The sequence below is a fragment of the Mycobacterium sp. E1214 genome, from assembly GCF_001666755.1.
Lineage (GTDB): Bacteria > Actinomycetota > Actinomycetes > Mycobacteriales > Mycobacteriaceae > Mycobacterium.
This window is the reverse complement of sequence record NZ_LZJC01000127.1, coordinates 1-54,764: the sequence shown is the minus strand read 5'-3', so window position 1 is coordinate 54,764 and position 54,764 is coordinate 1. Positions and strand designations below refer to the sequence as shown.

Here is a 54,764-nt window from a genome sequence, read left to right as displayed (position 1 = left end):
GCGGCTCGGGGTGCGGCTGCCGCCGCGGCGATCGTTCGGCCGCCGGGCCGGGTAGGCGGCAGCGGCCGGCGCGCGCTCAGACCTTCTCGACCTTGACGGCGTGGGCCATCTCGTGCGGCAGGGTGACGTTTTCGTGGCCCGGGATCAAGATGGTGACGCCGGCGGGCCCGGTCTCGACCGTCACCCGGGCGTTGGGCACCACGCCGGCGTCCTTCAGTCGGCTGATCAGGTCGATGTCGCCCTGCACGTGCTCGGTCAACTGCCGGACCACCACGGCGACCGGCGCGCCCGCGGGCAGCTCGGTCAGCCGGACCAGGGGTGCCTCTTCGGCGCCCGAGTCGGGCCCGACGCCCAGGTCCAGCAGGCCGGGGATGGGGTTTCCGAAGGGGGAGGTGGTCGGGTGGTTGAGCACCTTGACCAGCCTGCGCTCGACGTCCTCGCTCATCACGTGCTCCCACCGGCATGCCTCGGCGTGCACTTCCTCCCAGGGCAGCCCGATGACGTCGACCAGCAGCCGCTCGGCGAGGCGGTGCTTGCGCATGACGGCCACCGCCAAGGCGCGGCCCTTGTCGGTGAGCTCGAGGTGCCGGTCGCCGGCCACGTGCAGCAGCCCGTCACGCTCCATCCGGGACACGGTTTGGCTGACGGTTGGCCCGCTCTGATCGAGGCGTTCGGCGATGCGGGCACGCAGCGGTGTCACGCCCTCTTCCTCGAGGTCGTAGATGGTCCGCAGGTACATCTCGGTGGTGTCAACCAGGTCGTTCATTCAGCACCTTCCATCGACGCTGAGTCTACTTGGCCAGCTGCACGAATGGTTGTAACGGCTCCCAGGCAAGCAATATGCCCGCCGCGATGCGGCGGGCATACTGTCTCGTGGCCGTGCTGGGGCGTCAGCTTGCGTAGGACCGCAGCCGGTCCGCGCGCTCGCCGTGACGCAGCTTGCTCATCACGTCGCGCTCTATCTGCCGGACCCGCTCGCGGGACAGGCCGAACAGCTTGCCGATCTGGTCCAGCGTGCGCGGCTGACCGTCGTCCAGGCCGAAGCGCAACCGGATCACCTGATGCTCGCGCTCGTCGAGAGTGGCCAGCACGCTGCGGATGTCGGTGTGCAGCAGCTCGGCGATCACCGCGTTCTCCGCGGACATCGCCTCGGCGTCCTCGATGAAGTCCCCCAGCGGGGCTTCCTCTTCCGAGCCGACCGGCATGTCCAGGCTCACCGGGTCGCGGCTGTGCTCGAGCAGGTCGTTGATCTTCTCGACCGGGATGCCGGATTCGGCGGCCAGTTCCTCGTCGGTGGCCTCGCGCCCCAGGTTCTGGTGCATCTCCCGCTTGATCCGCGCCAGCTTGTTGACCTGCTCCACCAGGTGCACGGGCAACCGGATGGTGCGGCTCTGGTCGGCCATGCCGCGGGTGATCGCCTGACGAATCCACCAGGTGGCGTACGTCGAGAACTTGAATCCCTTTGTGTAATCGAACTTCTCCATCGCGCGGATCAGTCCGAGGTTGCCCTCCTGGATGAGGTCCAGCAACGGCATCCCGCGACCCGTGTAACGCTTGGCCAGCGACACCACCAGGCGCAGGTTGGCCTCCAGCAGGTGGCGGCGGGCCGCCTCACCGTCCCGGACGACGGCCTCCAGGTCGCGCCGGCGGTTGTCCCCGAGGCGCTTGCGGGTCTCCAGCAGATGCTCCGCGTAGAGGCCGGCCTCGATGCGCTTGGCTAGTTCGACTTCACCCGCCGCGTTGAGCAAGGCCGTCTTACCGATTCCGTTGAGATACACGCGCACCAGGTCCGCTGCCGGGCTTTGGGCATCCAGATCGCCGTCAAATCTGCTCGTGCTGGCGTTCGCCATAGCGACCTCCCGTTCGGCTTGTTCTGTCATTGAGTTAACGACAGATCAGCCCTGTGAGTTCCCAGCGCCTTCTCACTTCACACGTCGTGACGTGCAGAAATGTGCCCGCGACCTGAGAATGTCCTGAGAAGTGCGAAAGATCTGCGCCGGCGCCGGAACCGGCCGGGCCCTAGCGCGGCCCGTAGCCGCCGGGCGGACTTGTCGGCCAACCCGCCTGCGGGGGGCGCGGCGGCTCGATCGCCGCGCGCTCGGCGCGGGGGAATAGCGGGGTGCGCCGGTGCGCGTCGTCGAAGCGGCGCGGCTCGTCGGCGCTGCGTGGGGGTCGGTCGTTGGCGATCAGCACCGCCATCCAGGGCAGCGGGATCGACAACGCCACGATGGCCAGCGAGATCAGCCCGTTGTGCCAGGCGCCGTACGCCAGCGCCGCCAGGACCAGCGCGGGAATCCGGAACGCCATCAACGTCATGTACTTGCGCACCCGGGCGCGGTGCTGCTCCTCGTAGGAGACGGCGGCACCGGTGATCAGCACCGGCCTGCCGTCGTCGTCGAACCCCAAGTCGGAGCCGTGCTTCATTTCTCCACTGTCCCACAAGATCAGGTTTCCGGCTTGAGCGATTTTGCCGAGCCACGGCGCGCTGCCGGCGACGCGCCGGCCAGGGCAGAATGTGAGGCATGCAGACCCAGACGATCGAACGCACCGAGACCGACGAACGCGTCGACGACGGGACCGACGGCGACACCCCGAAGTTCTTCCACTACGTCAAGAAGGACAAGATCGCCGAGAGCGCGGTGATGGGCAACCACGTCGTGGCGTTGTGCGGCGAGGTCTTCCCCGTCACCCGGGCGGCGAAGCCGGGGTCGCCGGTGTGCCCGGAATGCAAGGAGATCTACGAGCGGCTCAAGCGCGACTGATCTACACCGGCGGCTCGGCCGCCACCGCGTCGCGGGGCCGGGCGGCGGGTGGGGCCGCCGCCTCGGGGCGGTGCCGCAGCCCGCGCACCCGCTGCACCAACCAGTTGCGGACCCGGTGCGCGTGGGTGGTCGGCGCCGGGAATTCCTCCTGCACCGCCGCGTTGAGTTCGGCGCCGATCATGATGGCGAACCCGCCGAAGAACGCGAACAGCAGGAACGCGATCGGCGTCGACAGCGCCCCGTAGGTGTAGCCGGTGCTGGTGATCCACCTCAGGTAGAACCGCAGGCCGAGCGTGGCGACCACAAACACCGTCGTCGCCAGCATCGCGCCCAGGATGAGCCGGTGCGAGGGCAGCGGCTCGGGCAGCGCCACCCGGTAGAGAATCATGACGCCCAGCATCAGGCCCAGCAGCAGCGCCGGGTAATACCCGTAGCGCAGCACGTTTTCCAGGCCGACGGGGATGTGTTCGGCGACCTTGCGAGGGCCGACGACCACGAGGGGCGCCGTCAGGACCACCACCGTCAGCATGACCACATAGAGGAACAACGCGAACAGCCGCTGCCGCACCGGGTGGCGCAACGGGGTCTGGTCGTGCGCCTCCACGACGGAGTCGACGAACGCCGAAATCGCGGACGATCCCGCCCACAGCGAGATCAAGAACCCCAGCGACACCACCTCGCCGCGGGCGTTGTGGCCAATGTCCCGGACGGTCGGCTCGATGATCTCGTTGACGACGCTGGGGGAGAACACGTTGTGCGCCGTGGAGATCAGCTGGCGTTGGATGCTGGGCAGCATGTCCGCGCCGAACAACGGCGCAACGTAGGACAGGGTGCCCAGCATCCCGAGCAGCAGAGGCGGCAGGGACAGCGCCGACCAGAAGCCCGCCTGCGCGGACTCGGAAAAGATCGAGTCGTCCCAGCTTTTCGATAGGGTCCTCAGACTGATTCGCCAGATGTGGTGGCGCGATGGTTTTGCGACCTGATCGCTCATTCAGTCCAGCATTACCGATAAACACTCGCCCGCTCCACATTGGCGGCGGGCGAGTTCGGCGGATTAGCTTTCGCTGACCTCCAGCACGGCGGCCAACTCGATCAGCTTCGCCTCGTGCTCGTTGGCGTGGTGCTGGCAGAAGAGAAGCTCATGGCCCGAGGGGAGCTTGGCCCGGACGCGGGCTGCGGCACCGCAGCGGTCGCACCGGTCGGCTCTGGTCAGTTCTCGACTTGTCGTCAGAGTTGCATTCATGGCTTCTCCGTTCTCGTACTTTCACTTTCTCAGACGTATCGCGTTTTCGCCTTGTTCCCCGATCGTTATCGGGTGTGTCGTTTCTCACGGGTTGTAAAGGTTTGGTTTCGGCGAACTTTCCTAGAGTTGACGACCGTGACGTCCCCCTTAAACGCGCTGGTCCACCTATGCGGAACCGCCGACTGGAGCGCGGCGCGTGAACGCGGTGAAATCCGGCCGCAGGCCCCCGCCGAGTTCCTCCACCTGTCGACGCCCGAGCAGGTGCACCTGCCCGCCAACCGCCTATTCCGCGGCCGAGATGACCTGGTGCTGTTGCACATCGACCCGGCGCTGCTCGACTCACCCGTGCGGTGGGAGCCAGGTGTTCCAACGGACCCGCAGGCCATGTTGTTCCCGCACTTGTACGGCCCGCTGCCGGTGCGGGCCGTGGTCCGCGTCGCCCCCTACCGGCCGTCGCCCGACGGCACCTTCCCGCCCGTGGGGGAGTCGACGTAGGCGTCGACCTCGATCTCTACAAGCAGCTCCGGCGAGATGAGGGCGGCGACCTGCACCATGGTGGAGGCCGGCCGGACCGCGCCGAACACTTGCGCGTGCACCGCCCCGACTTGGTGCCAGCGTGAGATGTCGGTGACGTAGATCCGGGTGCGGATCACGTCGGCCAGCGCGGCACCCGCCTCGTGCAACGCAATCTCGATGCGGCGCAAGGCGTCTCGCGTCTGAGCTGCGATGTCGTTCGCCGGCCCGGCCCCGGTGGTGCCGGCGACCGCGACGTGTGGGCCCACGCGCACGGCGCGCGAATACCCCACGGCGTCCTCGAAACCGGATCCTGACGAGACGAGCGTGCGGCCTACCGACATGACCTCACGGTACGACCGACGTCCGCCGAGCGCAGCCGAATGTGCCGGATTTCCAGCAAGATTCAAGCGCACGTCGGAAGATGCTGCGCGCGAATAGCTTTTCGCGACGCAATTAGCCCAGGACTAGTCCAGGTAGTCGCGCAACACCTGAGAACGGCTGGGGTGGCGCAACTTCGACATCGTCTTCGACTCGATCTGACGGATGCGCTCGCGCGTCACGCCGTAGACCTGCCCGATCTCGTCGAGGGTACGGGGCTGGCCGTCGGTGAGACCGAAGCGCAGCCGTACTACGCCGGCTTCGCGCTCGGACAGCGTCTCCAGCACCGACTGCAACTGGTCTTGCAGCAGCGTGAAGGACACCGCGTCGACCGCGACCACGGCCTCGCTGTCCTCGATGAAGTCGCCGAGCTGGCTGTCGCCCTCGTCACCGATCGTCTGGTCCAGCGAGATCGGCTCACGCGCGTATTGCTGGATCTCCAGCACCTTTTCGGGCGTGATGTCCATTTCCTTGGCCAGCTCTTCGGGAGTGGGCTCGCGGCCCAGGTCCTGCAGCAGCTCGCGCTGGATGCGGCCCAGCTTGTTGATCACCTCGACCATGTGCACCGGGATGCGGATGGTGCGGGCCTGGTCGGCCATGGCGCGGGTGATCGCCTGCCGGATCCACCAGGTGGCGTAGGTGGAGAACTTGTATCCCTTGGTGTAGTCGAACTTCTCGACCGCGCGGATCAGGCCGAGGTTGCCCTCCTGGATCAGGTCCAGGAAGGCCATGCCGCGACCGGTGTAGCGCTTGGCCAACGACACCACCAGGCGAAGGTTGGCCTCCAGCAGGTGGTTCTTGGCGCGGTCACCGTCGCGGCAGATCCACATCATGTCGCGGCGCTGCGCGGCGGGCAGCTTGTCGCCCCGCTCGGACAGCTCGGCCATCAGCTGGGTGGCGTACAGGCCGGCCTCGATGCGCTTGGCGAGCTCGACCTCTTCCTCGGCGTTGAGCAGCGCCACCTTGCCGATCTGCTTGAGATAGGCGCGCACCGAGTCGGCCGAGGCGGTGAGCTCGGCGTCTTTGCGGGCCTGCCGCAGCGCCTCGGACTCGTCCTCGTCCCAAACGAAATCACCCGAAGCCTTGTCTTTTTCGGACGGTTCGGCGATCTCCTCGTCGTCCTCGGCGGCGGCCGGGGCCTTCGCCTTGGGCGCGGCTTCGCCGGGCTCTTCGGCTTCCTCGTCCTCGCCCTCGTCGGAGTCGCTCGCCTCGGCCTCGTCGCCGTCGGATGCGACCTCGTCCTCCAGGTCGTCGAGGGCCAGGTCCGTGTCGATGTCGAGGTCCTCGCCCTCGAGATCGGGCTCGCTCTCCAGCTCCTCCGAACCGTCGGACTCGGCGGCGTTCAGGTCGGCGTCGGGGTCCGACGGGCCGCCCTTGGCCGCCTTCGTCCCGCGACCCGCCGGCGCCTTCGCGGCGCCGCGGCCCTTCGCGGTCGCGTCGCCCCCGTCGGCCTTGGCGGCCCGCTTCGCGGGGGCCGAGCCGTTAGCGGCCTTGGCGGCCGGGCGCTTGGCGGGTGCCGCGGGCGCCTTCGTGGCGCTGCGTTTCACCGGCGCTTCGGTTGCCGGGCTTGCCTTGGTCGCTGCCACTTACACCCCTTCGTTTGGACTCACTTCCGGTGGGTAAGGGCATGGTTAACCGAAAGTGTCTGCTATGTCGATGTCGGCGTTGGTATCTGCGTGCGTGCCAGCACGCTCTCGTTCGGGCGGTCGCCGAACACCATTGTAACGACAGTGCGCCGTCAAACGGCTCTGCCGGGCAAAAATCAGTGCGTCACGTCCGAGGTAGCGGCCATCGCCGCGCCGACGATACCGGCGGTGTTGAGCAGGGCCGCGGCGACCACCGGGGTGCGATTTTCCAGCAGCGGCACCCACTTCTCGGCCTTGCGGCTGATGCCCCCACCGGCGATGAACAGGTCCGGCCACACCGCGTTCTCGATGGTCACCAGCACTTTGGTGACTTGTTTGGCCCACTTCTCGAACGACCAGTCGTTCTTCTCCTTGACCGAGGACGCCGCGCGCTTCTCGGCCTCCTTGCCGCCGACTTCGAGGTGGCCGAATTCGGTGTTGGGTATCAGGACGCCGTTGTGAATCACCGCGGAGCCGATGCCGGTGCCGAAGGTCAGCAACACCACCAGCCCCGACTGTCCCTTGCCCGCCCCGTAGTGCTCCTCGGCCAGGCCGGCCGCGTCGGCGTCGTTGAGAACCGTCACCTCCTGGCCGTTGAGTTCCGCGCTGATGATGTCGCGCGCGTTCGTGCCGATCCAGGACTTGTCGACGTTGGCGGCCGTCTGCACGACGCCGTGCGTGACGACGCCGGGGTAGGTCACGCCGAGCGGGCCGGTCCAGCCGAAGCCGTTGACGACTTGTGCGATGGTCTTGGCGACGGCCGTCGGTGTCGCGGGTTGCGGGGTGAGCAGTTTGATGCGGTCCCCGATGAGCTGGCCGGTGTCCATGTCGACGATGCCGCCCTTGATGCCGCTGCCGCCCACGTCGATGCCGAATCCGCGACGCGGGCCGGCGCCGTTGGACGCGTCGGTGCCGGGCGGATCCGTGGTCGAGTCGGTGCTGGTCATCGAGACTCCTGGTCGAGCGGGGCTGTGTCCGATCACCTTAGCCCGGTGACGACGCCGTCGGCGGCGTCTGCGCGGCGCCGGGCGCTGTGATGCGATGTACCCGTGACGCCACCCGATGAAGAGCTTTGGCGGCTGCGTTCCGTGGCCGAGGCCCTGGCCGGCGAGGCCGCCGAATTCGCGCGCCGCCGCCGCGCCGAGGTGTTCGGCGCGGACGCCCCGGGCGGCCCGAACGGGGCGGTGCGCTCGAAGAGCACGCCCACGGACCCGGTGACGGTGGTCGACACCGAGACCGAGCGGCTGCTGCGCGACCGGTTGGCCGAATTACGGCCTGGCGAACCCATTCTCGGCGAGGAGGGCGGCGGCCCGGCCGACGCCGCGGCCGACCACGAGGACGCGGTCACCTGGGTGCTCGACCCCATCGACGGCACGGTGAACTTCGTCTACGGCATTCCCGCCTACGCGGTGTCCGTGGGCGTGCAGATCGGTGGCGTGTCGGTGGCGGGGGCCGTCGCCGACGTCGTCGGCGCCCGGGTGTTCTCGGCCGCTGCCGGCCTCGGCGCCCACGTCGTCGACCAGCACGGCACCCGCCCGCTGCAGTGCGCGGCCGTCGACGATCTGTCGATGGCGTTGCTGGGGACCGGATTCGGCTACGCGCGCCAGCGCCGGGCGGCGCAGGCGGCGTTGTTGGCGCGCCTGCTGCCGGTGGTCCGCGACGTGCGGCGCATCGGCTCGGCGGCGCTGGATCTGTGCATGGTCGCCGAGGGTCGCCTGGACGCGTACTACGAGCACGGGCTGCAGGTGTGGGACCGCGCCGCCGGGGCGCTGATCGCGGCCGAAGCCGGCGCGCGGGTGTCCCTGCCCTCGCCGGACGTGCCCGGGGCCGGGCTGGTGCTGGCCGCCGCGCCCGGCATCGCCGACGAGCTGCTGGCCGTGCTGGGCCGCTTCAACGGCCTGGACCCGATCGCCGACTGACGCGCCTCAGCAGCTGCTGGCGTGGATCTTCGCGAGCAGGGCGGGGTCGGAGGGTTCCGTGGCGCCGGGGCGCAGGGTGGCAAGCACGGCGTCGATGTCGTCGTTGTGGGCCAGCGCGGAGAAGTCGGTCCCCAGGGCCAGGTCGACGGAGTCGTCGGCGCGGTTGTCGTTGAACAACTCGGTGCACGGCGCGACCAGCCACACCGCGGCGGCGGTGGCCTGCCCCGCGGTGCCGAAACGGATCTGGCCCTGGCAGGTCAGCCGGGTCCCGGCGTAGAGGGGGTCGTTGGCGGCGGTGGGCTGGGCGAAGCCGAGGTCCTTGAGCGCGCCCGCGACGTCACCGGCCTGGCCGCCCCGGCCGCTGGCGTTGAGGACGCGCACCTTGGTGTCGGCGAGCTTCGCGGGGGTGACGTCCATCATCGCGCTGCGCGATACCTCTTCACCGAGTTGGGCCGGCGCCGAGCCGGCGGGTTTGGGCGGAGGGTTGCACACGATCGCCTCGTGCACTTTCGCCGGCCGCGTCAGCGCGATGGTCCAGACCACGGCGGTGACGACCGAGAGCAGGACGACCACGATGATGGCGGGCCGGGGGTTGCGCCGCCGGAAGGGCCGGCCGTGCTTGTCGAAGGCGGTTCCCTCCGTGATTTGTGCGACCACAGCTGCACTCTAGCGGCACGCCAAACGCACTGTTCAGGGACGAACTCAAGGCCCAGAGCGGCAGTGTGACGTAAATCACACATTAGATGCCGGTCATCCGGGCACGAATCGTTTGGTGGATGCGTTCGACGCTGGTACAAAGCGATGCTTGGGTTACGAGGGCATGCGAAGGCAATAGGGGCAGGGGAACAGATATGCCTACCGATTATGACGCTCCACGGCGGACCGAAACCGATGATGTTTCGGAGGATTCGCTGGAGGAGCTCAAAGCGCGACGCAACGAGGCGGCCTCGGCCGTGGTCGACGTCGACGAGTCAGAAACCGCCGAATCTTTCGAGCTGCCGGGCGCCGACCTGTCCGGTGAGGAGCTGTCGGTCCGCGTCATTCCGAAGCAGGCGGACGAATTCACCTGCTCGAGTTGCTTCCTGGTGCAGCACCGCAGCCGGCTGGCCAGCGAGAAGAACGGCGTGATGATCTGTACCGACTGCGCGGCCTGACCGCCGTCCTCAGCTTCGCAGCGCCGACAGCACCCGGTCCGGGTGCCGGCAGCTCACCAGCCAGTAGGGGGTCGGGTCGTCCGGGTCGTCGAGCACCACGAGGATCATCGGCGCCACCCAGGCGCGGTGCACGACGAACGCCGCCGGATCGAGTTGGCGGCCCAACGCGGCCGACTTGGCCGACGGCGCTACCGCCGCCGACCGGGAGATCACGGTGACCGGCAGGTGCGCCTCGCCGGCCCACAACTCCACTCCACCGGTGGGGTCGGCGGTGACGCGGACCTCGATGCGGCCCAGCCACAACAGCGTCGCGGCGGCCACCACGAACAGCACCGCGTACGGCAACCATTGGGGCAGTGAACGGACGCCGAGGTTGACCTCGAAGGCGATCAGCCCGGCCAGCGCGAAGGCTGGCGGCCACCACCACCACGGGACCCATAATCGTTCGCGATATCGCACACTGTGCGGCGCGACGCGCGTAGCGGACACGCAGTCAAGGGTAATCTGTGGCCCCGTGTCGACCAGTTTGGCCGTTGTCCGCCTCGACCCCGAGTTGCCGTTGCCGAGTCGCGCCCACGCGGGTGACGCCGGCGTGGACCTCTACAGCGCGCAGGACGTCACCCTGGGGCCCGGCCGGCGCGCGCTGGTGGGCACCGGGGTCGCCGTCGCGATCCCGTTCGGGATGGTCGGCCTGGTCCACCCGCGTTCGGGATTGGCTGCGCGGGTGGGCCTTTCGATCGTCAACAGCCCCGGCACCATCGATGCGGGGTATCGCGGCGAGATCAAGGTCTCGCTGATCAACCTCGACCCCGACGAGCCCATCGAGGTGCACCGCGGGGATCGCATCGCGCAGCTGCTGGTGCAGCGAGTGGAGCTGGTCGAGCTGGTCGAGGTGTCGTCGTTCGACGAAGCGGGCCTGGCGGGGACCTCCCGCGGCGACGGCGGTCATGGTTCTTCCGGCGGGCATGCGAGCCTGTGACGGTGCAAAGCGAAGCGACGAGGGAAAGTGGGCGGCGCTGATGGTGGGATTTGGTAGGCGCTCGGGCGACGACGACGGCGGCGCCACGCCCGCCGGTGGGGACGACCGATCGGACGACGCCGCGGCGCAGGCCGCGGACGCGCCGGCGGCCGACGCCCTCGACGACCTCGAGGGCCCGTTCGACATCGACGACTTCGACGACCCCGCGGTCGCCGAGCTGGCCCGCCTCGATCTGGGGTCGGTGCTCATTCCGATGCCCGAGGCCGGGCAGCTGCAGGTGGAGCTGACCGAGACCGGGGTGCCCAGCGCCGTCTGGGTTGTCACGCCCAACGGCCGGTTCACCATCGCCGCCTACGCCGCGCCGAAGACGGGCGGCCTGTGGCGCGAGGTGGCCGCGGAACTCGCCGAGTCGCTGCGCAAGGACTCGGCTCAGGTCAGCATCAAGGACGGGCCGTGGGGCCGCGAGGTGGTCGGCACCGCGACCGGCGTGGTGCGTTTCATCGGCGTCGACGGCTACCGATGGATGATCCGCTGCGTCATCAACGGCACCCACGAGACGATGGAAGCGCTGGAGACCGAGGCGCGAGCGGCGTTGGCCGACACCGTGGTACGGCGCGGCGACACCCCGCTGCCGGTGCGCACGCCGCTGACCGTGCAGCTGCCCGAGCCGATGACGCAGCAACTGCGCGAGGCCGCCGCGGCGCAACAGGCCGCCGCCGCCGAGAGCCAGCAGGCCCCGCCGCCCGCCGAGCCGGCGGCCCGACGCAGCGCCGACGGGTCGGCCATGCAGCAACTGCGCACCACCACCGGGGGCTAACCCAGCTCGCCCAGCGCGGCCAGGCAGGCCGCGCCGAGCGCCGCGGGATCGGCGCCCAACTGATCGAGGGTGATCGTGCGCAGCGCCGCCCGCGGCGCCGCGCCCGCCCACGCGCGCGCGACCTGCAGCGGGTGAATCGCGTCGTCGACCGCGCCGACCACCCCCATCGGGGCCGACAGCCGGCCCAGCTCGGCAAGGCTCGGCGCCGCGTAACCGGCCGCGGCTTCCATGGCGTCGGGCAGACCGGGCCATTGCGCCCGCCACGACCGGGTTAGCTCGTCGGCCAGCCACGGCGGGCTGGACGCCCGCATCTGCTCCGTCGTCGCCGCCAGGCCGTCGTCGCGCAGCCGCGCCGCCGAATAGCGCGCGGCCAGCGCCGCGGGCGCTGCCCCGGGTTCACCGGCCCAGGCCGGCAGGGCGGCCAGCACGGCGGTCGTCCGGTCCGGGTGGGCCAGCGCCCACGCGGCCGCCACGGCGGCCCCGATGGACACGCCACCCACCGCGATCGGGCCCGTCTCGGCGGCGTCGTCCAACGCCGCCAGGTAGCCGTCGATCAGGCGATCCGGCCGCGGCGCCGGTGTCACCGGCACGGCGCCGACCTCGCGCAAGGGACCGGAAAACGCTCGGTCGACGTAGTCGTCGTCGGAACCGGTTCCGGGTAGCAGCACGGTCGTGACACCGCGCAGATGGGCAACCACTCCTCGATAGTGCCCCGGCGTTCACCCACGCTCCAACGTCAAGTTTGATTCGGTTGGCGCCGGGGAACCAAGAGGTCTACGGTGGCCGTTGATTTGTTGGAAGCGCCGATAGCTGTAGCAGCACTGTAGGAGTGGCCATGGGGGCCCAAGGGTATTTGCGCCGGCTCACCCGTCGGTTGACGGAAGATCCGGAGCTGCGCGACTCCGAGGAACTGTCCGACGAGGTCGCAAGTACCGGCGCGCAACGCGTAATCGATTGCCAGCGGGGCCAGGAGGTCACGATGGTCGGGACGCTGCGCAGCGTGGAATGTAACGGCAAGGCTTGCGCGGGCGGGGTCCGCGCCGAGCTGTTCGACGGCAGCGACACGGTCACCCTGGTGTGGCTGGGTCAGCGCCGCATCCCCGGCATCGACTCGGGGCGCACGCTGCGGGTCCGCGGCCGGCTGGGCAAGCTGGAGAACGGCACCAAGGCGATTTACAACCCCCACTACGAAATTCAGCGGTGACCACCCGCGGTGATGCGGGGGCACCTTCGTCGTCAGGAGAATCGGAGCCGCCCGAGGGGGTGAGCGCCGACCGGATGAATCCCGAACGCCTGCTGGCTCAGCTGGGCGGGCTGAGCGGCATCGTTTATTCGTCGCTGCCCGTGGTCGTCTTCGTCGGCGCGTCGAGTGTGTCGGGCCTATCGACCGCCGTCCTGTCCGCGCTGGGGGTGGCCGCGCTGGTCCTGCTGTGGCGGCTGCTGCGACGCGATTCCGTGCAGCCGGCCGTCTCCGGGTTCTTCGGCGTCGCGATCTGTGCGGCGATCGCCTACGTGGTGGGGCAGTCGAAGGGCTACTTCCTGCTGGGGATCTGGACGTCGCTGCTGTGGGCGGTGGTGTTCGCGGCGTCGGTGGCGATCCGGCGGCCGCTGGTGGGCTTCGGGTGGGCCTGGTCCACCGGTCGCGACGCCGCCTGGCGCGCCGTTCCGCGCGCCGTGCACGCCTTCGACATCGCCACGATCGGGTGGGTGCTGGTGTTCGCCGCCCGCTTCGTGGTCCAGCGGCTGCTCTACGACGCCGACAAGACCGGCTGGCTGGCGACGGCGCGGATCGGGATGGGCTGGCCGCTCACCGCGCTGGCGGCGCTGGTGACCTACGCGGCGATCAAGGCGGCGCAGCGCGCCCTCGCGGCGGCCGCCACCGACGACGCCGCGGCGCGGCCGGACGCCGTGCGCGATTAGCGATTAGTCCGGGGTTTGATCGCCCGGCAGCAGGAGCTTCTGCAGGGCCTCTTCCGCGTCGGCGACGGCGACGAACAGCAGCTCGTCGCCGCCTTCCAGCGGCTCGTCCCCCTCGGGGACGATCACCCGCGGGCCGCGCAGGATCGTCACCAGCGAGGTGTCGCGGGGCAGCTGCAGCTTGCGCACCGGCTTGCCGCCCCACGGGGTGTCGTCGGGCAGCGTGATCTCGACGAGGTTGGCCTGCCCCTTGCGAAACTCCATCAGGCGCACCAGATCCCCCACGGCCACCGCCTCCTCGATGAGCGAGGCCAGCATGCGCGGCGTCGACACGGCGACATCCACGCCCCAGGCGTCGGTGAACAGCCACTCGTTGCGCGGATCGTTGACCCGGGCCACCACCCGCGGCACCGCGAACTCGGTCTTGGCCAGCAGGCTCAGCACGACGTTGGCCTTGTCGTCGCCCGTCGCGGCGACCACCACGTCGAACTCGTGCAGGTGCACCGACTCCAGCAGGCTCAGCTCGCAGGCGTCGCCGAGGCGCCAGTGCGCCGCCGGGATGGCGTCGACGTCGACGTGGTCCGGGTTGCGCTCGATCAGGGTCACGTCGTGCCCGTTGCCGAGCAGTTCGCGGGTGACCGAGCGGCCGACCGCGCCGGCGCCGGCGACAGCTACTTTCATGTCCGCCACTTTCCCCCGCAAGCGGGTGGTCCCCCCAGGACCCCGGGGCTCGGTTTCACTGCGCGTCTTCGCTGGGCGGCAGCGCCGCGATGGCCACGGCCTCGGCGGCGCGCCCGGAGATGGCGGCGACGTACACCTGATCGCCGGCCTGGATGACCGTCTTCGGTTCCGGCAGCACGCCCGAACCGAACCGGACCAGGAACGCCACCCGGGCGCCGGTCGCCTGCTCGAGGTCGGTGACCCGCTGGCCGATCCAGTCCTCGTGCAACACCACCTCGGCGACGGCGACGGTCCCGGTCGGGTCGCGCCACTTGGCGGTCTCGCTCTCCCGCAGCAGGGCGTTGAGCAGCCGGTCGGTGGTCCACGGCACCGTCGCGATGGTCGGGATCCCCAGGCGTTCGTAGACCTCGGCGCGCTTGGCGTCGTAGATGCGGGCGACGACCCGTTTGACGCCGAACGTCTCTCGGGCCAGCCGCGCCGAGATGATGTTGGAGTTATCGCCGGATGACACCGCGGCGAACGCATCGGCCTCCTCGATGCCGGCCCGCAGCAAAACGTCGCGATCGAACCCCTGGCCCAGCACCCGCTCGCCGGCGAACTCCGGGCTGAGCCGGTTGAAGGCGGTGCTGTCGCGGTCGATCACCGCGACGTCGTGGCCGATTCGCGACAGCCCGTCGGCGACCGAGGAGCCCACGCGGCCACAGCCCATCACCACTACGCGCACTTGAGGTCCTCTCGGCTGCGTCGCGCGCCCCCACCGGCAAACCACGTCGGGCAACCGTTGCGGTCGGCGAACATTCTCCTATGAAACCTACCGCGATAGGCCGGTGGGCTTACTCTTGGCTCTCGTGTCCAAACTTTCAACCGCGGCTCGTCGGTTGCTCATCGGTCGGCCGTTTCGCAGCGACCGCCTGGCGCACACGCTGCTACCCAAGCGGATCGCCTTGCCGGTGTTCGCCTCCGACGCGCTGTCTTCGGTCGCCTACGCGCCCGAGGAGGTCTTCCTCATGCTCTCGGTCGCCGGGGTCACCGCTTATGCGCTGACGCCGTGGATCGGGCTGGCGGTGGCCGCGGTGATGATGGTCGTGGTGGCCAGCTACCGGCAGAACGTGCACGCCTACCCGTCCGGGGGTGGCGACTTCGAGGTGGTCACCACCAACCTCGGCGACACCGCCGGCCTCGTGGTGGCTAGCGCGTTGATGGTGGATTACGTTCTGACCGTGGCCGTTTCGACGGCCTCGGCGATGTCGAACATCGGCTCGGCGATCCCGCTGGTGGCCGAGCACAAGGTGGCCTTCTGCGTGGTCGCCATCTTGCTGGTGATGGGCTTGAACCTGCGCGGGATCCGGGAGTCCGGGGTCGCCTTCGCGGTGCCCACCTACGCCTTCATCGGTGGGGTGTTCATCATGATCGGCTGGGGGCTGATCCGGATCTTCGTGCTCAACAACCCGCTGCGCGCGGAGTCCGCCGGATTTCAGATGCACGCCGCGCACGGCCAGGTGGTCGGCCTGGCGCTGGCGTTCCTGGTGGCCCGGTCGTTCTCCTCGGGCTGCGCGGCGCTGACGGGTGTCGAGGCGATCAGCAACGGGGTCCCCGCGTTCGAAAAACCCAAGTCGCGCAACGCGGCTACCACGCTGCTGATGCTGGGCGGCATCGCGGTGGCCCTGCTGATGGGCATCATCGTGCTGGCTCAGCAGATCGGGGTGCAGCTGGTCGAGGACCCGGCCACGCAGCTGTCCGGCGCGCCGCCCGGGTACTACCAGAAGACCCTGGTGACGCAGCTGGCGCAGACGGTTTTCGGCAGCTTCCACCTCGGCTTCCTGCTGATCGCGACCGTGACCGCGCTCATCCTGGTGCTGGCGGCCAACACCGCGTTCAACGGCTTCCCGGTGCTGGGTTCGGTGCTGGCGCAGCACAGTTACCTGCCGCGCCAGCTGCACACCCGCGGCGACCGGCTGGCGTTCTCCAACGGGATCCTGTTCCTCTCGGCCGCCGCGCTGCTGGCGATCATCGCCTTCCGGGCCGAGGTCACCGCGTTGATCCAGCTCTACATCGTCGGGGTGTTCATTTCGTTCACGCTGAGCCAGATCGGGATGGTCCGGCACTGGACCCGCCTGTTGCGCAACGAGACCAACCCGCGGGCGCGTCGCAAGATGATGCGCTCCCGCGTGGTCAACACGGTCGGGTTGCTGTCGACCGGCGCCGTCCTGCTGGTCGTGCTGGTCACCAAGTTCCTCGCCGGTGCGTGGATCGCGCTGTTCGCGATGAGCCTGTTGTTCGTGATCATGAAAATGATTCACCGGCACTACAAGACGGTGAACCGGGAGCTTCAGGAGCAGGCCGCCGACCAGGACGACGTGGTGTTGCCCAGCCGCAACCACGCCGTGGTCCTGGTGTCGAAGCTGCACCTGCCGACGCTGCGCGCGCTGGCCTACGCCCGGGCCACCCGCCCCGACGTGCTGGAGGCCGTGACGGTGAGCGTCGACGACGCCGAGACCCGCGAGCTGGTGCATAAGTGGGAGGAGAGCGACATCAGCGTGCCGCTCAAGGTCATCGCCTCGCCGTATCGCGAAATCACCCGCCCCGTCCTCGATTACGTCAAGCGGGCGCGGGAGGAGTCACCGCGCACCGTGGTCACGGTGTTCATCCCGGAGTACGTGGTGGGCCACTGGTGGGAGCAGGTGCTGCACAATCAGAGCGCGCTGCGGCTCAAGGGGCGGCTGCTGTTCATGCCCGGCGTCATGGTGACTTCGGTTCCGTGGCAATTGAGTTCGTCGGAGCGGCGTAAGACGCTGCAACCGCACATGGCGCCCGGTGATGCCCGTCGGGGGATCTTCGATTGATCCGCGAATCGTCCGGCGCGCCGCCGCAGTCGCTGACCCTGGTCGCCGGCGCCCCGGCCAACGGTGGCAGCTGCGTGGCCCATCACGAGGGCCGGGTGGTCTTCGTCCGCTACGCGCTGCCGGGTGAGCGGGTCCGGGCCCGGGTCACCGCACAGCGCGGATCCTATTGGCACGCCGAGGCGATCGAGGTGCTCGAGCCGGCGGCCGGCCGCACCGCGTCGTTGTGCCCCATCGCGGGCGTGAGCGGCGCCGGGTGCTGTGACCTGGCGTTCGTGGCGCCCGAGGCGGCCCGCGCGCTGAAGGCCGAGGTGGTGGCCAATCAGCTGGAACACCTTGGCGGATACCGGTGGCGCGGCGAGGCCGAGCCGCTGGCGGACAGCGCGCCCTCCGGCTGGCGCACCCGGGTGCGGCTCGAGGTGGGCTCCGACGGGCGGCCGGGCTTCCACCGCTACCACAGCGACGAACTGGTGACCGACCTGCGCTGCGCGCAGGTGCCCGACGGCATGCTCGACGGGATCGCCGAGGCCGACTGGCCGCCGTCGGCGCAGCTGCACGTGGCGCTCGACGACGACGGCGCGCGGCACATCGTGCGCACGACGCGGCAGGGCAAGCGGACGTCCACCACGGTGGCCGAGGGCAGTTACGAGGCCGTGCAGCGGGTGGCCGGCCGCACCTGGCGGATCCCGGTGACGGCCTTCTGGCAGGCGCACCGCGACGCGGCGGCGGCCTACAGCGCCCTCGTCGCGGACTGGGCGCAGCCGAGCGCGGGCATGAGCGCCTGGGACTTGTACGGCGGCGCAGGCGTTTTCGCCGCGGCGCTCGGCGACGCGGTGGGGGAGTCGGGCCGGGTGCTCACCGTCGACACCTCGCGCGCGTCGACCCGGGCGGCGCGCGCCGCGCTGGCCGACCTGCCGCAGGTGCAGGTGGTCACCGATTCGGTGCGGCGCGCGCTCGCGGCGCAGCGCGCCGCCGCCGACGTCGCGGTGCTCGACCCGCCGCGCGCGGGCGCCAGGCGCGAGGTCATCGACGCGCTGGCCGCGGCGGGAGTCCGGAGGGTGGTGCACATCGGTTGCGAGGCAGCGTCTTTCGCGCGCGACATCGGGTGCTACCTGGGCCAGGGCTATGTCGTCGAGCGGATCAAGGTGTTCGACGCGTTCCCGCTGACCCACCACACCGAATGCGTCGCGCTGCTGAGCCGCTCCTAGCGGGCGTCTGGCGGCTAGACTCCATCGCGGTGTGCCGGGAAGTCTGGTCGGCGAAGTCGTTGTCGTGCCACGAGGAGGCCTGCGTGCTGACCACCCGCGTCGGATCGCCGCGACCATGAACGACGTCCCGCGCTACGCGCTCATCGTATTGTTCTGCAGCGCATTGGGTTTGGTGGCCGTCCTGGCGAACCGCCTGACCGAGCGGGTGAAGGTCCCGGTGCCGCTGCTGGTCCTGATCGGCGCCGCGGTGGCGGCGCACGTGGCACCGGCCGTGCAGCCGCCGTCGGAGCGGATCGTCGAACGGGTGATCACCATCGCGTTGGTGCTGGTGTTGTTCGACGGCGGTATGCACATCGGGCCCTCGAGGTTCCGCGCGGCGGCGGCCCCCATCCTGTCGGTGGGCGTCGCGGGTACCGCGCTGACCGCGGCCGGCGCGGCCCTGGTGCTGCACTACGCGTGCGGCATCGACTGGTTCCCCGCGGTCCTGGTCGCCACCGCGGTCGCTCCCACCGACCCGGCCGTCGTCTTCTCCGTGCTGGGCAAGCGCGAGATCCGGGGTCGCAGCGGCACCATTCTCGAGGGCGAGTCCGGCGCCAACGATCCGGTCGGCATCTCGCTGATGGCCGGCCTGCTCGCCGCCGGCCTCCTCGGCGCCGCCGGATTCGCGGATGTCGCAACGCAATTCGCACTGCAAATGGCGGTCGGCCTGGCCGTCGGGCTGCTCGGCGGCCGCGCCCTGCTCGTCTTCATGCGCCGCGTCGCGCTGCCAAGCGAGGCGCTCTACCCGCTGCGGACGCTGGCCTGCAGCCTGATGCTCTACGGCATCGCCACCCTGGCGCACGGCTCGGGATTCCTGGCGGTGTTCGTCGCCGGCATCGTGATCGGCGACGCCCACGCGCCCTACAAGCCGGACATCAAGCGGTTCCACGCCGCCCTGGCAGGCCTGGCCGAGATCGTCGCGTTCGCCATCCTGGGCCTGACCGTCGACCTCGCCGTGCTCGCCCACCCGGACGTCTGGCTCACCGGGCTGCTGCTCGGGGTGGCCCTGACGGCGCTGATTCGCCCGGTGGCGGTGGGCGCCTGTCTGCTGGGCGTGCGGCTCGAGCGCAACGAACGCGCCTTCATCCTGTTCGCCGGGCTGAAGGGCGCGGTGCCGATCCTGCTCGGCGAACTCGTGCGGGTCGCCCACGTCGGTGACGCCGAACGGCTCTACGGCGTGGTGGTGGTCGTCGTGGTGTTCTCGGTGCTGGTGCAGGGCGGCGCTGTCCCCGGCGTCGCGCGGCTGCTGCGGGTGCCCATGCGCACCGTGACGACCCGGCCCTGGGAGATCGGCGTGCGGCTCGCGGACGAGCCCGAGGGGGCTCATCGGCTCAGCGTGGCCGCCGGGTCCGCCGCCGAGGGCTGCACCGTCGAGCAGCTCGGCGACCGCGTCGGCGACATCTGGGTGAGCATCGTGGTGCGTGCCACCGGGCTGGTCCCGGTGCGCGGCGACACCGAACTGCGGGCCGGTGACGAGGTCGTCATCCTGGCCGATCCGGAACTTCATCACACGCTGACCGGGCTTTTCAGCGCCCCCTGAGCCGACCGGTGCCCGCCGCTACCCGGTGCCGGCCGCGCTGGCTGCGTAGACTGTCGGGATGCTGGAACAGATCCGCGGCCCCGCTGATCTGCAGCACCTGTCGGGTCAACAGCTGCGGGAACTGGCCGGCGAGATCCGCGAGTTCCTGATCCACAAAGTGGCTGCCACGGGGGGACACCTGGGGCCCAACCTCGGCGTTGTCGAGTTGACCTTGGCGCTGCACCGGGTGTTCGACTCGCCGCACGACCCGATCATCTTCGACACCGGGCACCAGGCCTACGTCCACAAGATGCTGACCGGGCGGGCGCAGGACTTCGAGGGCCTGCGGAAAAAGGGTGGCCTGTCGGGGTATCCGTCGCGCGCCGAGAGCGAACACGACTGGGTGGAGTCCAGCCACGCCAGCGCCGCCCTGTCCTATGCCGACGGGCTGGCCAAGGCGTTCGAGCTGAACGGGCACCGCAACCGGCACGTGGTCGCGGTGGTGGGCGACGGGGCGCTCACCGGCGGCATGTGCTGGGAGGCGCTCAACAACATCGCGGCGTCGCGCCGCCCGGTGATCATCGTGGTCAACGACAACGGCCGCAGCTACGCCCCGACCATCGGCGGCGTCGCCGACCACCTGGCGACGCTGCGCCTGCAGCCGGTCTACGAGCAGGCCCTGGAGAGGGGCCGCGACGCCATCCGGGCCATGCCGCTGTTCGGCAAGATCGCCTACCGCTTCATGCACAGCGTCAAGGCCGGCATCAAGGACTCGCTGTCCCCGCAGCTGCTGTTCACCGACCTCGGGCTCAAGTACGTCGGCCCGGTCGACGGCCACGACGAACGCGCGGTGGAGGCCGCGCTGCGGCACGCCCGCGGCTTCGGCCGCCCCGTGATCGTGCACGTGGTGACCCGCAAGGGAATGGGCTTCGGCCCCGCCGAGGACGACGAGGCCGAGCAGATGCACTCCTGCGGCGTCATCGACCCGGTCACCGGGCAGGCCACCGCCATCGCGGGCCCCGGCTGGACGGCCACGTTCTCCGAGTCGCTGATCGGTTACGCCCGCAAGCGTCGCGACGTCGTCGCGCTCACCGCGGCGATGCCGGGGCCCACCGGGCTGGCGCCGTTCGGGGAGCAGTTCCCCGACCGCCTGTTCGACGTCGGCATCGCCGAGCAGCACGCGATGACGTCCGCGGCCGGGTTGGCGATGGGCGGCATGCACCCCGTCGTGGCCATCTATTCGACGTTCCTCAACCGCGCCTTCGACCAGATCATGATGGACGTGGCGCTGCACAAGCTGCCCGTCACCATGGTGCTCGACCGGGCGGGCATCACCGGCTCCGACGGCGGCAGCCACAACGGCATGTGGGACCTGTCGATGCTGGGCATCGTGCCCGGCATCCGGGTGGCCGCGCCCCGCGACGCCACCCGGCTGCGCGAGGAACTCGGCGAGGCCCTGGACATCGACGACGGTCCCACCGCGCTGCGGTTCCCCAAGGGCGACGTCGGCGAGGACATCCCGGCCGTCGAACGGGTGGGAGGCGTCGACGTGCTCGCGGTGCCGGCGGGCGGGTCCAACCACGACGTCCTGCTGGTGGCCGTGGGCGCGTTCGCGTCGATGGCGCTGTCGGTGGCCAAGCGGCTGCACAACCAGGGCATCGGCGTGACGGTGATCGACCCGCGCTGGGTGCTACCGGTGTCGCCGGGCATCCTCGACCTGGCGACGCGGCACAAGCTGCTGGTGACGCTGGAGGACAACGGCGTCAACGGCGGCGTCGGGTCGGCGGTGTCGGCGGCGCTGCGGCGCGCCGAGATCGACGTGCCGTGCCGCGACGTCGGCCTGCCGCAGGAGTTCTTCGAGCACGCCTCGCGCGGCGAGTTGCTGGCCGAGCTGGGGCTGACCGATCAGGACGTGGCGCGCCGCATCACCGGGTGGGTCGCCGCGCTCGGCAGCTCCGAGGCGGAGCCCGAGATCCGCGAGCGCCTGGACTAGTCGGCGGGCGCCGCCTGCAGCGCCGCCGCGAGCACCGGGACCACCAGCTCCCGCTGCCAAGGTCGGGCCTCCCCGGCCCGGAGGAACTCGTCGACGGCAGCGGGGGCGTCGTCCGCGGCGGCCCAGTCCCAGCACAGGCGCCGCACCAGGTCCGGTGAGACCAGGTTCTCCGTCGGCACGTTGACCAGCTCCGACACCTGCGACAGCGCCGCCCGCGCGGCCTCCAGGCGCGCGGCAGCCTCGGGTTTGCGCCTGCTCCACCGCGCCGGCGGCGGCGGCCCGTTTGGGGGCTCCGCGTCCGGGGGCGGGTCGTCGTTGCGGCGGGCGGCCTCCAGCGCGCCCAGCCAGGTCGCGGCGCTGCGCCGCTGGTTGCGGCCGCCGAACACCGGCAAGGCGACCAGCTCGTCGATGGTCTTCGGGTCGGCGAGGGCGGCGTCGACGATCGCGGAGTCCGGCAGGATGCGCCGCGGCGCGATGTCGCGGCGCTGCGCGATGCGGTCGCGGGTGGTCCACAGCTCGCGGACCGCGGCCAACGCGCGCCGGTCGCGCACCCGGTGGATGCCCGACGTGCGGCGCCACCGATCCCGCCGCGGCGCGGCCTCCCGGGTGCCCGCATCCCGCAGGTACTCGAATTCCTGTGCGGCCCAATCGGTTTTGCCTTGGTCGGCCAGCACCTGCGCGATGGCCGCGCGCAGCTCGATCAGCAGTTCCACGTCCAGGGCCGCATAGTTGAGCCACTCGATCGGCAGGGGGCGCTTGGACCAGTCGGCGGCGCCGTGGCCCTTGGCCAGCCCGAAGCCCAGCAGCCGCTCGACCATGGTCGCCAGGTTGACCCGCTCGAACCCGGCCAGCCGCCCGGCGAGTTCGGTGTCGTACAGGGCCGGCGGGCGCAGGCCCACCTCCGCCAGGCACGGCAGGTCCTGGTCGGCGGAGTGCAGGATCCACTCGTCGGTCGCCAGCACCTCGGCGACCGGCCGCAGCGCGTCCAGCGGCGCCGAGCCGTGGCTGACCGGGTCGATCAGCACCGTGCCGGCTCCGGCGCGCCGGATCTGGATCAGGTACGCGCGGTTGGAGTAACGAAACCCCGACGCCCGCTCGGCGTCCACCGCGAACGGGCCCCGACCGCCGGCCAGGAACGCCGCCGCGGCCGCGATCTCGTCGACGGACACCGACAGGTCGGGGACGCCGTCGGACGGGTGCGGCAGCGGCGTGGGCTCTTCTTCGGTGCTGTCGGCCCCGTCGGCTGCCGAGTCGCACATGTCAGGCGCGTGACCGTGAGCTCAGGTCGGTGACGCCCGCCGGCGGCAGCCCGGCGGCGTGTTCGAGCACCTCGCAGAACGCCTCGACGTGCGGGCCGACGGCCGGGGTGAGCGCGGTCCACGACGCCCGCAGCTCCAGCTGGTGAGCACGCGGCGGGCCAGAGATGTCGCCGTAGCGCACCGACGTGGTGGCGGTGACGGTGCCGCCGAGGGCCGTGACGTGTTCCATGCGGGACTCGAGCGCTTCCACCAGCCAGCTCCACGCCACCTCCGGCAGCAGCGGGTCGACCGCCTCGCTGGAGTCCAGGTCGGCCTGAATGTAGGCGACCATGCGGATGGTGCCGTCCCAGGCGTCGGCGCCCTCGGGGTCGTAGAGCAGGATCAACCGCCCGAACGCGTCGCCGTCGGAACGTTCCGGGACGATCTCGCGGTCGGGGTGTTTCACCTCCGCGCCGAGGGCGTAGCTGTGCGGGGCGAGGCGTTGCGGCGGCCGGATGGGGCCAAGCTCGATCTCCGGCCGCACGGTGACGGCGTTCATCGCCGCTACCGCCTCGCGGAAGGGGGCCGGTTCTGTCGAGGTCACTTGGCGCCGCTCCTGTTCATCGCGGCCGCTCTGCTGGGACGCGGGGCGGGTCACAGCGTCCGACGCTAGACCCATCGGCCGACACGCGGTATCAGGCGCGCCGCGCCGCGCGCGCGTCGCGACCAACCCGTTACCAGGCCTCGCCCGGACCGTATCGAGCCTGCTCAGGTGGCCGATCCGCCCGTGAATCGGGCCGGGCGCTTCTCGCGGTGCGCCGCCAACCCCTCCTGCACGTCGGGTCCGCTGAAGCTAAGGAACTCCAGGCCCAGCGACGTCTCGAACGCGGGCGCGAATTGCCGATACCAGTGGTTGAGGCTGTGCTTGGTCCAGCGGATCGCGTTCTGCGCGCCCCGGGCCAGGTCCTCGGCGATGCGCGTCGCGGTCGCCAACACGTCGTCGTCGTCGACGCAGGTGGACACCAGGCCGATGCGCTCGGCCTCCTCGCCCAGCAGCGTGTCGCAGGTCAACAGGTAGTACTTGGCCTTGGCCATGCCGACCAGCAGCGGCCAGCAGATCGCGGCGTGGTCGCCGGCGGCCACCCCCAGCTTGGTGTGCCCGTCGATCAGCTTGGCGGTGCGCCCCGCCACCGAGATGTCCGCGAGCAGCGCCACCACCAGGCCGGCGCCGACGGCGGGGCCGCGGATCGCCGAGACGACGGGCTTGTCGAAGTTGACCATGTTGAGCACCAGGTCGCGGGCCTCCCGCATGATGCGCATCCGGCCCTCGAAGTCGCCGATGGTCTCGGCGATCAGATCGAAGCTGCCGCCGGACGAAAAGGCCTTGCCCTCGCCGCGCACCAGGACCACCCGCACCTCGGGGTCGCGCGCGATCGCCGGCCACACGTCGGCGAGGTCGCGGTGCAGCTGCGGGCCCACCGAGTTCAGGCCCGGGGCGTCCAACACCACCGTCAGCACCCCGTTGTCGCCGCGTTCGAAGCGCAGGCTGGGGAACTCGTCGTAGTTGACGGGGGGGTGAGTGACTGGCATCCCGGCTCCTGGGGTCGACGCTCGCTGCGGTCGTCGATACTACGCAGCCGGCCGTCATGGCAGCATTGAGGCCGATGGATAGTCCTTCGCGCACTCGGCGCGACCTCCCCGAGTCGCCCTATCTGGCCGCCGTCACCGGGCGTAAACCCAGCCGGGTCCCGGTGTGGTTCATGCGTCAGGCCGGCCGCTCGCTGCCCGAGTACCGGGCGCTGCGCGCCCAGACCGACATGCTGTCGGCCTGTTTCGACGCCGCGCTGGTCTGCGAGATCACCCTGCAGCCGGTGCGCCGGCACGGCGTCGACGCGGCGATCCTGTTCTCCGACATCGTGGTGCCGTTGTTGGGCGCCGGCGTCGACCTCGACATCGTCGCGGGCGTCGGGCCGGTCATCGCGTCCCCGGTGCGCACGGCCGCCGACGTCGACGGGCTCAAACCCCTTGACCGGCAGCGGGTTGCGCCGGTCGCCGACGCCGTCGCGCTGCTGGTGGCCGCGCTGGGTGACGTGCCGCTGATCGGGTTCGCGGGGGCGCCGTTCACCCTGGCGTCCTATCTGATCGAGGGCGGCCCCAGCCGCCACCACGCCCGCACCAAGGCGATGATGCTGGCCGACACCGACACCTGGCACGCGCTGCTGGACAAGCTGGCCGACATCACCATCGGCTTCCTGCGGGCGCAGCTCGACGCCGGGGTGGACGCGATTCAGGTCTTCGACTCGTGGGCCGGGACCCTGGCGCTGCCCGACTACCGCGCGTACGTGCAGCCGCACACCGCCCGGGTGTTCGCCGCGCTGGCCGACTACGGCGTGCCGATGACCCACTTCGGGGTCGGCACCGCCGAACTGCTGGGCGCCATGTCGACCGTCGGCGCGTCGGTGGTCGGCGTCGATTGGCGGACCTCGCTGGCGGACGCCGCGGCCCGCGTCGGCCCCGGAACCGCGTTGCAGGGCAACCTCGATCCGGTGGTCCTGCAGGCGGGTTGGCCGGCGGTGGAGCGCGCCGCGCGGGCCGTCGTGGACGACGGGCGCCGCGCGGTCGACGCCGGCGCGGCTGGGCACGTCTTCAACCTGGGCCACGGCGTGCTGCCCGAGACCGATCCCGGCGTGCTGACCGACCTGGTGTCGCTGGTCCACTCCGTATGACCGTCTATTGCGTTGTCGGCGGCGGAATTTCGGGGCTGACGGCGGCGTACCGGTTGCGGATGGCCGCCGGGGACGACGCGAGCGTGACGCTGTTCGACCCGGGCGCGACGCCGGGCGGGATCCTGCGCACCGCGTCGGTCGCCGGGGTGCCGATGGACCTCGGCGCCGAGGCCTTCGTGTTGCGCCGCCCCGAAATGCCGGCGCTGCTGGCCGAATTGGGCTTATCGGATCGGCGGTTGACCGCCACGGGGGTGCGCCCGCGGATCTACAGCCAGGGCGCGCTGCGCCCGTTGCCCGCGGGCACGTTGATGGGCATCCCGTCGACGCCGGAGTCGGTGGCCGGGCTGGTCGACGAGGCGACCGTCGCGCGGATGGCCGCCGAACCCGGCCGCGCGCTCCACTGGCGGCCTGGCAGCGACCCGACCGTCGCCGACCTGGTCGCCGACCGGTTCGGCGACCAGGTGGTCGCGCGCTCGGTCGACCCGCTGCTGAGCGGGGTGTACGCGGGGTCGTCGGCCACCATCGGGCTGCGCGCGGCCGTCCCGACCCTGGCGGCGGCCCTGGACGCCGGCGCTTCCAGCCTCACCGACGCCGTCGCGCGGGCGCTGCCGCCGGCCACCGGCGGCCCGGTGTTCGGCGCCCTCGACGGCGGTTACCGAGTGCTCATCGAGGCGCTCGTCGCGCGGGCGCGCCCGCGGCTGGTCCGTTCGGCGGTCACCGGCCTCGAACCCGCCGGGCAGGGGTGGGAGCTGGCCGACGACACCGGCGCGCGCTGGCCGGCCGACGCGGTGGTCCTGGCCGTGCCGGCCCCGCAGCTGGCGGGCCTGGCCGCCGGTGTCGCGCCGCGCGCCGCGAAGGCGGCGGGCCGCATCGCCAGCGCCTCGTCGGTGGTGATGGCCCTGGCCGTGCCCGCCGACACCCCGTTCCCGGAGTCGTCCGGCGTGCTGGTGGCCACGGGTGAAGCGTTGCGGGCCAAAGCCATCACGCTGTCGTCACGCAAGTGGGGGATGCGCGGCGACGCGCAGCTGCTGCGGCTGTCGTTCGGGCGGTTCGGCGAGCGGCTGGCCGTCACCGCCTCCGACGACGACCTGTTGGCGTGGGGGCGGGAGGACCTGCGCACGGTGTTCGGGTTGACCGTCGAGCCCGTCGACGTGCGCGTGCAGCGCTGGTTCGACGCCATGCCCCAGTACGGTCCGGGGCACGCGGAGCTGGTCGCCGAGCTGCGCGCCGGGCTGCCGCCGACGCTGGCCGTGGCCGGCAGTTACCTCGACGGGATCGGGGTGCCCGCGTGCGTGGGCGCGGCCGGGCGGGCCGCCGAGCGCGTGATCAGGGCGGTCGGGGACGTGGACGCGCAAGTGGCACGATAGGTTTCATGGCCAAACTCGACTACGAGACCCTGAACACGACGATCCGCTACCTGATGTTCTCGGTCTACTCGGTGGAGCCGGGTGAGCTCGGCGAGGACCGGGACGCCGTCATCGACGACGCCGCGACCTTCTTCAAGCAGCAGGAGGAGCGCGGCGTCGTGGTCCGCGGCCTCTACGACGTGGCGGGGCTGCGCGCCGACGCCGATTTCATGATCTGGACGCACGCCGAGCGCGTCGAGGCGCTGCAGGCGACGTACGCCGATTTCCGGCGCAGCACCGCGCTGGGCCGGGTGAGCGCGCCGGTATGGAGCAGCGTGGCGCTGCACCGGCCGGCCGAGTTCAACAAGAGCCACATCCCGGCGTTCCTGGCCGGTGAGGAGCCCGGCGCCTACATCTGCGTGTATCCGTTCGTGCGGTCCTACGAGTGGTACCTGCTGCCGGACGAGGAGCGCCGCCGCATGCTGGCCGAGCACGGCATGGCCGCCCGGGAGTACAAGGACGTCCGCGCCAACACGGTGCCGGCGTTCGCCCTCGGCGACTACGAGTGGATCCTGGCGTTCGAGGCACCCGAGCTGCACCGCATCGTCGACCTGATGCGCGAGTTGCGGGCCACCGACGCGCGTCGGCACACCCGCGAGGAGACACCGTTTTTCACCGGGCCGCGCGTGGCCGTCGAGCAGCTGATCAATTCGCTTCCGTGACCGCCTAGGAGAACCAGATGAGCCACCCCGACGTCACCGACCCCGCCCGTTTCGAGGAGATGTACCGCGACGACCGGACGTCGCACGGGCTGCCCGCCGCCACGCCGTGGGACATCGGCGGCCCGCAGCCGGTGGTGCAGCGACTCGTCGCTCTCGGCGCCGTCAAGGGCGACGTGCTGGACCCGGGCACCGGTCCGGGGCACCACGCGATCTACTACGCGGCCAACGGGTACGCGGCCACCGGCATCGACGGTTCGGCGACCGCCCTCGAGCGGGCCCGGGAGAACGCGCGCGCCGCCGGCGTCTCGGTCGACTTCCAGCTGGCCGACGCCACCAAGCTCGACGGGCTGGAGAACCGGTTCGACACCGTCGTGGACTGCGCCTTCTATCACACCTTCAACACCGACCCGGAGCTGCAGCGGTCCTACGCGCAGGCGCTGCACCGGGCCACCCGGCCCGGCGCGCGGCTGTACATGTTCGAATTCGGGCAGCACGACGTCAACGGCTTCACCATGATGCGGTCGCTGTCCGAGGACGACTTCCGGTCGGTGCTGCCGCCAGCCGGCTGGGAGATCACCTACCTCGGCCCCACCACCTATCTGGTCAACATGAGCGCCGAACAGATCGAGATGATGGCCGCCCGCAACCCCGACATGGCCGACCGCACCGAGGACATGCTCAAGCGGTTCCGCGCCATGGAACCGTGGCTGGTCAACGGCCGGGTGCACGCCCCGTTCTGGGAGGTCCACGCCACCCGGGTGGACTAGCGGCGTTGCCTAGCCGCCGCTCGGCACCAGGCGCAGGCACACGGAGTTGATGCAGTACCGCTGGTCGGTCGGCGTCGGGTAGCCCTCGCCCTCGAAGACGTGGCCCAGGTGGCTGTGGCAGTTCGCGCACAGCACCTCGGTGCGCGTGCGGCCCAGCGAGTGGTCGGGGCGCAGGATCACCGCGTCGGAGTTGGCCGGGTCGAAGAAGGACGGCCAGCCGCAGTGCGACTCGAATTTCTCGGTGCTGCGGAACAGTTCGGCGCCGCAGGCGCGGCACTCGTACACGCCCGCGGTCTTGGTGTCGGTGTACTCGCCGGTGAAGGGTCGCTCGGTGCCCGCTTGGCGCAGCACGTGGAATTCTTCCGGCGACAGCTTCTTGCGCCACTCGTCGTCAGTCAGCTGCACCTTGGGGCGCGACACATTGGAGGAGGTCATGCCTCCACGCTAACCCGATAGGCCCGCGGCCCGCTCCGCCGTCAGCCACGCCGGGTCGATGCCGTCGTCCAGCCGGCCCTCGGCCTTGGCGTCCAGGTAGCGGAAGTACAGCACGGTGAACGCCACGATCAGCAGCAACGACCAGCCGTAGGTGATCTTCAGGTAGTGCAGGGCGCGGCCGTAGCGCATGTACTTGTAGATCAGCCAGTCGTCGAGCGTCAGGAAACCGTAGATCCCCAGCCACGCCGGCCAATTCCGGATCAGCGAATTGCGCAGCACCACCGTCATCAGGAACGGGAACAGCATCATCGAGTAGTAGCCCTGCGCCAGCGACGACACCAGGAACGACCACAGCAGCAGCACCCCCGACGAGGTGGTGAACCAGAACAGCGGGTCGCGCGTGCGGTAGTAGCGGTACAGCAGCCACATCGCGCCGATCATCAGCACCGTGAACATGACCCGCAGGAACACGATCAGCGCCGTGGGCAGGCCGAAATACACGCCGTTGCCCTCGACGGAGCTGTTGAAGTAGTCGCGGGTGCCCAGGAAGTAGGGCACGGTCTTGGTGACGAAGTCCATCGGGTCGCTCACCAACGGCCACGCCACCACGTTGACCACGACGGGGACCGCGATGGCCGGCAGCAGCGCCCGCCATTGCCGGTTCAGCAGGGGTAGCAGCAGCAGCGGCCCGAGCACCGGCTTGAGGGTCAGGGTCAGCCCGATCGCCAGGCCGGCCCACCACTGGCGGCTGACCCGGCCGTCCAACAGCCAACGCAGGAACAGGATCTCGGCGAGCAGCACGCACCCGTTGATGTTGGTGAACACCAGCGTGCTGGTCACGCTTTCCGTGCAGAACATCGCCAGTAGCAGGGCCGGCGCGGCCACCGAGGACAGCGTGAACTTGAACATCCGCAGCAGCAGGTACCAGGCGATCAGGATGGCCACGGTGTTGATGAGGATGAACAGGTACCGCGACGGCGAGAACGGCAGGAAGCCGAACGGGGCCATCAGCAGCGTGCCACCGGGCGGATACAGGTAGTGCGGGTCGACGTAGTCGAAGTGCTCGTTGTAGATGTCCCAGCCGCGCCGGAAGTTGAGCACCGCGCGGTACACCGGCTTGAAGTCGTCGGTGATGTTGCCGTTGAGGGTGAGGATGATGCTGCGGTGCAGCACCGAGAGGATAGCCAGCGGCCACAGCGCGGAGCGCAGGATCGTCGCGGCGCTCGGGGCGCTGGTGCGCGGACCGAAGGCGGCCCCCAGCCGCTCACGCAGGGTCGGGTCAGCTGCGGTCACCAGCGCACCGTACACCGGCGCCGATCCTGCGCGGAAAGCAGTGTCAGGCCGGGCAGTACGTGTCGGTGCCGGGCAACTTACCGCTGCTGAGGTAGCCGGTCAGCGGCGGAACCGCGCAGTTCGAGTAGATGCTGGCGCCGTGGCCGATGCCCTGCCACATCACCCGCTTGCTGGCCGCGTTGGCGTTGATGACCGCCGCCGCGGTCGCCGCGACACCCTCGTTGCCCGCGATCGCGTCGTACTGCACGCCCATCAACAGGACGTCGACTTTCAGCGTCTTCGGCGCGGGCGGCGGCGACACCGTGGGCCAGTGCACGCACTTGACGAGATCGAGCGCGGCGACGGTGCCGAACTGCGGGTAGAGCTTGCCCCACGCCACCACGAGTTCCCGCACCCGGTCCGGAGTCGGCCGGTTGACCGCGTCGCTGCAGCCGTTGACGAACTGGCCGTCGGAGTCCCGCAGCGCGTCCGCACGGTTGATCAGGGCGGTCAGCGCGCCGCCGTCGCCGGACCGCGCGGCCGCCAGCGCGTTGGCCAGGTTGGTGGTGGCATCGACGCGGCCGCCGACGGGGAAGCCCAGCGCGACGGCGATGGCGTGGGCGAGCTGGGCGACGGACACGCCGCCGGGTGCGCGGCCGGCGCGGGCGTCGGCCAGCAACCCGGCGACGGCGCCCTTCGGGTCGGGGCCCAGCGCGCAGCTCACCGCCACGCATTGGCCGGCGAAGGCGTCCAGCGCGGCTTGTTGGCCCTTGACCTTCTGTTCGGCCGCGGCCTCGGCGTTGACGCCCAGCGCGATCGGGGAGTCCAGGATCAGCCGGGCGACCTTATCGGGTCGGGCGGCGGCGTAGGCCAGCGCCACCTGGGCGCCGTTGCCGACGCCGATCAGCGCGACGGCGGGCACGTCCCATAGATTGCGCAGCCGCTCGATGTCGGAGGCGGCGTGCGCGTCGTCGTAGGCGGTGGCGCCGGGCGCGATGGCGTCGGTGCAGTTCGTCGTGGCGTTGTTGGCGATGTCGGAGAGGTTGGCCACCGGGTCGTCACCGCTTTGGAACTGGGCCTGGTCGCGCATCTCCTGGCGGTCCAGCTTGTCGCGGCAGTCGATCGGGTTCGACATGCCGATGCCGCGCCGGTCGACGGCGACGATCGGATGCCCGGCCAGCACGTCGGCGCCGCCCCGGGCCAACCAGACGGGCAACTGCACCGACGACGCCAGGTCGGATCCGGTGGTGAAGACCAGGGGCCCGGCGTCGCGCGGGGTCTGGTTGGAGCGGGCCCGCACCACGCCGACGCTGACGGTGCCGGTCCCGCCGTTGACCGGGTCCAGGTCGGCGTCGTAGCTGGCGCAGTCCAGCTGGACGCCGCCGGGGGCGGGCACGGCCGCGTCGGCGAACACCTTGGAGGTGCAGTCGTGCCACGCCAGGTCGTTCTTGGGCGCGGCGATCGGCGGCGGCCCGCTGGGCGCAGGTTTCGGGGTGGCCGCGCCCTGCGGGCGGGCGCCGGAATTCGTGGCGAACCGCGGGTCGGCGGCCAGCCCGGGAACGCAGCCGGCCAGCAGCGCGGCCACGGCGACCAGGACCGCGACGCGCGCCGATTGCCGACTCATGCCGACCACAGTAGCTAGGCCCGCACGTAGCGGGTGTATAGGTAGCCGGCCTCGTCGGTCAGGACGTGGGCACGGCGCATCGCGGTGCGCAGCTGCCCGAGGCCCGCGGCGATGCGCGGCGCGGAGCCGCCCACCACGAACGGCGCGACCGTCAGGCACAGCTCGTCGAGCAGCTCGGCGTCGACGAACGCGCCCAGCAGCGTCGGGCCGCCCTCGGTGAGGACGCGGCGCAAGCCGCGGTCGCGCAGCGCGGCGAGCAGCGCGGCCGGGTCGACGGCGTGGGGGTCGGTCGCGGAACAGTCGACGACCTCACCGAGATCGGTGAGGTGGCGGCGGGCGGCGTCCACCGCCGCCCGGCTGGTCATTACCAGCGGGCGCACCTCGGTCTGGGTGAAGACGCCCAGGTCGCGGTCCAGCCGCCCCGACCCGGTGACAACGGCCAGCGGCGGTATCTCGGCCTGGCCGCGGGCCTGCCGCTGCTGGCGCGCGGCCACCCCGAGGTGGGCGCCCTTGTACCCCTCGGCGCGCACGGTGCCGGCGCCGACCACGATGACGTCGGCGAGCTCGCGCAGCAGGTGGAACAGGGACCGGTCGCCGGGACCGCCGAGCGCGCCGCTCTTGCCGTCGGCCGTGGCGCCGCCGTCCACGCTGGCGATGAAGTTGGCCCGCAGCCAGGTGTCGGCACCGTCGGGGTAGCCGTAGAGCCCGGCGAGGTCGCCGTTGGTCACCTCGCGCGCCGATTGCAGCACGGTCAGGGTCCCGGCGGCGTCGGACTCGGGCATGGGTTCGATTGCAGCACGCCGATACAGTTCTCGCATGCACGGGTCCACCGCGAAGGACGCTCGGGGCCGGGTGGCCCGCCTCGTGGACCGGCATCCCACCGTCTCCCCGGAGCGTCTCATCGCCCAGCTGCGCCCGCCACCCACCTTCGCCGACGTGAGCTTCGCGACCTATCACCCGGATCCGGCCGAGCCGACCCAGGCCGCCGCGGTGCTGGCCTGCCAGGACTTCTGCAGGCAAGCCGTCGAGCGCCGCGCCGGGCGCCGCAGACTGTTCGGCCGCCGCGAGGTCACGCCCGGCGTGGGGATCTACCTCGACGGCGGGTTCGGCGTCGGCAAGACGCACCTGCTGGCGTCGGCGTACTACGCGCTGCCCGGCGACGGGCCCGCGCCCCCGACCCCGAAGGCGTTCGCCACCTTCGGCGAGTTGACCCAACTGGCCGGCGTGTTCGGGTTCGTCGAGTGCATCGAGTTGCTCGCCGGCTACACCGCGGTGTGCATCGACGAATTCGAGCTCGACGACCCGGGCAACACCACGCTGATCGCCCGGCTGTTGTCGTCGTTGGTGCAGCGGGGCGTCTCGGTGGCCGCGACGTCCAACACCCTGCCCGAGCAGCTGGGCGAGGGCCGCTTCGCGGCTCAGGATTTTCTTCGTGAAATCAACACGCTGGCAAGCATTTTCACCACCGTGCGGATCGAGGGGCCGGACTATCGGCACCGCGATCTGCCGCCGGCGCCGCAGCCGCCGTCGGATGATGAGGTGGCCGAGCGCGCCGCGCGGGTGGCCGGGGCGACGCTCGACGACTTCGACGCGCTGTGCGCGCACCTGGCCACCATGCACCCGTCGCGGTACCTGTCGCTGATCGAGGGTGTGACGGCGGTGTTTCTCACCGGCGTGCACCGGATCGACGACCAGAACGTCGCGCTGCGGCTGGTGGCCTTGACCGACCGGCTCTACGACGCCGGCATCCCGGTGGCGGCGTCGGGGGAGCGGCTGGACAGCGTCTTCAGCGAAGAGATGCTCGCCGGCGGCTACCGCAAGAAGTACCTGAGGGCGATGTCTCGCCTCTTGGCGCTCAACGCAGCCGCCGAGTCATGACGAAGTCGTTTTCCAGGCGCCCGCCCACCCGAAACGTGCGCGTGCCGGTGACGGTGAACCCGCTCTTGGTGTAAAACCGTTGTGCCCGTTCGTTTTCCCGGTTGACGCCCAGCCAGACGGCGGTCACGCCCCACCGCCTGGCGACGTCGAACGCCCGCTCCAGCAGCGCCGTCGCGACCCCGCGGCCGTGCTGCTCGGACAGCACGTAGATCTTCGACAGCTCGGCGGTGCCGTCGGCCGCGCCGCGAACCATCATGGCGTAGCCCAGCATTCGGTCATGGCGCGTCGCGGTGATGACGGCGCGGTCCGGGTCGGCCAGGTAGTGCGCGAAGCGCTCGGCCGACAGGTGCGTCGCGACGAAGGACGCGATGTCCTCGGGGGTGATCGACGGCGGGCACGCCAGCGAAAAGGTCTGTGCGGCAAGCTCGGCCAGTTGATGGGTGTCGGCGTGGTCTGCGGTGGCCAGGCGCAGGGTCACAGATTCCATTGCGCGAGGTGGTAACCGGTCTTCTTGTCCAGCAGCACGACCGTGGACACCGGGTCGCGATAGGCGTCCCAGTACACCTCGCCGCGCACGACCGCCCCGTTGGGCGCGTTGACCAAGACGTTGTCGAGCGCGTCGGGCGCATCGGAGGTCCGGGGCTTGTAGGCGTCGGCGTACGGGGTCACCCCGTCGAAGTTGAAGATGGTCGCCATGATGAACGGATTGGGCACCCGCACGGCGTGGATGGCCACGTCCGCGCGTTCGACCGAGCTGCCGGGGAAGCCCTTGTAGGTGCCTTCGCGGGTGTAGCCGAATCCGGGCGGGGGGTCGCAGGGGGCGACGCCGGTGACGGTGACGTCGGCGACGAAGGTGCCGGTGTCGACCCGCAGCGTGTCGCCGATGTGGCCGATCGGCGCGTCGCCGGCGAGGGCGCGGGGCGCGGACAGGGGTGCGACGCCGACGGCGGCGGCGACGAGGGCGGCGGACAGGACGTGCCGCCCGCGGTGCGTCTTCGTCATGTCGTCGCCTCTCCGAGCGCCTGTGCTGGGACCATCGCATGATCGCACACGCGGTGATGCCGGGGGGAGGGGTCGGCTGAACCCCCGGGCGGCCGGCCCGGCCGCCGAGGGGGCCGGTCAGGGGGCCCGGCGCCGACCGACCATCGACGGTTCTGACGTAAAATTAGCGCCGATAAGATGCAAATCCTTTCTCGTTCTGCCACTCTGTAAAACATGAAACTTCTGCTTATTGTCGCCAGCGCTTTCGCCGCAATTGGCATGGCTGTTCCCGCGTACGCCGACGACGACATGGACAGCAAATTCCAAGCGTCGCTCGACGCGGCCGGCATCACCTACGACCCGTCCACGGTGGTTGCCGCCGGCAAATGGGTGTGCACCACCTACCAGGGCGGCTCGGGGACGTCCGACGTCGTCAGCGGCCTTCAGGCCAAGAACGACGGTCTGAGTGACGACAAGGCCGCGAAGTTCGCCGCGATCGCCGCCAGCACGTATTGCCCTTACGTCATGACGTCCGGCCCGGGGGCGAAGACGGCCGGCAGCTCGTCGTAACCGGCACACGGGTGAGGCGCCCGTTAACATAACTGTGCGCTGCGGCGGGTTACGCGAAACACGGCTGCAATATTTCGCTCTTATAATTCCGCGACTGAATGCGGGGTGGGTTTCGCGTTAATTGTCGCGGGCGCCCATTCTTTGTTGTCCCGAGAGAATGGCGTCAACCATTCTTCGCGGTCGGTGGCGCCGACGCCGGGGCGCGGCGCGCGCTGTTGCCCCCGCGCGCTGTTGCCCCCGCGCGCTGTGCCGCTCCGGGGTGCCGATCCGCGACGGGTTTGCGACAATCACTGCGTTATGCGACTGCTACTGGGTTTGACGGCCGCCATCGGGTCGATCGCGCTGGCGGTGCCGGCGCACGCGGACATCGACAACGATCAGGACTTCCTCAAGGACCTGCGCGACGCGGGCATCACGTACCAGGACCCCGGCAACGCCATCACAATCGGCAAGGCCGTGTGCGACCTGCTCGACGACGGGCAGTCGGACGCCAAGATCGTGACCGACCTGCGCAACCAGAATCCGGCCTTCCAGGGGGCCAGCGCCGCGAAGTTCACCTATCTGTCGGCGGCCCACTACTGCCCGAAGTACATCACCGGCGAGGACCGCGGACCCAAGCCCGAAGGCGCCACCGGCAACTGAAGGCGGGCCGGCCACCGCCGAGTCGTCACGCGGGACGCTTGGTCGCGGCCCGTCGCGGCAGCCCTCCCGAGACCGTGAGCCGGAAGGCCGACATCGACGAGTTGCTGCCGACCGCGAACCGGGGCAGGGCCATCGGGTCGCTGCGCCGGTCGGCGAACCCGGCTTCGGTCGACAGCGCCCAGCGCACCCCCAGGTCGCGCAGTACCGCCTCGGCGCGGCCGTCGAAGTCCTGCGCCCTGCCGTTCGGATAGGCGAATACGGCTGGCGGACGGCCTGTTTCGCGTTCGAGCGTCGCGCACGATTCGGTGATCTCGCGCCGCACTTTGGCGTCGCCGCAGCGAGCGAGGATCGGGTGGGTGACGGAGTGCGGATGCAGGGTGATCAGGCCGTCGGCGGCCATGTCGCGGGCCTGCGCCCACGACAGCATCGCAAACGGACCGGCGTCGTCACCGTCGCGGAACCCCAGCGCGGCAAGCATGTCGTTCAGCACCGCGCCGCGCCGGTCGTCGGGGAGCTCCTTGAGCCGTTCCACCGCGGCCACGTAGGACCCGGCCCGCGACGCATTGCCGTCGAGCGTGCGGCGGCCCAAACCCAGTGCGCGCAAGTCGATTTCGGTGACGGCGGTGCGCGAGATCGCCAGCCACAGCCGGTCCGGCCACAAGGTTCGGTCGGTGCCCATCGGGCCCGTCGCCAAGAACACCGCCGCCGGCAGGTTCAGCTCCCGCAACACCGGCGCCGCGTGCGTGGCGAGGTTGCGGGTGCCGTCGTCGAACGTGAGCGCCACCGCGCGCGGCGGCAACGTCTGAGCCTCGAGCCGCTCGAGGGCCTCCTCGAGCGGTAGCACCGCGAAGTGCTTGGCGAGGTATTCGAGTCGACGCCGCAATTGGGGCGAGTCGAGCACATGCCAGCACGCGGGGGATAGCGGTTCGTCCTCGACGCCGTGAAACATCACGATGGCGAGCCGATCCCGATGCCGCCACCGGCTCAGTGCCGGGACCCCGGCTGCGCACAACAGCGCGGCCGCGGCGTTCTTGATCGTCGCGCGGGCGGCGGGCGGAATCAGATCCCCGGGGCGTGCCATCAACTGTGAAACTGTAATCGCCCCATCCCGACCGGCTGCCGAGAACGCCGTCAAGGGCGAAACATCGCCATTCGCCGGCACACCGACAATGTCGAATCACCGATTGCTGGCGTGCGCTGGCCGGCGTGCCGGTACCACCGTTTCCCCGAAGCAGTAGACGTTTGCGTGCCGCGCCGGCCGACCCGGCCGACGGCGCGGCCACCATCCGCCTCATGTGGCGGCCGTCGGTCCCGTCTTCGGCGTCTGTACCCGTCCCGGCGACGGTGACATTTGTGCTGTTCATAAGCCTTTGCCGGACGCCGCCCGCCCCATGAGGCGGCGCTTCCCGCGGTGACGCCCGGCCGCGCGGTCCCGGCCGTCACGGGGCCGCGACGGGACGCCCCGTCGTCTTTGCCAATCGCCGCGCGCAGCGCCGCCCGGTATGCAAGGGTGGCTGGTAGCCGACGCATTAACTGAGGCCTCGAGAAGTATCTACAACTCCATCGGAAAAAATAGGGTGTTTCGTACTGAGGAGAAACAATGACCACAATGGCGCGGATTAGCGGTTCGGTGGCGGCCGTGCTCGGCGGCATCGCTGTGGCGGTGGCCCCGGCCGCGGGCGCCGACGCGGTGGACGATGTGTTCCTGCAGGTGCTGGGGCAGCAAGGCATCACCTTCAACAACCTGTCGAACCAGACGGTGGTCAACGCCGGGCACGGGGTGTGTCAGGACTGGCAGGGCGGCGCCAGCCTGATCCAGACGTTGGCTGACGTCAAGGGCGCGCTCAACCTGAGCGACAGCAATTCCGGTTTCTTCGTGGGGGCTGCCACGCAGTCGTACTGCCCGCAATACACGAGCAAGGCCACCGGCTGAGCGCCGGCTGAGACCCTCGACCGTTCCATAGCCCGCGGGACCGTGGCCCGCGGGTCCCGCGTCACTCGCCCTGTTTGGTGCCGGGCAGGTATTTGCGGGGGTTCTTCGGCAGCACCATCATCGCTACGGGGAGCCGCACCAACGCGTCGCCACCCGCGACTTCGAGGAACACGATTTCGAGTTCCAGGCGGTTCATGGGCCGGGTCTCCATCATCAAGCGGGTGCGTAAATAGCGAGGGGTCCTCAGCCACTCCACCAGGTTCATGGTTGCGACTGTACCCGGTCGATGGAAGTCATTGGTGCAGTTGCTATTTGCTGAATTTTGGCGGCACGCCGTCGCTCTTGGCGGCCCTGCGGCTCGTTTGCCCGCGGCGGACGGCGCCCGTCAGCGATCTATGCAAATGACCTGAAATCCCGTTATTCAACTGGAGATCAGCTGCTTTTTCCCCGTTTTCTCTATTCTGCCAAAATCGCGCCGTGTTGAGTCCGTTGACTGGCGTAATCTCAATGCCGATAAGAGAGGAAGCGCTTCGGATGCTTATTCGCTGGCGGACCACAGTTGTGCCCCTTGTGATGATCGGCGCCGCCTTGTCGGGCAGCGCCGCGGTGGCGACTGCCGACGCCGCCGACGACATGTACCTCGCACAGCTGCGCGCCGCGGGTTTCTCCTGGCCGCCCGACCATGACGAGGCCCTGACGGGTATGGGCCGGCTCATCTGCGACGACATCGGCTGGGGTTGGACGTATGACCAGATCGCGCAGAGTATCCACGACACACTGGACCCGCGGAAGGTGACGTTCGGGGAGGTGGGATCGATGGTCAGCCTTGCGCACTCGACCTACTGCCCGAGGCAACAGTGCTGGGCGGCGCACTGCTGAGGCGTCGCTGCTGCGCGACGGAGGCGGGCGCTTCGCTCGGCGCTCAAGCGCCACGGTTTGCCCTGCACGCTGCGGCAATGGCCCTGTCGGCGGTCCGCTGCCCGCTACGCTGAGAGCTGCCAGTGCAACCGCGCGACAGGAGGCAGTGATGGCTGAGCAACCCGCCGCGGAACCGTCGACGTCCTCGGCGCGCACCGCCAAGGTGGGGCGGCGCGTGGAGGAACTTCGTCGGCGTCGCGCCGAGCTGGCCGCCGGTCAGCGGCCGTCGAAGGAGTCCGTCGCGCTGGCGCGACAGCGGGCCGAGGAGGCGGAGAAGCGCGCTATCGATGCCCATCACGCCGCGGCGCAACGGCACGAGGAGCTGGCCCGCGTGCACGAGCAGGCGGCCAACAGCTACCAGCTGGCCGTGCTGCGGGGCAACGACGGCAGCCCCCAGGAACTGCAGCGCAAGGCCGACGAACACTGGCAGGCCGCGCACGACAACCACCTGCTTTTCGCCGAAGACGAGGCCCAGGCCGAGCACCCGGAGAAGTCCTCCTCGGGGTAACCGTGCGCCCGCGTCGCGCCCGTAGTGAAACCCATCACCGTCGCCCTGAACCCGGGCAGCATTTCCGGCGTCCAACTGTTCTGCCGGGTGGTTACCGAATTCGCCGGTGGCCCTGACCGTGAGTGAGGTCGACATGCCGCAGTTCAGTGCCGCGCCACGCGGAGCCGGATCCCCCTACCCGATCGCCGAGGCGCTGTGGGTCCTCGCCGGAATCGTCGTCTTGCTGGCCTTCGGTGACGCGGTGCTCCTGGTGGTGCTCGCGTCGGCCATCGCCGCCTTGGCCGCGATCTGGTGGATTCACCGCGACGTCGAGCGCCGTGCGCGTCGCGGCGACGCCGCCTTGGCGCCGGTGACCGCCCTGCCGCGCCGTCGCGTCGGGCCGAGCGCCACAGCGCACGGTCGTTGGCGCGGTCCACGAGCCGCCTGACGCCGACAGACGTCGGAAAAGAGAGAATCGGGCCGGCCGCGCGAGTCGGGGGGAGGGATCGGGGCCGGCCCGATCCTCTATTCAGACGCCGACAGACCGCGATTTCTTCCCGGACCGCTGTGTGGCCCTGCTACGGGGTTTCGGTCGGCTCGGTGCTTCGTTTCCGACGGTTCATGGTCCAGAAGATCAGACCCACCACGGCGGCGAAGATCCCGAAGCGCAGCAGCATGGGCCACCACGGCTGCGCGGCCGGGCCCGAGTCTTGATGCCCGGCCAGCGCCACCAGGAAGCTGCCGTTGTCGGTGGGCCCGAAGCCCGGCATGGGCTGGGTCTTGGTGACCTTGATCTGGGCGTTGCTGCTCGAGTCGTTGATCTGCCCCCACGCCAGGGTGGAGTCGTCCAGCAAGAACGTGTCCTGGTTGCCCGCGGGCTGGCCGGCGTCGTGGTTGATCACCTGCACCTGGCCGACCTCGACGGTGTCGTTGGCGGCGGGGATGTAGACCGAGACGTCCTCGTAGATTTGCGGGCGGGCCGGCGGGCTGTAGTCCGGTGGTGGGGGGTTGTCCCAGCCCCCCGGCGGTGGCGTCGCACCGTAGAAGCTGCCCGAGGCGAGGTAGCTGTCACCGACCGCGGTGAAGGGGAAGGGGCCCACGCTGGCGACGTCGAGGACGATCCGCCCGCCCGCCGGGACGAACGCCTCGTGATAGCCGCCGCCGTAGGAGTAGCGGAACGTCATGGCCTGGGTGAGCGGGTTGTACAGCGCCGGGCGGTGGAAGTCGTCGTAGTCGACGTAGTCCCAGTGCCGGGGCCGGACCAGGTCCTGATTGCCGACCTTGACCATGTCCACGTTGGCGCCGTGGTTGTTGACCACGTTCTGCACCTGGTGGTTGAAGTCGTCGACCTGCATCGGGGGTTGCGGGGGGTTGGCAGGGTTGATCCGCTTGGCCGGGGCGGACTTGGCTGCGGCGACCGCCTGGGACGGCGCGTCCATGCCCTTCGGGGGCGCGACCAGCGGGGTGACGCTGGGCGAGCCGGGGGCCTGCGGGTTGATCGTCGGGGTCGGCGGCGGGCTCGGCGGGCCGGGCGGCACCACCAGCGGGGTGTGCTCGACCGGCACGGGCGGCAGCGGCGGCAGCTCTGGCACCTGCACGGTGCTCGGCGGCGCCTGGACCGGGCGCGGCGCGGGCGCCTCGTAACACATGTTCTGCGTGTGAATGTGGTACTGCGCCACCATGTACAGGCAGCTCTGGCAGGCTCCCGGCGTCGACCCGGCGCCGGCGCACGGCGCCGCCTGAACTGCGTCGGGCGCGGTGATCGCCGCCGAGAACGGTGCGAAAGCCAAGGCGGCTGCCACCGCAACCCCGAGTGCTTTCATCTCATGACCTTTCGAGAACCGCGTCCGCAGGCTGACCGGGCGTGGCGCCAGGACTGCCGGCGCGTTTGCCGTTTACCCACTCCAGTGTCGCACCTTCGGGGGAGTGCGCCGGAAACCTGGACCGCAGCGATTCACGTCTTTCGGGTGTCGATTTGCTGTCCGACCATGGGTGGCCTGGGAAAACTGTGGTGCGCGATACTGGGATTGAACCAGTGACCTCTTCCGTGTCAGGGAAGCGCTCTCCCGCTGAGCTAATCGCGCCGGGGGATCAAAAGCTGGAGGTGGAGACGGGAATCGAACCCGTGTGCACGGCTTTGCAGGCCGTTGCCTCACCACTCGGCCACTCCACCGTGGGATTGATGCCACTTACCTCTTGCACCTTCGAGCGGATGACGGGATTCGAACCCGCGACCCTCACCTTGGCAAGGTGATGCGCTACCAACTGCGCTACATCCGCGCGCAACGGGCGAGATCGTCGCCCGGTGCGAAGGACGACGATAGTCCACCCGAGCGGGCACTTACAAATCTCTGGGTGCGTTGCGGCTGCAAGGCTATCGCGCGCGCCGGTCCCGGTGTCGGGCAGGTATTGTCGGGGACTGGCTCGTGCTAGTCTTCGACGTCGTTCGCCTCTGGCGCGCCGGTCCCGTGGCTCAGTGGGAGAGCGTCCGCTTCACACGCGGAAGGTCGCTGGTTCGATCCCAGCCGGGACCACTTTTGATGTCGCAGGTAACGTACGGTATCTAGCCCGCGAAGCAGCGCCGGTGTTATCCCGGTGTTATTAGCCACTGCTGCATGACAGTTCTCCGCTTGCTGAAATCTCAAGTGAGAGGGGACTTTGCAAGTGTCTCGTCGATTCCCCCGCGGTCAAGCCACCCTCGCCAAAGATGGATATGATCCGGCTGGAATTTGGGCGCAAGATGCGCATTTCGGTCCGGGCGGCGCGCCGTTGGACCAGTGGGGCGGCAATGGACCGCATATCGACGGGCCGGCCACCAAACCCGTCATGGAGGGCATCAACTCCGGCCAGCAAGACGACCTCGATGTGACGATTCCCGGCACAGGTATTGCGCTCGGCGGCGACGGCAAGGACGGCTTCCCGCACATCCATAGTCCGGGCGTGTACGACGGGAGAAACCCGCTGCCAGTCCCCGACGGATACCGACCGCTACCGACCGGTACCGCCCCATGGTGAGCACTACGGGTTCTACGGTTTTTGATTGATTGTCGGACTAATTTTTTCACTTTGGTTCGACCTGAGTCGCAGAAGCCAGCAGTGTTTACGCGCAATCAAGAAGACGATCAGCATGCGCCGCCCCCCGCGATCCGACTGTCAATGGAATGCTCATCGGTGATACCGACAAGAATCACATCATTCGGATCTGGAAGCCGACCGAGAGTAGATTCGAAATAGTGACTTTGCCTCAAAACTGCACGTTGCTGACTCGAGGACCGGGTCGGCCGAGTCACTGATTACCAGCTGATCGTGTTCAGTTGTTGGTGACTTGACCGTCCCTTGGCGGAAGTACTGTTCGGACGCTTTGATTGAGGGGGCGGTGATGCACGTTAGAGCGGGCTCGCCGCAGCAGGTGCGGTGCAGCTGAAATGGTTGAGCGTCGGCGATCTGATCGCCGCGGCCGGCGGTGATCCTTGGGAGGTCAATCGGAGCCTGCAGGCCGGGAGCCCTTCTCAAATTTCGAGTCTGGCGAACGCGTTCCACGGCGCCGGCCGGAAAACCGCGGAGGCCGACGCTACGTTCGACCAGGCGCGCAAACGCTTCGACGCGGCGTGGAATCACCAAAACGGTGATCACCCCATCAACGATGCCGCCGAAGTGCAACGGTTAACCAAATCCCTTGGAGCGCTATCGGAGCAATTGCCGAAGATCGGCGCCGACCTGGAAACCATCGCAGCGTCGTTGGCGACCGCTCAGCAGGAAGGCGCCAAGGAGATCGCCAGCCTAGAGAGCGAGTTGGAGAGGCTCGATCACTACATCGATCTGGCGATGCGGGATGCCCGGGACCACCCCGACGAGGCAACCCAGAACGAGGTGCGCACGATCATCAGGGCCCTTAAAACCGCCGCCGGGAACGAGACTCGAGGTGCGTTGCACCACTTGCAAGCAACGCGGGACGGCTACTCCGACACTCTGCAGAAAGCATTGACCACCCTGAAAGCCGACGGCTACGACCCGACGAACATCGCGGCAGTGGACGGGCCGAAGGAGACGGCGCCGCCGCTGCCCGACGACCCGAAACAATTCGCTCAGACGTGGGATGCGCTCACACCGGAACAGAAAGATGCAGAATTCCACCAGAATCCGTTCATCGGCAACCATCCGGGCATGCCGTGGGATCCCCCGGATCACCTGGGCAAAGACCACTACAACCGGTTGGAGCTCAACGATCTGGAGCAGCACACCCAGGCCGACGTCGACCGCATGCAGAACCGCGTCAACGACCTGCTGAACAAGCTGTACATGGGTGACCACAGCAAGGCCACCACCGACGAACTGAACGCCCTACAGCCTCAACTGCTCGCAGCCAGACACAGCCTGCAGGGCTACCAGACGGTGCAGAAGACCCTCGACCGCACGGACGGACAAAAGCGCTACCTCGGCCTCATTGACGACAAAGGCCACGCGGCGGTAGCCATCGGAAATCCCGACTACGCCACACGCAACGCCATCCTGGTCCCCGGTACCGGCCAAGACCTCACCACATTCGAAGGGGCCGACGGCAAATCATTGGCCATGTATGGTGCCGCGCTGCGCGCCGACCCCACCCTCAAGCCAGGCGACGTCGCAGTCACCACCTGGATGGGATATGACCGACCTATGAATGTCTTCGAAGCCGCTTCTCCCGGTCCCGCCCACGCCGGCGCCCAAGGCCTCGACGACTTTGAAAGCGGACTGCGCGCCTCCCACGTCGGCGCTCCGTCGACCGACACCGTAATCGGGCACAGCTACGGCTCCACCCAGGTCGGCGCGGCGGCCGGCGGCGGCCATCACCTCGACGTAAACAACGTCATCGCAGTTGGCAGCCCAGGGATGCTCGTTCACCACGCCGGCGATATGAGCCTCGACCCCGGCGCGCACGTCTACGCCATCAGGGCACGCAACGACATCATCGGCCTGGTCACCGACAAGACCCTTGGGCACGACCCGACAGCCAGTGACTTCGGCGCCACCCGACTGTGGGCGGCGCCCGGCTCGAGCAGCGACGACCTCGGTCTAACTCCCAGCATCGCCGCCCACAGCAGCTACTGGGACTACGACAACCCAGCACTACGCAACATGGGCGCCGTGATTGCCGGCGTGACACCACCCCAAGTCATCCCCAACGACGGGGGAGGGTGAGGCCTATGCAAAACCGTTGCCGCCGAACCTCAACGCGGATCCTCAGCGCCCTTTTACTCGCCGTGCTCGTCGGCGCATGCAGCCACAACGACCCACTCGGACCGCCCACACCAACAGGTGCCACCGTCCTTGGAGGACCACCCATGCAATCCACACCCCCGCCGCCACCAGGATGGAAATTGCAACCCGACATCCCCAAAACCCAACAGCAAGCCCAAGACATAGTCATCGGCTACCTCAGACGGACGCTCCAAAGCCTTCCACCTGGCACCACCCTCGACACCTCCCGCTTCAGCGGCGGCACTAACACCGTCCCCTGCAAAGACGAAGTGAGCGGCACACCACCTCTGGAATTCTCGACGACCGGCGACCTCAAGCCCCCTCCCGGCATTGACCTCACCAGCATCGTGTCAATGATCGGCGAAACCTGGAAAAGCTGGGGCTGGCATGTCTATGAGCGCGAGGGCTTCTACAAACCGAACCGCTTCGGATACGCCCCCGATGGCTACAGCCTGAGCATCGAAGCGACATCTCGGCCCGAATATCCCCCCACCCTCGGGGGAGTCTCACCCTGCTTTCCCGCCAACCTGCCAAACGACCGCAGCCCGTTTCCGACCGTCCTCACACCCTGACGGCCTAAACCAGACCGTCAGCTCGTGAACAGTGTTCGATAAACTCCTGCGACGGAGTGGAACCGGATGGCCTTACGTCGCGTCCGACTTAAGTGAGGAGCGTCCCTCGCTCTCCAGGGGGCGGCCCGATCGCCGTGTTAACGCGGAAGCCAGCCGGGTTGTACACCGCAGCTCTCACAGCTGACCTCAAGAATCCATCGAGTCGGCTCGTCCTTGCCGCTGGACCATACCGCCGTCGCCGAACTCGCCGGCGCCGGCTTTTTGCACTCGCAGTCAGGTACTGAAGTGCGCACGGCCGAAGCTCAGCCCGCCCCCGGCTCGTCCCCCGGGATCGGCAGGTCGGGGCACGCCGGAATGTAGTCGATGTCCGGCGCCACCCACACCCGCCACTGCTCCCGGCTGATATTGGAAGTCAGCTTGCCGCAGAGGGTTTCGTGATCACCCGTCCCGGACGGCTCGGAATCGGCGGCGTCCCACAGCCGCGCGGTCTTGTCCTGGCTGGCGCTGGCGACGCGCCGCCCGTCGGGGCTGAACGTCACGCCGTGCACGGAGTCGGTGTGCCCGACCAGGCATTGGCTCTCGGCCCCGTCCCAGATGCGCACGGTGCCGTCGTAGCTGGAGCTGGCCAGCCGCGCGCCGACAGGGTCGAACGCCACGTCACACACGACGCCGGTGTGCCCGACGAGCGGTGCTGCCAGCGGGGCGCCGCTGTCCGGATCCCACAGGCGCACCGTCTGATCGCGGCTGCCGCTGGCCAGGCGTCGGCCGTCCCGGCTGAACTCCACCGCCCACACCGTGTCGGAGTGCCCGGTCAGCGGTTCGCCCGCGGGCCGGCCGGTGGCCGCGTCCCACAACCGGACGGTCGTGTCGCCGCTGGCGCTGGCCAGCCGCCCGTCGGGACTGAACGCGACCGCGTAGACGACGCCGGTGTGCCCGGTCAGGGGCGCGCCGATCGGCTCGCCGGTGGCCGCGTCCCACAACCGCACCGTCCGGTCGTCCCCGGCGCTGGCGAGGCGCCGCCCGTCCGGGCTGAACGCGACCCCGTACACGACGCCGGTGTGCCCGCTCAGGGGCGCGCCGATCGGCTCGCCGGTGGCAGCGTCCCACAGCCGGACGGTCTGGTCGCCGGCACCGCTGGCCAACTGACGGCCGTCGGGGCTGAACGCCACGCAGTGCACCCGCACGGTGTGACCGGCGAAGGGTCGGCCGACCGGCTGGCCGGTGATCGCATCCCAGAGCCGGATCGTCTTGTCCTCACCGGCGGCGGCCAGCCGCCGCCCGTCGGGGCTGAACGCCACGCCCAGCAGGGGTTGGCCCGCGTCCATGATCTTGAGTGTGCGGGCGCGCAGCGCCAGCGCGTCCGCGATCGCCGCGTCGTCGGGCACCGACGCGATGGCGCGGGCGGCGAGCAGTTGCTGGAAGGCGCCGGCGTCCCCGCCCGGAATGGTGTGCGCCATCATCGCTTTCGCTTCGACCACAAGTCGGCGCGCGACAGCGTCGTAGTGGCGGCGCCGCTCGGCGTCGAGTCTGTCGTCTTCTCGCTTGCGGGAAGCGGTCAGGTAGTCGGCGGCCACCGCGAGTCGCTCGGCGAATCCAGGTTGCGTCGCAACCGTTTCCGCGGAGGTCAGCCGCGACCCTTCCAGCAGCCAGGACTCGTCGCGGCCATGCCGGGCCCAGGCGGCGGCCGAGCGCTCCACTTCGGCGGCGGTGACCAGACTTTGGCGTTCCTCGCGGAGCCATTGCGCTAGCTGATCCCATTGGCGCAGCAGGCTTTCCAGGGCGACCTCCAGCACCACCTCCGTGCCGCGGCGGTCGCGGACGAGCAGCCGCTTCTCCACGAAAGCGTCGATGAGCGGGCGGCTTTCGTCGGGCAGCTCCGAATGCAGCGCGACCCGGCGCAGCGCGGCGTCGTTATCGGGGTTGATGGAGGCCAGCCAGGGAATGAACGCCGAACGCAGCAGTGCCAGCGCGCTCTCGCGGTCCTGCGGTGCGGCCGACAGGATCTCCTCGATCTGGTTGTTCACCACGTTGGGCATGCCGCCCATGGACTCGTAGTCGGCGCAGGTGATCTCCTCGGCGGTGCCGTAATCGGTGTAGAGCTCGCGCAGGGTGAGCGCCAGCAGCGGCAGGGTGTCGGCGCCCCGGCCCGCGTCGGCGATCAGGCGGTCGACGAGGTCGTCGGCGATCGCCAGCCGGTCGCCGGCCTCGGAGGCGCGGGCGGCCGGGCCCTTGATGACGGCCGGAAACTGGTGGTGCGGCATGGTTTTCAGCTCGTTGAACAGCTCGGTGCCGATCCCGTCGAGGGCGGGATGGTTCTGCATCGCCTCGTAACGGTCGGTGCGGATGGTGGCCGCGACGATCAGCCGGACGTCGCCGGCGTTGACGCGCGCGATGACGGCCGCCACCAGCTCGAGGAAGCGATGCGCCTCCTGCGCGGCCTGCGCGGAAACGGCGTCGGCCGAGAACAATTCCTCCGCCTGGTCCAGGGGCAGCACCAGCGTTGGCGCCTGCCCCTTGGCGGTGCCGGAGCCGGTGTCGGCGAGCCGCGCGGCGGCGGCGTCGCGCACCTCCAGGAGCAGCTCGCACACGCGGTCGGCGTCCCCGTCTCGGCAGATCCTCTTGATCTCACCGAACGGCGGCGCGCCGGGCAGCCGCAGCCCGCGGCGCGCGGCGTGGATCGCCGCGGCCAGCCCGCGATCCCCGGTGACGGCGCCGCGTCCCGGGCGCACCGTCCCGAGCACCAGGAAGTTGCGGTCGTTGCGCTGCAGCCGCGGAATCAGCCCCGCCCGCAGAAACGAGGATTTGCCGCTGCCCGAGGGGCCCAAGATGACGAATAGCGACTTCACACCCGAGTACCGCATCTTGCGCAGCTCGTCGGTGCCCCGCATGATCGCGGCGTCGCGCCCGAAGAAGACGCCGGCGTCGATGTCCTCGAACGGTTCCCAGCCGCGGTAGGGCTCGCGATCCGGGTCGCTGCGCGGCGGCCACACGAAGTTCTCCGGCCCAATACCGGTGCCCTCGATCGCCTTCTTCAGCTGGTCGAGCGCTGCCGCGTTGAACGACACCTGCGCCCCGGCCGCGGTGATCTCGGTCGTGGGCCCGGGCGCGAACAGGTCGCAGCGCTGCCACTCGGCGGTGATGTCGGAATCGCCGGTGTCTTCGAGCCGGGCGACGAGGATCTGCTTGCCCAGGTTCTCCGCGGTGCGGTATTCGGTCTTGCACTCCGGCGAGCTGCCCCACGAATGGGACACCAGGCAGATCACCGCCTCGCAGCGTTGATTCGCTTGGCGCAGCGCGTCTTTCCACCGGTGACCCGGGGCCAGGCCGGTGTCCTCGGCGATGTCGAGGAAGATCTCGTCGACCAATTCCGGGCGTTGGTCGATCAGCCACTGCCGCAACGCGGCCGCCTGCGCGTTGTCCTTGCTGGAGTGGCTCAGGAAGATCCGGGGCATGTCTCGGCAATCCCTCGTCGGGCCGGCGTGGGCCACGCGCTGCGGCTGATGTCGAGCTCATTGTGCCCGACGGACCGCCTCGGGGCTGCGCGTTACGGCGATGCCGTCGACGAGCCGGTCGGCGCCCGGTCAGACACCCAGCCGGCCGGAGAGGCGGTTGAGCCGCTCGAGGCTGGCCCCGTCCAGGCCGCTCATCCGCACGGTCTTGCCGCGGGCACGGTACTTGTTTCGGATGGCGTCGAGGGTGGCGACCGCCGAAGCGTCCCAGACGTCGGTGCCGGACATGTCGATCAGGATGTCGTCGGGGTCGTTGGCGTAGTCGAATTGATGGACGAGGTCGTTGCTGGAGGCGAAGAACAGTTCGCCCCGGACGCGGTAGACGCGGGTGCCGCGAGCGTGCGACGGGTGGTCGGCTTCGACGATGGTCAGGTGCGCGACCCGGCGCGCGAAGGCGACCATGGCGGTGAGCACGCCCAAGGTCACCCCGACGGCCAGGTTGCCCGTGAGTACGGTGGCCACCACGGTGACGACCATGACGACCGTTTCGCTGCGCGGCAACACTTTCAGTGTGCGTGGCGCCACGCTGTGCCAGTCGAAGGTGGCGGCGGAGACCACGATCATCACGGCGGCCAGCGCGGCCATCGGTATCCGACCGACCAGGTCGCCGAGAGACATGATGAGAAGCAACAGGAATGCGCCGGTGCACGCAGTCGACAGCCGCGTGCGTCCGCCGGCGATCTTGACGTTCATCATGGTCTGGCCGACGACGGCGCAGCCGCCCATGCCGCCGAAGATTCCGGTGACGATGTTGGCCACGCCCTGGCCGCACGCTTCCCGGGTCTTGTTCGACGGCGTTTCGGTGAGATCGTCGACGAGCTTGGCGGTCATCAACGACTCCAGCAGCCCGACCAACGCCGCGCCGACGGCGTACGGAGCGATAAGCCGCAGCGCGGCCCACGTCAGCGGGACATGCGGAATCGCCGGTGTCGGCAGCGAATGCGGCAGTTGGCCTTGGGATGCCACGTCGGGCACGTGCCAGCCGAACGCCACGACCGCCGCCGTCAGGACCAGCACCGCCACCAAGGGCGGCGGGACCGCTGTGGTCAGTTTCGGCAGCAGCACCATGATCGCGATCCCGACTGCGGCGAGCGGGTACACCGGCCACGGGACACCCACCAAGTGCCGCAGCTGGGAGAGGAACACCAGAATGGCCAGGGCGTTGACGAACCCGATCATCACGCTGCGCGGAATGAACCGCATAAGTCTAGCGACGCCGGCCAAGCCGAGCAGCACCTGGAAGACGCCGGCCATGATGATCGTCGCCACCAGATAATCGATGCCGTGTTCGCGACCGACCGGCGCGACGACGAGGGCCACGGCGGCGGTCGCCGCCGAGATCATCGCCGGTCGGCCCCCTGCAACAGCCGTGGTGAGCGCCATGGTCACCGAAGAGAACAGGCCGACTCGGGGATCGACACCGGCGATGACCGAGAAGGCGATGGCCTCAGGGATCAGCGCGAGCGCCACGACAAGTCCCGCAAGTACTTCCGTGCGCAACCGGGGCAGGCTGCGCAGCGCGCCGAGGGCCGAGTCGCTCCTGGTGAGCGCGCTCCGACGTGCGACAGCAGTGTGGGGCCTCATCGTGCTTTGCTCCGTTCTGACGGTGCTCCGATGCCGGACGCCGTGAAGGGTAGGGCAATCATCAACAGCGGAAGCGCTTTTCGAGTGCAAGGAGAAGTCGGCGGATCTCTTTCATGCGCGCCTGCAACTGCCGGAGTTGCTCAGAGGTGCACGGCTGCGGACGCAGGTGCGGCCCGAGGCCCGCGGCGGCACCGAGTTCGGCGTGCTCCGCGCGCAACAGGTCGGCGAACAACCGGGCTTGCGCCACGTCCGCGTGGTGGGTGGGGGACGCTGTCCGCGTGGTCCCGACCAGCCGCGGCCGATCGTCGGGCGAAGCGCCCAGTTGTTCGCGTCCGGAGGCGAGGTACGGCCAATGGCGTACGCCCGGGATGGCGGTGAGCTCTCCGGTTACCCGCAGTTCGGTCTCAGTCATCACTTGCTGACCTTCCGGTGAAGTGGACGGCGGTCGGAGCATCTGCGCACCGGCCACCGTCGGTGAGCGCGGTCCTATGCGGTCGCGGCCGAATCGTGCCCGAGGAACGCGAGGATGTCGCGGCGGCGGCGCTGATAGGCGTCGGTGAACGGGGCTTGCGGAGCGCGAGGTTCGTCGATGGTGATGACGTCGGCGACGGTCGCGGGCCGGTGGCTCAACAACACGATCCGGTCGGCGAGCAGCAGCGCCTCGTCGACGTCGTGGGTGACGAACAGGATGGTCATCTTCTGTTGCTCCCACACCGTCATCAGCAGCCGCTGCATCTCCAGTCGGGTCTGGGCATCCAGCGCGCCGAAGGGTTCGTCCATCAGCATCACCTTCGGCTCGCACGCGAGGGTGCGCGCCAACTGGACCCGCTGACGCATGCCGCCGGACAGGTGGCTGGGCAGATGACCGCCGTAGGACGCCAGGCCCACCTGCGCGAGCCGGTCTTGCGCAGCGGCCTTCAAATCCTTGCCGCGGACGCCCCGCAGCCGCATCGGGTACATCACGTTCTTCAGTGCCGTGCGCCACGGGAACAGCGCATCCTCCTGAAACACCATGGCGCACTGGGCCGCATTGCCCGCCACCGGTGCGCCGTCGACCGTGGCGTGCCCACTCAGCGGGGTGAGCAGCCCGGCCAGCGCTCGCAGGATCGTCGACTTGCCGCACCCCGACGGGCCCAGGAAGACGACCACCTCGCCAGGATCGATGTCCAGGGTGATGTCGGCGGCGACGACTCCGTTGAACCCCAACTTCAACCCGTCGAGGTGAACGGCGCCGGCGCTCATCGGCTCGCCCTCGGCAACCAATGGTTGACGCGGCGGCCGACCCGCTCCACCGCCCACGCCGTCATCAGCCCCAGCGCGCCGATCGAGATCATGCCGACGACCACTGCAGGGTAATCGAGCAGGCCGTAGGACTGCCAGGTGTAGTAGCCGATGCCGAACTGCCCGGAAATCATCTCCGCGCTGACCACACAGATCCAGGCCACGCCCATGGCGACGGACAGGCCCGTGAAGATGCCGGGCAGCGCGCCGGGGAGGATCACGTGCAGCAGGAGCGAAACACGGCTTGCGCCCATCGTTTTGGCGGCTTCTTCCCACACTTTGGGCAGCGACTCCGTCGCGTGGATGGTGCTGACGACCACCGGGAAGAACGCGGCGAAGAAGGTGATGAACACGATGCCTTGTTCGCTGGAGGGGAACAGCAGGATGGTCAGCGGCACCAGGGCGATCGCGGGGATGGGCCGCACAATTTCGATGAAGGGACGCAACGTCATTCGTGCCATCGCGGAGCGCCCGACCAGGATGCCCAGGGCGATACCGACCGCGGCGGCGAGCCCGAACCCGAGCAGGATCCGCTGCAGGCTGGCCAGCAGGTCGTCGTAGTAGCCGCCGGAGCTGATCCGCGCACCGAGGCTTTCGACGACGCGCATGGGCGCGGGCATCCGGTTGAACCGCAGCCAGGCGACGACGTTGTGAGCGGTGAGCAGCTGCCACAGCGCGACGAACGCGACGATCGGGATCAGCGGCAACACCAGGGCCGCGATGCGGCGCTGGATTGCCGTCGGAACGCGGGAGGCGATGCGTCGGTGCGGCCTGAGTGTCGGCGCCTTGACCGCCGGCGCGGGCGGCGCGGCGGCCGCTTCCAGGCGGCTCAATGTGCTTGTCACGAGGACTCCTTACTTTCTGACTTCAGTTGGCGGCTACTGCGGCGACCGCGACTGTGCGACGGCTGCGGGGAAGGCGAGTGGTGCGGCTGCCGGATGACTCGCCCGGTAGGCGTCGGCGCCGGCGGCCGTCGCGAAGGGTTTGTAGCGCTGAGTGGGCGCTGCGCCCGGGTCGTCGAGCCACACAGCGTGGTTGGCGAACAGCCGGGTGCCGGTCAGGGTGTCCGGGACGTACGCGGCCCGCACCGCGGCGGTGGCGGCCGCGCGGCGCAGCAGGCAGGTTGGTGTCGCGGCCACTGTGGTGGTGTCGGCCCCCCGGGCCCATAACTCCGAGGCCTGCGCCGGGTCGCCGACGGGCAAGCCGCACAGGTCGTCGTATCCGCTCAACGCGCTCGGGTTGGTCACGTCGGCGCGCAAGCGGTCGTAGTCGCCGCCGAACACCCCTCGCAGGTAGCCGTCGTCAACGAATGACGCGACGTCGAAGTCCTTGCTCACCGATCCCCGGCCGACCAGGAATCTCTTGATCGCGTCGGCGGCCTTCACGAACTGGCCTTTCAGCGTCATATCGAATGACACCAGGCCGTTGGGGCCGTTGTAGAGGTAGACGACTTCGGGTTCGATGCCGGTCAACTGACTCACCCGCAGGGCGGCCGCCAGCGGATGCGTGACGATGTAGCGGGTGGTCGTCCGCATCGCCCGCAGGAACGCGGCCGTCACGTCGCGGTTGGCGTCGGCGAACTGTTTACGGACGACGACGCCGTGAAACGTCGGCACGTTGTTGTCGCCGCCGTCATAGAGCAGCCGGCCCTGGTTGCGGAAGATCACCAATTGCGGCCACGGCACGAACTGCGCCAGCGCGTCGACCTGCCCGCCGTCGACGGCCGACGCCCCGATCGACGGATCTTGGTTGACGGTGTGCACGGAACGGGAGTCGATACCGTTGCGCTGCAACGCGGTTGAGATCATGCCGTCACCGGCCGAGCCAAGGCTGGTCGACACCCGTTTGCCGGTCAGGTCCGCCAGGGTGCGGGCCGCGGAACCGTTGGGAACCACGACCTGGTTCAGCGAACCGCGCAGACTGTAGCCGGTGGTCGCGATCCAGCTGGTTCGGGCGTCGTCGTACCGCTTGGTCTTGGATCCGTTGGTCAGCAACGGGTAGTCGCCCATTGACCCGATGTCGACGTGGGTCGCGATCATCTGCGCTGTCAGCGGTGCACCGGAGGAGAAGTCCTGCCACACCACGCGGTACTTGCGGCCCGTCGACGCCCCGAGCTGGCGCAGCTCGCTTTCGAACTCGCCGCGGTCACGCAGCAACGTTCCGGCGTTGACCGTGTTGATGGTCTTGGACTGGTACCCCACGTTGATCACGGTGGCGTTCTCGGTCAGCAGGCCGCATCCGCTGAGCGCCTGCAGTGCGGGCAGCAGGACTGACGCGGCGACGGCCGCCGCTCGAACGCGCCGCCGGCGCGGCCCCGCAGCGGCCCGCGTGCGATGCCCCGGCCGGGCGGATGTCGTCATGTCGTACACGCTGTCCAGCGTCGGATCTTTCTATTACCGCTTGATCACTGGACGTTGCACCACCGTTACGCCATCTCAGCCCCTACAGCGCGGGTGGTCACGCTGCTGTGGCACCGGGCCCCGGTTCAAGTTCGCCGGGGCGACGCGGCCCCAGGCGAGAGCCGGCTCAGCGCGCAAATGAAGACTGAGTTACGCCACCTCAGATTTTCTGGTACACCGGCGTCGCACGCGAAAGACTGGGTGATTGTGAAAACCTCAAGCGCTGCAGCGAAACTGGGCACCGCGGACCGCTCGACGGGGTCAGCAGTCCCCGATGTCGAACCAGACTACCGATTCACCCTGGCAAACGAGCGGACGTTCCTGGCTTGGCAGCGGACCGCGCTGGGGTTGCTTGCCGCGGCGGTCGGTGTCGTGCAGTTCCTGCCGGAATTCGCCATTCCCGGAGTGCGGCACGCGCTCGGCGGTGCGGTGGGCGCGACGGCGATGCTGACTTCGGTTGCGGGACTGCGGCGTTGGCGGCAGGTCGACCGGGCGATCCGCCTCGATCAACCGCTGCCGCGACCAGCGACACCGGTGTACCTGGCGGTTGCGCTGGTGGCCGTTGGCCTGGCCACGGTAGCCCTGGCGCTCACGGGGACCGGAGCCGGCCGGTGACGTCCACGCAGGCCGCGCCGGCCGACCGCGGGCTGCAACCGGAGCGCACCGCCTTGGCCTGGACGCGAACCTCGCTGTCCGTCGCCGGGTCCGGGGTGTTGGTGCTGCTCAAGGACCGCAACTTCGCCGTTGCGAGCGGCCTTGGGGAGCGCGGGGTGATCGCGGCGGCCGCTGCTGTTCTCGCGCTGGCCGTCTACGCCGTGGGGGCGCGGCGTCGCCGCGCTTTGACGGCCCGCCCGCTGCCACAGCGGGTACACGCACGACGCGCGGTGGTACTGGTCGGCCTCTCGGTCGTCTCGTTGACGCTGATCATCCTCGCTTATCTGATGTTCGCCGCATGATGCGAACGTTGTTTAAATATCAAGGAAGCGAACGTCTTTGGCGTTGCGGGTGATGAAGCTGCGGCGGGCGTCGACGTCTTCACCCATGAGGATGGA

The 54,764-nt window shown here is 69.6% G+C and carries 61 protein-coding genes and 4 tRNA genes (1 of these 65 running past the window's edge); 30 read left to right on the top strand and 35 right to left on the bottom strand.

Annotation, left to right across the window (positions count from 1 at the left end; translation table 11 throughout):
* Positions 1–55 carry the 3' portion of a DUF4192 domain-containing protein gene (locus A5700_RS17935; RefSeq protein ID WP_068204909.1) on the top strand. The gene continues 998 nt to the left of window position 1, outside the view, so 55 of the gene's 1,053 nt are visible here — the last part of the coding sequence; the start codon falls outside the window, past its left edge; its stop codon occupies positions 53–55.
* 21 nt (positions 56–76) lie between these two features.
* Here the strand turns inward: A5700_RS17935 and A5700_RS17930 are convergent, their stop codons facing one another.
* The 3 genes from A5700_RS17930 to A5700_RS17920 form a co-directional block, all read right to left on the bottom strand.
* Entirely contained in the window at positions 77–766 is a 690-nt protein-coding gene (locus A5700_RS17930; RefSeq protein ID WP_068074071.1) for a metal-dependent transcriptional regulator, read from the bottom strand.
* A gap of 124 nt (positions 767–890) precedes the next feature.
* Positions 891–1,880 carry a sigma-70 family RNA polymerase sigma factor SigB gene (sigB, locus tag A5700_RS17925; RefSeq protein WP_068074069.1) on the bottom strand — a complete coding sequence of 330 codons (990 nt, stop codon included), beginning with the start codon at positions 1,878–1,880 and terminating at the stop codon, positions 891–893.
* A 139-nt stretch (positions 1,881–2,019) separates the two neighbouring features.
* On the bottom strand, positions 2,020–2,442 hold the full coding sequence (locus A5700_RS17920) for a DUF3099 domain-containing protein (RefSeq protein WP_156671283.1): 423 nt from the start codon (positions 2,440–2,442) through the stop codon (positions 2,020–2,022).
* Positions 2,443–2,522: 80 nt separating this feature from the next.
* Between A5700_RS17920 and A5700_RS17915 the strand changes: the two genes are divergently transcribed.
* Positions 2,523–2,762 (top strand): DUF3039 domain-containing protein, encoded by a 240-nt coding sequence (locus A5700_RS17915; protein ID WP_068074065.1) that lies wholly within the window; start codon positions 2,523–2,525, stop codon positions 2,760–2,762.
* Between the two features lies 1 nt (position 2,763).
* Here A5700_RS17915 and A5700_RS17910 read toward each other — a convergent pair whose 3' ends face one another.
* On the bottom strand, positions 2,764–3,753 hold the full coding sequence (locus tag A5700_RS17910; protein WP_068074063.1) for a YihY/virulence factor BrkB family protein: 990 nt from the start codon (positions 3,751–3,753) through the stop codon (positions 2,764–2,766).
* A 63-nt stretch (positions 3,754–3,816) separates the two neighbouring features.
* Positions 3,817–4,005: a hypothetical protein gene (locus A5700_RS17905; protein WP_068074061.1), complete on the bottom strand. Its 189-nt coding sequence runs from the start codon at positions 4,003–4,005 to the stop codon at positions 3,817–3,819.
* Positions 4,006–4,131: 126 nt separating this feature from the next.
* Here A5700_RS17905 and A5700_RS26630 point away from each other — a divergent pair, with 126 nt between their 5' ends.
* The gene (locus A5700_RS26630; protein WP_068074059.1) at positions 4,132–4,500 is read left to right on the top strand and encodes a DUF952 domain-containing protein; all 369 of its coding nucleotides are present in this window, start codon (positions 4,132–4,134) and stop codon (positions 4,498–4,500) included.
* On the opposite strand, the gene A5700_RS17895 is transcribed toward A5700_RS26630, so the two are convergent.
* The 3 genes from A5700_RS17895 to ppgK form a co-directional block, all read right to left on the bottom strand.
* Positions 4,449–4,862, bottom strand: coding sequence for a RidA family protein (locus tag A5700_RS17895; RefSeq protein ID WP_068074057.1), 414 nt, complete (start codon positions 4,860–4,862; stop codon positions 4,449–4,451). The genes A5700_RS26630 and A5700_RS17895 overlap by 52 nt on opposite strands.
* Positions 4,863–4,985: 123 nt before the next feature.
* Entirely contained in the window at positions 4,986–6,485 is a 1,500-nt protein-coding gene (locus A5700_RS17890) for an RNA polymerase sigma factor (RefSeq protein WP_156671281.1), read from the bottom strand.
* Between the two features lie 176 nt (positions 6,486–6,661).
* The gene (gene ppgK / locus A5700_RS17885) at positions 6,662–7,471 is read right to left on the bottom strand and encodes a polyphosphate--glucose phosphotransferase (protein WP_068074053.1); all 810 of its coding nucleotides are present in this window, start codon (positions 7,469–7,471) and stop codon (positions 6,662–6,664) included.
* A 102-nt stretch (positions 7,472–7,573) separates the two neighbouring features.
* Between ppgK and A5700_RS17880 the strand changes: the two genes are divergently transcribed.
* Entirely contained in the window at positions 7,574–8,443 is an 870-nt protein-coding gene (locus A5700_RS17880; RefSeq protein WP_068074051.1) for an inositol monophosphatase family protein, read from the top strand.
* A 6-nt stretch (positions 8,444–8,449) separates the two neighbouring features.
* Here the strand turns inward: A5700_RS17880 and cei are convergent, their stop codons facing one another.
* Entirely contained in the window at positions 8,450–9,100 is a 651-nt protein-coding gene (gene cei, locus A5700_RS17875) for an envelope integrity protein Cei (RefSeq protein ID WP_068074049.1), read from the bottom strand.
* Positions 9,101–9,294: 194 nt separating this feature from the next.
* Between cei and A5700_RS17870 the strand changes: the two genes are divergently transcribed.
* A complete protein-coding gene (locus tag A5700_RS17870) occupies positions 9,295–9,597 on the top strand; it encodes a DUF4193 domain-containing protein (protein WP_067115263.1) in 303 nt (100 codons plus the stop codon).
* Positions 9,598–9,606: 9 nt separating this feature from the next.
* Here the strand turns inward: A5700_RS17870 and A5700_RS17865 are convergent, their stop codons facing one another.
* A complete protein-coding gene (locus tag A5700_RS17865) occupies positions 9,607–10,086 on the bottom strand; it encodes a DUF3093 domain-containing protein (RefSeq protein WP_068074047.1) in 480 nt (159 codons plus the stop codon).
* Positions 10,087–10,111: 25 nt separating this feature from the next.
* On the opposite strand from A5700_RS17865, the gene dut reads away from it, so the two are divergent.
* Both dut and A5700_RS17855 read left to right on the top strand, forming a co-directional pair.
* Positions 10,112–10,576 carry a dUTP diphosphatase gene (gene dut / locus A5700_RS17860; protein ID WP_068074045.1) on the top strand — a complete coding sequence of 155 codons (465 nt, stop codon included), beginning with the start codon at positions 10,112–10,114 and terminating at the stop codon, positions 10,574–10,576.
* A gap of 40 nt (positions 10,577–10,616) precedes the next feature.
* Entirely contained in the window at positions 10,617–11,393 is a 777-nt protein-coding gene (locus A5700_RS17855; RefSeq protein WP_068074043.1) for a DUF3710 domain-containing protein, read from the top strand.
* On the opposite strand, the gene A5700_RS17850 is transcribed toward A5700_RS17855, so the two are convergent.
* Entirely contained in the window at positions 11,390–12,091 is a 702-nt protein-coding gene (locus tag A5700_RS17850; RefSeq protein WP_068074041.1) for a hypothetical protein, read from the bottom strand. The genes A5700_RS17855 and A5700_RS17850 overlap by 4 nt on opposite strands.
* Before the next feature lie 137 nt (positions 12,092–12,228).
* On the opposite strand from A5700_RS17850, the gene A5700_RS17845 reads away from it, so the two are divergent.
* Positions 12,229–12,597: an OB-fold nucleic acid binding domain-containing protein gene (locus tag A5700_RS17845; RefSeq protein ID WP_068074039.1), complete on the top strand. Its 369-nt coding sequence runs from the start codon at positions 12,229–12,231 to the stop codon at positions 12,595–12,597.
* 59 nt (positions 12,598–12,656) lie between these two features.
* Complete coding sequence (locus tag A5700_RS17840) at positions 12,657–13,313, top strand: DUF3159 domain-containing protein (protein ID WP_068074037.1); 657 nt, start codon at positions 12,657–12,659, stop codon at positions 13,311–13,313.
* A gap of 3 nt (positions 13,314–13,316) precedes the next feature.
* Here the strand turns inward: A5700_RS17840 and A5700_RS17835 are convergent, their stop codons facing one another.
* Positions 13,317–13,991, bottom strand: a complete 675-nt coding sequence (locus tag A5700_RS17835; RefSeq protein WP_068074035.1) for a TrkA family potassium uptake protein — start codon at positions 13,989–13,991, stop codon at positions 13,317–13,319.
* A gap of 55 nt (positions 13,992–14,046) precedes the next feature.
* Positions 14,047–14,715 (bottom strand): TrkA family potassium uptake protein, encoded by a 669-nt coding sequence (locus A5700_RS17830; protein ID WP_197502933.1) that lies wholly within the window; start codon positions 14,713–14,715, stop codon positions 14,047–14,049.
* Positions 14,716–14,839: 124 nt separating this feature from the next.
* Between A5700_RS17830 and A5700_RS17825 the strand changes: the two genes are divergently transcribed.
* The 4 genes from A5700_RS17825 (at position 14,840) to dxs (ending at position 21,590) form a co-directional block, all read left to right on the top strand.
* The gene (locus A5700_RS17825) at positions 14,840–16,834 is read left to right on the top strand and encodes an APC family permease (protein WP_068074033.1); all 1,995 of its coding nucleotides are present in this window, start codon (positions 14,840–14,842) and stop codon (positions 16,832–16,834) included.
* A complete protein-coding gene (locus A5700_RS17820) occupies positions 16,834–18,039 on the top strand; it encodes a class I SAM-dependent RNA methyltransferase (RefSeq protein ID WP_156671285.1) in 1,206 nt (401 codons plus the stop codon). Before A5700_RS17825 ends, A5700_RS17820 begins: the two co-directional genes overlap by 1 nt.
* 115 nt (positions 18,040–18,154) lie before the next feature.
* Complete coding sequence (locus tag A5700_RS17815; protein ID WP_068204904.1) at positions 18,155–19,618, top strand: cation:proton antiporter; 1,464 nt, start codon at positions 18,155–18,157, stop codon at positions 19,616–19,618.
* A gap of 58 nt (positions 19,619–19,676) precedes the next feature.
* Complete coding sequence (gene dxs / locus A5700_RS17810; RefSeq protein ID WP_068074028.1) at positions 19,677–21,590, top strand: 1-deoxy-D-xylulose-5-phosphate synthase; 1,914 nt, start codon at positions 19,677–19,679, stop codon at positions 21,588–21,590.
* On the opposite strand, the gene A5700_RS17805 is transcribed toward dxs, so the two are convergent.
* From A5700_RS17805 to A5700_RS17795, 3 genes are all read right to left on the bottom strand, one after another.
* Positions 21,587–22,849: a ribonuclease D gene (locus tag A5700_RS17805; RefSeq protein WP_068074026.1), complete on the bottom strand. Its 1,263-nt coding sequence runs from the start codon at positions 22,847–22,849 to the stop codon at positions 21,587–21,589. The genes dxs and A5700_RS17805 overlap by 4 nt on opposite strands.
* A 1-nt stretch (position 22,850) precedes the next feature.
* A complete protein-coding gene (locus A5700_RS17800; protein WP_369828284.1) occupies positions 22,851–23,387 on the bottom strand; it encodes a DUF3000 domain-containing protein in 537 nt (178 codons plus the stop codon).
* A gap of 209 nt (positions 23,388–23,596) precedes the next feature.
* Positions 23,597–24,418, bottom strand: a complete 822-nt coding sequence (locus A5700_RS17795; RefSeq protein ID WP_068074024.1) for an enoyl-CoA hydratase/isomerase family protein — start codon at positions 24,416–24,418, stop codon at positions 23,597–23,599.
* Between the two features lie 74 nt (positions 24,419–24,492).
* Here A5700_RS17795 and hemE point away from each other — a divergent pair, with 74 nt between their 5' ends.
* From hemE to A5700_RS17775, 4 genes are read left to right on the top strand one after another with little or no spacing between them, the layout of a single operon-like run.
* Complete coding sequence (gene hemE / locus A5700_RS17790; RefSeq protein WP_068074022.1) at positions 24,493–25,554, top strand: uroporphyrinogen decarboxylase; 1,062 nt, start codon at positions 24,493–24,495, stop codon at positions 25,552–25,554.
* Positions 25,551–26,921: a protoporphyrinogen oxidase gene (locus A5700_RS17785; RefSeq protein ID WP_068074020.1), complete on the top strand. Its 1,371-nt coding sequence runs from the start codon at positions 25,551–25,553 to the stop codon at positions 26,919–26,921. The genes hemE and A5700_RS17785 overlap by 4 nt, the downstream gene beginning before the upstream one ends.
* Before the next feature lie 5 nt (positions 26,922–26,926).
* On the top strand, positions 26,927–27,622 hold the full coding sequence (hemQ, locus tag A5700_RS17780) for a hydrogen peroxide-dependent heme synthase (protein WP_068074018.1): 696 nt from the start codon (positions 26,927–26,929) through the stop codon (positions 27,620–27,622).
* Between the two features lie 17 nt (positions 27,623–27,639).
* Positions 27,640–28,389 carry a class I SAM-dependent methyltransferase gene (locus tag A5700_RS17775; RefSeq protein ID WP_068074016.1) on the top strand — a complete coding sequence of 250 codons (750 nt, stop codon included), beginning with the start codon at positions 27,640–27,642 and terminating at the stop codon, positions 28,387–28,389.
* A gap of 9 nt (positions 28,390–28,398) precedes the next feature.
* Here A5700_RS17775 and msrB read toward each other — a convergent pair whose 3' ends face one another.
* From msrB to A5700_RS17755, 4 genes are read right to left on the bottom strand one after another with little or no spacing between them, the layout of a single operon-like run.
* On the bottom strand, positions 28,399–28,809 hold the full coding sequence (msrB, locus tag A5700_RS17770) for a peptide-methionine (R)-S-oxide reductase MsrB (protein ID WP_197502934.1): 411 nt from the start codon (positions 28,807–28,809) through the stop codon (positions 28,399–28,401).
* Positions 28,810–28,833: 24 nt separating this feature from the next.
* Positions 28,834–30,132: an arabinofuranan 3-O-arabinosyltransferase gene (aftC, locus tag A5700_RS17765; protein ID WP_068074012.1), complete on the bottom strand. Its 1,299-nt coding sequence runs from the start codon at positions 30,130–30,132 to the stop codon at positions 28,834–28,836.
* Between the two features lie 28 nt (positions 30,133–30,160).
* Positions 30,161–31,720 carry an alpha/beta fold hydrolase gene (locus tag A5700_RS17760; RefSeq protein WP_156671279.1) on the bottom strand — a complete coding sequence of 520 codons (1,560 nt, stop codon included), beginning with the start codon at positions 31,718–31,720 and terminating at the stop codon, positions 30,161–30,163.
* Positions 31,721–31,734: 14 nt separating this feature from the next.
* Positions 31,735–32,502 (bottom strand): pyrimidine reductase family protein, encoded by a 768-nt coding sequence (locus A5700_RS17755; protein WP_068074465.1) that lies wholly within the window; start codon positions 32,500–32,502, stop codon positions 31,735–31,737.
* On the opposite strand from A5700_RS17755, the gene zapE reads away from it, so the two are divergent.
* On the top strand, positions 32,501–33,598 hold the full coding sequence (gene zapE / locus A5700_RS17750; protein WP_156671278.1) for a cell division protein ZapE: 1,098 nt from the start codon (positions 32,501–32,503) through the stop codon (positions 33,596–33,598). The two genes, A5700_RS17755 and zapE, sit on opposite strands and share 2 nt — an antisense overlap.
* On the opposite strand, the gene A5700_RS17745 is transcribed toward zapE, so the two are convergent.
* Together A5700_RS17745 and A5700_RS17740 are read right to left on the bottom strand one after the other, a co-directional pair.
* Positions 33,576–34,085, bottom strand: a complete 510-nt coding sequence (locus tag A5700_RS17745) for a GNAT family N-acetyltransferase (RefSeq protein ID WP_068074460.1) — start codon at positions 34,083–34,085, stop codon at positions 33,576–33,578. The two genes, zapE and A5700_RS17745, sit on opposite strands and share 23 nt — an antisense overlap.
* Entirely contained in the window at positions 34,073–34,600 is a 528-nt protein-coding gene (locus tag A5700_RS17740) for a hypothetical protein (protein ID WP_068074457.1), read from the bottom strand. Before A5700_RS17740 ends, A5700_RS17745 begins: the two co-directional genes overlap by 13 nt.
* A gap of 213 nt (positions 34,601–34,813) precedes the next feature.
* Here A5700_RS17740 and A5700_RS17735 point away from each other — a divergent pair, with 213 nt between their 5' ends.
* Positions 34,814–35,149: a DUF732 domain-containing protein gene (locus A5700_RS17735; protein WP_068074454.1), complete on the top strand. Its 336-nt coding sequence runs from the start codon at positions 34,814–34,816 to the stop codon at positions 35,147–35,149.
* A 297-nt stretch (positions 35,150–35,446) separates the two neighbouring features.
* Complete coding sequence (locus A5700_RS17730; RefSeq protein ID WP_068074451.1) at positions 35,447–35,791, top strand: DUF732 domain-containing protein; 345 nt, start codon at positions 35,447–35,449, stop codon at positions 35,789–35,791.
* Between the two features lie 25 nt (positions 35,792–35,816).
* On the opposite strand, the gene A5700_RS17725 is transcribed toward A5700_RS17730, so the two are convergent.
* Positions 35,817–36,872: a polysaccharide deacetylase family protein gene (locus A5700_RS17725; RefSeq protein WP_068074448.1), complete on the bottom strand. Its 1,056-nt coding sequence runs from the start codon at positions 36,870–36,872 to the stop codon at positions 35,817–35,819.
* A 519-nt stretch (positions 36,873–37,391) separates the two neighbouring features.
* Here A5700_RS17725 and A5700_RS17720 point away from each other — a divergent pair.
* Positions 37,392–37,724, top strand: a complete 333-nt coding sequence (locus A5700_RS17720; RefSeq protein ID WP_082959494.1) for a DUF732 domain-containing protein — start codon at positions 37,392–37,394, stop codon at positions 37,722–37,724.
* A gap of 61 nt (positions 37,725–37,785) precedes the next feature.
* On the opposite strand, the gene A5700_RS17715 is transcribed toward A5700_RS17720, so the two are convergent.
* Entirely contained in the window at positions 37,786–37,989 is a 204-nt protein-coding gene (locus A5700_RS17715; protein ID WP_068074445.1) for a hypothetical protein, read from the bottom strand.
* Positions 37,990–38,285: 296 nt separating this feature from the next.
* Here A5700_RS17715 and A5700_RS17710 point away from each other — a divergent pair, with 296 nt between their 5' ends.
* The 3 genes from A5700_RS17710 (at position 38,286) to A5700_RS17700 (ending at position 39,577) form a co-directional block, all read left to right on the top strand.
* Positions 38,286–38,603, top strand: a complete 318-nt coding sequence (locus tag A5700_RS17710) for a DUF732 domain-containing protein (RefSeq protein ID WP_369828281.1) — start codon at positions 38,286–38,288, stop codon at positions 38,601–38,603.
* A gap of 148 nt (positions 38,604–38,751) precedes the next feature.
* Entirely contained in the window at positions 38,752–39,150 is a 399-nt protein-coding gene (locus tag A5700_RS17705; protein ID WP_068074441.1) for a hypothetical protein, read from the top strand.
* Between the two features lie 106 nt (positions 39,151–39,256).
* A complete protein-coding gene (locus A5700_RS17700; RefSeq protein WP_068074439.1) occupies positions 39,257–39,577 on the top strand; it encodes a hypothetical protein in 321 nt (106 codons plus the stop codon).
* Between the two features lie 130 nt (positions 39,578–39,707).
* Here A5700_RS17700 and A5700_RS17695 read toward each other — a convergent pair whose 3' ends face one another.
* From A5700_RS17695 to A5700_RS17680, 4 genes are all read right to left on the bottom strand, one after another.
* Positions 39,708–40,952: a hypothetical protein gene (locus A5700_RS17695; RefSeq protein ID WP_156671277.1), complete on the bottom strand. Its 1,245-nt coding sequence runs from the start codon at positions 40,950–40,952 to the stop codon at positions 39,708–39,710.
* A 186-nt stretch (positions 40,953–41,138) separates the two neighbouring features.
* Positions 41,139–41,213 (bottom strand) — tRNA-Val (locus A5700_RS17690).
* Between the two features lie 15 nt (positions 41,214–41,228).
* A tRNA-Cys gene (locus tag A5700_RS17685) sits at positions 41,229–41,302 on the bottom strand.
* Between the two features lie 34 nt (positions 41,303–41,336).
* Positions 41,337–41,409 (bottom strand) — tRNA-Gly (locus tag A5700_RS17680).
* A gap of 182 nt (positions 41,410–41,591) precedes the next feature.
* On the opposite strand from A5700_RS17680, the gene A5700_RS17675 reads away from it, so the two are divergent.
* The 4 genes from A5700_RS17675 to A5700_RS17665 all read left to right on the top strand — a co-directional run bounded on the left by A5700_RS17675 (position 41,592) and on the right by A5700_RS17665 (position 44,939).
* A tRNA-Val gene (locus tag A5700_RS17675) sits at positions 41,592–41,663 on the top strand.
* Between the two features lie 292 nt (positions 41,664–41,955).
* Positions 41,956–42,144: a hypothetical protein gene (locus A5700_RS26170; protein WP_156671276.1), complete on the top strand. Its 189-nt coding sequence runs from the start codon at positions 41,956–41,958 to the stop codon at positions 42,142–42,144.
* A gap of 399 nt (positions 42,145–42,543) precedes the next feature.
* Entirely contained in the window at positions 42,544–44,307 is a 1,764-nt protein-coding gene (locus A5700_RS17670) for an alpha/beta hydrolase (RefSeq protein ID WP_068074433.1), read from the top strand.
* 143 nt (positions 44,308–44,450) lie between these two features.
* Positions 44,451–44,939 carry a hypothetical protein gene (locus A5700_RS17665; protein ID WP_231973925.1) on the top strand — a complete coding sequence of 163 codons (489 nt, stop codon included), beginning with the start codon at positions 44,451–44,453 and terminating at the stop codon, positions 44,937–44,939.
* Between the two features lie 302 nt (positions 44,940–45,241).
* Here A5700_RS17665 and A5700_RS17660 read toward each other — a convergent pair whose 3' ends face one another.
* From A5700_RS17660 to A5700_RS17635, 6 genes are all read right to left on the bottom strand, one after another.
* Positions 45,242–48,391, bottom strand: coding sequence for a TIR domain-containing protein (locus A5700_RS17660; protein ID WP_068204900.1), 3,150 nt, complete (start codon positions 48,389–48,391; stop codon positions 45,242–45,244).
* Between the two features lie 129 nt (positions 48,392–48,520).
* Complete coding sequence (locus A5700_RS17655; protein ID WP_068074426.1) at positions 48,521–50,032, bottom strand: SulP family inorganic anion transporter; 1,512 nt, start codon at positions 50,030–50,032, stop codon at positions 48,521–48,523.
* Positions 50,033–50,093: 61 nt separating this feature from the next.
* The gene (locus A5700_RS17650; protein ID WP_156671275.1) at positions 50,094–50,444 is read right to left on the bottom strand and encodes a hypothetical protein; all 351 of its coding nucleotides are present in this window, start codon (positions 50,442–50,444) and stop codon (positions 50,094–50,096) included.
* Between the two features lie 74 nt (positions 50,445–50,518).
* A complete protein-coding gene (locus tag A5700_RS17645) occupies positions 50,519–51,274 on the bottom strand; it encodes an ABC transporter ATP-binding protein (RefSeq protein ID WP_068074420.1) in 756 nt (251 codons plus the stop codon).
* Positions 51,271–52,158: an ABC transporter permease gene (locus tag A5700_RS17640; protein ID WP_068074417.1), complete on the bottom strand. Its 888-nt coding sequence runs from the start codon at positions 52,156–52,158 to the stop codon at positions 51,271–51,273. The genes A5700_RS17645 and A5700_RS17640 overlap by 4 nt, the downstream gene beginning before the upstream one ends.
* Positions 52,159–52,191: 33 nt before the next feature.
* Positions 52,192–53,673 (bottom strand): ABC transporter substrate-binding protein, encoded by a 1,482-nt coding sequence (locus A5700_RS17635; protein WP_068074471.1) that lies wholly within the window; start codon positions 53,671–53,673, stop codon positions 52,192–52,194.
* 273 nt (positions 53,674–53,946) lie between these two features.
* Between A5700_RS17635 and A5700_RS17630 the strand changes: the two genes are divergently transcribed.
* Positions 53,947–54,327: a YidH family protein gene (locus A5700_RS17630; RefSeq protein ID WP_068074468.1), complete on the top strand. Its 381-nt coding sequence runs from the start codon at positions 53,947–53,949 to the stop codon at positions 54,325–54,327.
* Entirely contained in the window at positions 54,324–54,668 is a 345-nt protein-coding gene (locus tag A5700_RS17625) for a DUF202 domain-containing protein (RefSeq protein WP_068074414.1), read from the top strand. Before A5700_RS17630 ends, A5700_RS17625 begins: the two co-directional genes overlap by 4 nt.
* A gap of 12 nt (positions 54,669–54,680) precedes the next feature.
* Here A5700_RS17625 and A5700_RS27445 read toward each other — a convergent pair.
* Positions 54,681–54,764: hypothetical protein (locus tag A5700_RS27445; RefSeq protein WP_369828283.1), on the bottom strand; the 84-nt coding region annotated here is incomplete at its 5' end.

Excerpts from the sequence above, each read along its gene's own strand:
- A5700_RS17785 (WP_068074020.1), top strand. The coding sequence starts at position 25,551 with ATGACCGTCTATTGCGTTGTCGGCGGCGGAATTTCGGGGCTGACGGCG.
- A5700_RS17835 (WP_068074035.1), bottom strand. The coding sequence starts at position 13,991 with ATGAAAGTAGCTGTCGCCGGCGCCGGCGCGGTCGGCCGCTCGGTCACC.
- A5700_RS17910 (WP_068074063.1), bottom strand. The coding sequence starts at position 3,753 with ATGAGCGATCAGGTCGCAAAACCATCGCGCCACCACATCTGGCGAATC.
- A5700_RS26170 (WP_156671276.1), top strand. The coding sequence starts at position 41,956 with ATGGAGGGCATCAACTCCGGCCAGCAAGACGACCTCGATGTGACGATT.
- A5700_RS17855 (WP_068074043.1), top strand. The coding sequence starts at position 10,617 with ATGGTGGGATTTGGTAGGCGCTCGGGCGACGACGACGGCGGCGCCACG.
- A5700_RS17730 (WP_068074451.1), top strand. The coding sequence starts at position 35,447 with ATGCGACTGCTACTGGGTTTGACGGCCGCCATCGGGTCGATCGCGCTG.
- A5700_RS17805 (WP_068074026.1), bottom strand. The coding sequence starts at position 22,849 with ATGTGCGACTCGGCAGCCGACGGGGCCGACAGCACCGAAGAAGAGCCC.
- A5700_RS17760 (WP_156671279.1), bottom strand. The coding sequence starts at position 31,720 with ATGAGTCGGCAATCGGCGCGCGTCGCGGTCCTGGTCGCCGTGGCCGCG.
- A5700_RS17915 (WP_068074065.1), top strand. The coding sequence starts at position 2,523 with ATGCAGACCCAGACGATCGAACGCACCGAGACCGACGAACGCGTCGAC.
- A5700_RS17745 (WP_068074460.1), bottom strand. The coding sequence starts at position 34,085 with ATGGAATCTGTGACCCTGCGCCTGGCCACCGCAGACCACGCCGACACC.
- A5700_RS17715 (WP_068074445.1), bottom strand. The coding sequence starts at position 37,989 with ATGAACCTGGTGGAGTGGCTGAGGACCCCTCGCTATTTACGCACCCGC.
- dxs (WP_068074028.1), top strand. The coding sequence starts at position 19,677 with ATGCTGGAACAGATCCGCGGCCCCGCTGATCTGCAGCACCTGTCGGGT.
- A5700_RS17755 (WP_068074465.1), bottom strand. The coding sequence starts at position 32,502 with ATGCCCGAGTCCGACGCCGCCGGGACCCTGACCGTGCTGCAATCGGCG.
- A5700_RS17645 (WP_068074420.1), bottom strand. The coding sequence starts at position 51,274 with ATGAGCGCCGGCGCCGTTCACCTCGACGGGTTGAAGTTGGGGTTCAAC.
- A5700_RS17930 (WP_068074071.1), bottom strand. The coding sequence starts at position 766 with ATGAACGACCTGGTTGACACCACCGAGATGTACCTGCGGACCATCTAC.
- A5700_RS17735 (WP_068074454.1), top strand. The coding sequence starts at position 34,814 with ATGAAACTTCTGCTTATTGTCGCCAGCGCTTTCGCCGCAATTGGCATG.
- ppgK (WP_068074053.1), bottom strand. The coding sequence starts at position 7,471 with ATGACCAGCACCGACTCGACCACGGATCCGCCCGGCACCGACGCGTCC.
- A5700_RS17725 (WP_068074448.1), bottom strand. The coding sequence starts at position 36,872 with ATGGCACGCCCCGGGGATCTGATTCCGCCCGCCGCCCGCGCGACGATC.
- zapE (WP_156671278.1), top strand. The coding sequence starts at position 32,501 with ATGGGTTCGATTGCAGCACGCCGATACAGTTCTCGCATGCACGGGTCC.
- A5700_RS17815 (WP_068204904.1), top strand. The coding sequence starts at position 18,155 with ATGAACGACGTCCCGCGCTACGCGCTCATCGTATTGTTCTGCAGCGCA.
- A5700_RS17695 (WP_156671277.1), bottom strand. The coding sequence starts at position 40,952 with ATGAAAGCACTCGGGGTTGCGGTGGCAGCCGCCTTGGCTTTCGCACCG.
- A5700_RS17795 (WP_068074024.1), bottom strand. The coding sequence starts at position 24,418 with ATGCCAGTCACTCACCCCCCCGTCAACTACGACGAGTTCCCCAGCCTG.
- A5700_RS17655 (WP_068074426.1), bottom strand. The coding sequence starts at position 50,032 with ATGAGGCCCCACACTGCTGTCGCACGTCGGAGCGCGCTCACCAGGAGC.
- A5700_RS17660 (WP_068204900.1), bottom strand. The coding sequence starts at position 48,391 with ATGCCCCGGATCTTCCTGAGCCACTCCAGCAAGGACAACGCGCAGGCG.
- A5700_RS17905 (WP_068074061.1), bottom strand. The coding sequence starts at position 4,005 with ATGAATGCAACTCTGACGACAAGTCGAGAACTGACCAGAGCCGACCGG.
- hemE (WP_068074022.1), top strand. The coding sequence starts at position 24,493 with ATGGATAGTCCTTCGCGCACTCGGCGCGACCTCCCCGAGTCGCCCTAT.
- A5700_RS17870 (WP_067115263.1), top strand. The coding sequence starts at position 9,295 with ATGCCTACCGATTATGACGCTCCACGGCGGACCGAAACCGATGATGTT.
- A5700_RS17650 (WP_156671275.1), bottom strand. The coding sequence starts at position 50,444 with ATGACTGAGACCGAACTGCGGGTAACCGGAGAGCTCACCGCCATCCCG.
- A5700_RS17705 (WP_068074441.1), top strand. The coding sequence starts at position 38,752 with ATGGCTGAGCAACCCGCCGCGGAACCGTCGACGTCCTCGGCGCGCACC.
- A5700_RS17740 (WP_068074457.1), bottom strand. The coding sequence starts at position 34,600 with ATGACGAAGACGCACCGCGGGCGGCACGTCCTGTCCGCCGCCCTCGTC.
- sigB (WP_068074069.1), bottom strand. The coding sequence starts at position 1,880 with ATGACAGAACAAGCCGAACGGGAGGTCGCTATGGCGAACGCCAGCACG.
- A5700_RS17845 (WP_068074039.1), top strand. The coding sequence starts at position 12,229 with ATGGGGGCCCAAGGGTATTTGCGCCGGCTCACCCGTCGGTTGACGGAA.
- A5700_RS17720 (WP_082959494.1), top strand. The coding sequence starts at position 37,392 with ATGACCACAATGGCGCGGATTAGCGGTTCGGTGGCGGCCGTGCTCGGC.
- A5700_RS17800 (WP_369828284.1), bottom strand. The coding sequence starts at position 23,387 with ATGAACGCCGTCACCGTGCGGCCGGAGATCGAGCTTGGCCCCATCCGG.
- A5700_RS17635 (WP_068074471.1), bottom strand. The coding sequence starts at position 53,673 with ATGACGACATCCGCCCGGCCGGGGCATCGCACGCGGGCCGCTGCGGGG.
- A5700_RS17895 (WP_068074057.1), bottom strand. The coding sequence starts at position 4,862 with ATGTCGGTAGGCCGCACGCTCGTCTCGTCAGGATCCGGTTTCGAGGAC.
- hemQ (WP_068074018.1), top strand. The coding sequence starts at position 26,927 with ATGGCCAAACTCGACTACGAGACCCTGAACACGACGATCCGCTACCTG.
- A5700_RS17775 (WP_068074016.1), top strand. The coding sequence starts at position 27,640 with ATGAGCCACCCCGACGTCACCGACCCCGCCCGTTTCGAGGAGATGTAC.
- A5700_RS17665 (WP_231973925.1), top strand. The coding sequence starts at position 44,451 with ATGCAATCCACACCCCCGCCGCCACCAGGATGGAAATTGCAACCCGAC.